General features: G+C 42.1%; 55 protein-coding genes and 2 pseudogenes (1 of these 57 running past the window's edge). 39 read left to right on the top strand and 18 right to left on the bottom strand.

Going from position 1 to position 57,671, the window contains the following annotated elements; all coding sequences use genetic code 11:
• The 8 genes from mnhG to kapB all read right to left on the bottom strand — a co-directional run.
• Positions 1-30 carry the 5' end (the start) of a monovalent cation/H(+) antiporter subunit G gene (mnhG, locus tag ERX27_RS08400; protein ID WP_133432392.1) on the bottom strand. It extends 312 nt beyond the left edge of the window, so 30 of the gene's 342 nt are visible here — the first part of the coding sequence; the start codon lies at positions 28-30; the stop codon falls past the left edge of the window.
• Positions 11-295 (bottom strand): Na(+)/H(+) antiporter subunit F1, encoded by a 285-nt coding sequence (locus tag ERX27_RS08395; RefSeq protein ID WP_133432391.1) that lies wholly within the window; start codon positions 293-295, stop codon positions 11-13. Before ERX27_RS08395 ends, mnhG begins: the two co-directional genes overlap by 20 nt.
• A complete protein-coding gene (locus ERX27_RS08390; RefSeq protein WP_133432390.1) occupies positions 292-771 on the bottom strand; it encodes a Na+/H+ antiporter subunit E in 480 nt (159 codons plus the stop codon). Before ERX27_RS08390 ends, ERX27_RS08395 begins: the two co-directional genes overlap by 4 nt.
• A complete protein-coding gene (locus tag ERX27_RS08385; protein WP_133432389.1) occupies positions 771-2,240 on the bottom strand; it encodes a Na+/H+ antiporter subunit D in 1,470 nt (489 codons plus the stop codon). Before ERX27_RS08385 ends, ERX27_RS08390 begins: the two co-directional genes overlap by 1 nt.
• Positions 2,230-2,571: a Na(+)/H(+) antiporter subunit C gene (locus tag ERX27_RS08380; RefSeq protein ID WP_133432388.1), complete on the bottom strand. Its 342-nt coding sequence runs from the start codon at positions 2,569-2,571 to the stop codon at positions 2,230-2,232. The genes ERX27_RS08385 and ERX27_RS08380 overlap by 11 nt, the downstream gene beginning before the upstream one ends.
• On the bottom strand, positions 2,571-2,999 hold the full coding sequence (locus tag ERX27_RS08375; RefSeq protein ID WP_133432387.1) for a Na(+)/H(+) antiporter subunit B: 429 nt from the start codon (positions 2,997-2,999) through the stop codon (positions 2,571-2,573). Before ERX27_RS08375 ends, ERX27_RS08380 begins: the two co-directional genes overlap by 1 nt.
• On the bottom strand, positions 2,980-5,349 hold the full coding sequence (locus ERX27_RS08370) for a Na+/H+ antiporter subunit A (RefSeq protein WP_133432386.1): 2,370 nt from the start codon (positions 5,347-5,349) through the stop codon (positions 2,980-2,982). Before ERX27_RS08370 ends, ERX27_RS08375 begins: the two co-directional genes overlap by 20 nt.
• Positions 5,350-5,469: 120 nt before the next feature.
• Positions 5,470-5,844, bottom strand: coding sequence for a sporulation phosphorelay system protein KapB (gene kapB, locus ERX27_RS08365; RefSeq protein WP_133432385.1), 375 nt, complete (start codon positions 5,842-5,844; stop codon positions 5,470-5,472).
• 61 nt (positions 5,845-5,905) lie between these two features.
• Between kapB and ERX27_RS08360 the strand changes: the two genes are divergently transcribed.
• From ERX27_RS08360 to ERX27_RS08325, 8 genes are all read left to right on the top strand, one after another.
• Positions 5,906-6,499 (top strand): peptidylprolyl isomerase, encoded by a 594-nt coding sequence (locus ERX27_RS08360; RefSeq protein WP_133432384.1) that lies wholly within the window; start codon positions 5,906-5,908, stop codon positions 6,497-6,499.
• Between the two features lie 97 nt (positions 6,500-6,596).
• Positions 6,597-6,803, top strand: coding sequence for a hypothetical protein (locus ERX27_RS08355; protein WP_133432383.1), 207 nt, complete (start codon positions 6,597-6,599; stop codon positions 6,801-6,803).
• Positions 6,787-7,041, top strand: a complete 255-nt coding sequence (locus tag ERX27_RS08350; RefSeq protein ID WP_133432382.1) for a DUF1871 family protein — start codon at positions 6,787-6,789, stop codon at positions 7,039-7,041. The genes ERX27_RS08355 and ERX27_RS08350 overlap by 17 nt, the downstream gene beginning before the upstream one ends.
• 60 nt (positions 7,042-7,101) lie before the next feature.
• Positions 7,102-7,470 (top strand): S1 domain-containing post-transcriptional regulator Ygs, encoded by a 369-nt coding sequence (gene ygs / locus ERX27_RS08345; RefSeq protein WP_208001775.1) that lies wholly within the window; start codon positions 7,102-7,104, stop codon positions 7,468-7,470.
• A 167-nt stretch (positions 7,471-7,637) separates the two neighbouring features.
• Positions 7,638-9,182: an L-glutamate gamma-semialdehyde dehydrogenase gene (pruA, locus tag ERX27_RS08340; RefSeq protein ID WP_133432380.1), complete on the top strand. Its 1,545-nt coding sequence runs from the start codon at positions 7,638-7,640 to the stop codon at positions 9,180-9,182.
• Between the two features lie 57 nt (positions 9,183-9,239).
• Entirely contained in the window at positions 9,240-10,433 is a 1,194-nt protein-coding gene (locus tag ERX27_RS08335) for an ornithine--oxo-acid transaminase (protein WP_133432379.1), read from the top strand.
• 101 nt (positions 10,434-10,534) lie between these two features.
• Positions 10,535-11,779, top strand: a complete 1,245-nt coding sequence (locus tag ERX27_RS08330; protein ID WP_133432378.1) for a Glu/Leu/Phe/Val family dehydrogenase — start codon at positions 10,535-10,537, stop codon at positions 11,777-11,779.
• Positions 11,780-11,878: 99 nt separating this feature from the next.
• A complete protein-coding gene (locus ERX27_RS08325) occupies positions 11,879-13,039 on the top strand; it encodes an iron-containing alcohol dehydrogenase (RefSeq protein WP_133432377.1) in 1,161 nt (386 codons plus the stop codon).
• Positions 13,040-13,103: 64 nt separating this feature from the next.
• Here ERX27_RS08325 and ERX27_RS08320 read toward each other — a convergent pair.
• Positions 13,104-13,457: pseudogene (locus ERX27_RS08320) on the bottom strand (argininosuccinate synthase domain-containing protein); the annotation flags it as partial.
• A 438-nt stretch (positions 13,458-13,895) separates the two neighbouring features.
• Here ERX27_RS08320 and ERX27_RS08315 point away from each other — a divergent pair.
• The 11 genes and pseudogenes from ERX27_RS08315 to ERX27_RS08270 all read left to right on the top strand — a co-directional run bounded on the left by ERX27_RS08315 (position 13,896) and on the right by ERX27_RS08270 (position 27,631).
• Positions 13,896-15,242, top strand: a complete 1,347-nt coding sequence (locus ERX27_RS08315) for a glucose-6-phosphate isomerase (protein ID WP_133432375.1) — start codon at positions 13,896-13,898, stop codon at positions 15,240-15,242.
• A gap of 91 nt (positions 15,243-15,333) precedes the next feature.
• Complete coding sequence (locus ERX27_RS08310) at positions 15,334-15,927, top strand: TVP38/TMEM64 family protein (protein WP_133432374.1); 594 nt, start codon at positions 15,334-15,336, stop codon at positions 15,925-15,927.
• Positions 15,924-16,406, top strand: a complete 483-nt coding sequence (lepB, locus tag ERX27_RS08305) for a signal peptidase I (RefSeq protein ID WP_133432373.1) — start codon at positions 15,924-15,926, stop codon at positions 16,404-16,406. Before ERX27_RS08310 ends, lepB (ERX27_RS08305) begins: the two co-directional genes overlap by 4 nt.
• A 10-nt stretch (positions 16,407-16,416) precedes the next feature.
• Positions 16,417-16,977, top strand: a complete 561-nt coding sequence (gene lepB / locus ERX27_RS08300) for a signal peptidase I (RefSeq protein WP_165983135.1) — start codon at positions 16,417-16,419, stop codon at positions 16,975-16,977.
• Positions 16,978-17,032: 55 nt separating this feature from the next.
• Positions 17,033-20,398 (top strand): helicase-exonuclease AddAB subunit AddB, encoded by a 3,366-nt coding sequence (gene addB, locus ERX27_RS08295; protein ID WP_133432371.1) that lies wholly within the window; start codon positions 17,033-17,035, stop codon positions 20,396-20,398.
• Positions 20,388-23,048 (top strand): annotated as a pseudogene (gene addA, locus ERX27_RS08290) (helicase-exonuclease AddAB subunit AddA); the annotation flags it as partial. The gene addB and the pseudogene addA, both read left to right, overlap by 11 nt.
• Positions 23,028-23,831, top strand: coding sequence for a PD-(D/E)XK nuclease family protein (locus ERX27_RS11650; RefSeq protein WP_424960617.1), 804 nt, complete (start codon positions 23,028-23,030; stop codon positions 23,829-23,831). The pseudogene addA and the gene ERX27_RS11650, both read left to right, overlap by 21 nt.
• Positions 23,828-24,763, top strand: a complete 936-nt coding sequence (locus ERX27_RS08285) for a hypothetical protein (protein ID WP_133432369.1) — start codon at positions 23,828-23,830, stop codon at positions 24,761-24,763. The genes ERX27_RS11650 and ERX27_RS08285 overlap by 4 nt, the downstream gene beginning before the upstream one ends.
• A gap of 14 nt (positions 24,764-24,777) precedes the next feature.
• Entirely contained in the window at positions 24,778-25,677 is a 900-nt protein-coding gene (locus ERX27_RS08280; protein WP_133432368.1) for a fumarylacetoacetate hydrolase family protein, read from the top strand.
• Between the two features lie 89 nt (positions 25,678-25,766).
• On the top strand, positions 25,767-26,144 hold the full coding sequence (locus ERX27_RS08275) for a YisL family protein (protein ID WP_133432367.1): 378 nt from the start codon (positions 25,767-25,769) through the stop codon (positions 26,142-26,144).
• A gap of 107 nt (positions 26,145-26,251) precedes the next feature.
• A complete protein-coding gene (locus tag ERX27_RS08270; RefSeq protein WP_133432366.1) occupies positions 26,252-27,631 on the top strand; it encodes an alpha-amylase family glycosyl hydrolase in 1,380 nt (459 codons plus the stop codon).
• Between the two features lie 171 nt (positions 27,632-27,802).
• Here ERX27_RS08270 and ERX27_RS08265 read toward each other — a convergent pair whose 3' ends face one another.
• Together ERX27_RS08265 and ERX27_RS08260 are read right to left on the bottom strand one after the other, a co-directional pair.
• Positions 27,803-29,119, bottom strand: a complete 1,317-nt coding sequence (locus tag ERX27_RS08265) for a CoA-disulfide reductase (RefSeq protein ID WP_133432365.1) — start codon at positions 29,117-29,119, stop codon at positions 27,803-27,805.
• 1 nt (position 29,120) lies between these two features.
• Positions 29,121-29,963: a Cof-type HAD-IIB family hydrolase gene (locus tag ERX27_RS08260; RefSeq protein ID WP_279434105.1), complete on the bottom strand. Its 843-nt coding sequence runs from the start codon at positions 29,961-29,963 to the stop codon at positions 29,121-29,123.
• Between the two features lie 75 nt (positions 29,964-30,038).
• Between ERX27_RS08260 and ERX27_RS08255 the strand changes: the two genes are divergently transcribed.
• Entirely contained in the window at positions 30,039-30,347 is a 309-nt protein-coding gene (locus tag ERX27_RS08255; RefSeq protein WP_133432364.1) for a metal-sulfur cluster assembly factor, read from the top strand.
• A gap of 34 nt (positions 30,348-30,381) precedes the next feature.
• Here ERX27_RS08255 and ERX27_RS08250 read toward each other — a convergent pair whose 3' ends face one another.
• Positions 30,382-31,077 carry a Crp/Fnr family transcriptional regulator gene (locus tag ERX27_RS08250; protein WP_133432363.1) on the bottom strand — a complete coding sequence of 232 codons (696 nt, stop codon included), beginning with the start codon at positions 31,075-31,077 and terminating at the stop codon, positions 30,382-30,384.
• A 162-nt stretch (positions 31,078-31,239) separates the two neighbouring features.
• On the opposite strand from ERX27_RS08250, the gene clpB reads away from it, so the two are divergent.
• The gene (clpB, locus tag ERX27_RS08245; RefSeq protein WP_133432362.1) at positions 31,240-33,828 is read left to right on the top strand and encodes an ATP-dependent chaperone ClpB; all 2,589 of its coding nucleotides are present in this window, start codon (positions 31,240-31,242) and stop codon (positions 33,826-33,828) included.
• Positions 33,829-33,867: 39 nt separating this feature from the next.
• Here the strand turns inward: clpB and ERX27_RS08240 are convergent, their stop codons facing one another.
• On the bottom strand, positions 33,868-34,059 hold the full coding sequence (locus tag ERX27_RS08240) for a YjzD family protein (RefSeq protein ID WP_133432361.1): 192 nt from the start codon (positions 34,057-34,059) through the stop codon (positions 33,868-33,870).
• Between the two features lie 82 nt (positions 34,060-34,141).
• Between ERX27_RS08240 and ERX27_RS08235 the strand changes: the two genes are divergently transcribed.
• The 3 genes from ERX27_RS08235 (at position 34,142) to fabF (ending at position 37,391) form a co-directional block, all read left to right on the top strand.
• Positions 34,142-35,134 carry a BMP family ABC transporter substrate-binding protein gene (locus tag ERX27_RS08235; RefSeq protein WP_165983134.1) on the top strand — a complete coding sequence of 331 codons (993 nt, stop codon included), beginning with the start codon at positions 34,142-34,144 and terminating at the stop codon, positions 35,132-35,134.
• A gap of 67 nt (positions 35,135-35,201) precedes the next feature.
• The gene (locus ERX27_RS08230) at positions 35,202-36,143 is read left to right on the top strand and encodes a beta-ketoacyl-ACP synthase III (RefSeq protein ID WP_133432359.1); all 942 of its coding nucleotides are present in this window, start codon (positions 35,202-35,204) and stop codon (positions 36,141-36,143) included.
• 9 nt (positions 36,144-36,152) lie between these two features.
• Complete coding sequence (gene fabF, locus ERX27_RS08225; RefSeq protein WP_133432358.1) at positions 36,153-37,391, top strand: beta-ketoacyl-ACP synthase II; 1,239 nt, start codon at positions 36,153-36,155, stop codon at positions 37,389-37,391.
• A gap of 40 nt (positions 37,392-37,431) precedes the next feature.
• Here the strand turns inward: fabF and ERX27_RS08220 are convergent, their stop codons facing one another.
• The gene (locus tag ERX27_RS08220) at positions 37,432-37,803 is read right to left on the bottom strand and encodes a DUF3899 domain-containing protein (protein WP_133432357.1); all 372 of its coding nucleotides are present in this window, start codon (positions 37,801-37,803) and stop codon (positions 37,432-37,434) included.
• Positions 37,804-38,236: 433 nt separating this feature from the next.
• On the opposite strand from ERX27_RS08220, the gene opp3b reads away from it, so the two are divergent.
• From opp3b to ERX27_RS08195, 5 genes are all read left to right on the top strand, one after another.
• Positions 38,237-39,163, top strand: coding sequence for an oligopeptide ABC transporter permease (gene opp3b, locus ERX27_RS08215; protein ID WP_133432356.1), 927 nt, complete (start codon positions 38,237-38,239; stop codon positions 39,161-39,163).
• Positions 39,163-40,215 carry an oligopeptide ABC transporter permease gene (gene opp3C / locus ERX27_RS08210; RefSeq protein WP_133432355.1) on the top strand — a complete coding sequence of 351 codons (1,053 nt, stop codon included), beginning with the start codon at positions 39,163-39,165 and terminating at the stop codon, positions 40,213-40,215. Before opp3b ends, opp3C begins: the two co-directional genes overlap by 1 nt.
• A 17-nt stretch (positions 40,216-40,232) precedes the next feature.
• On the top strand, positions 40,233-41,306 hold the full coding sequence (locus ERX27_RS08205; protein WP_133432354.1) for an ABC transporter ATP-binding protein: 1,074 nt from the start codon (positions 40,233-40,235) through the stop codon (positions 41,304-41,306).
• Entirely contained in the window at positions 41,306-42,463 is a 1,158-nt protein-coding gene (locus ERX27_RS08200) for an ABC transporter ATP-binding protein (RefSeq protein ID WP_239035418.1), read from the top strand. The genes ERX27_RS08205 and ERX27_RS08200 overlap by 1 nt, the downstream gene beginning before the upstream one ends.
• Positions 42,464-42,707: 244 nt before the next feature.
• Positions 42,708-44,375, top strand: coding sequence for a peptide ABC transporter substrate-binding protein (locus tag ERX27_RS08195; protein ID WP_133432353.1), 1,668 nt, complete (start codon positions 42,708-42,710; stop codon positions 44,373-44,375).
• Positions 44,376-44,442: 67 nt separating this feature from the next.
• Here ERX27_RS08195 and trpS read toward each other — a convergent pair whose 3' ends face one another.
• On the bottom strand, positions 44,443-45,435 hold the full coding sequence (gene trpS, locus ERX27_RS08190; RefSeq protein ID WP_133432352.1) for a tryptophan--tRNA ligase: 993 nt from the start codon (positions 45,433-45,435) through the stop codon (positions 44,443-44,445).
• A gap of 262 nt (positions 45,436-45,697) precedes the next feature.
• Between trpS and spxA the strand changes: the two genes are divergently transcribed.
• The 4 genes from spxA to pepF all read left to right on the top strand — a co-directional run bounded on the left by spxA (position 45,698) and on the right by pepF (position 49,778).
• Positions 45,698-46,093, top strand: coding sequence for a transcriptional regulator SpxA (gene spxA / locus ERX27_RS08185; RefSeq protein ID WP_133432351.1), 396 nt, complete (start codon positions 45,698-45,700; stop codon positions 46,091-46,093).
• Between the two features lie 100 nt (positions 46,094-46,193).
• Complete coding sequence (mecA, locus tag ERX27_RS08180) at positions 46,194-46,868, top strand: adaptor protein MecA (RefSeq protein ID WP_133432350.1); 675 nt, start codon at positions 46,194-46,196, stop codon at positions 46,866-46,868.
• Positions 46,869-46,940: 72 nt separating this feature from the next.
• Positions 46,941-47,912 (top strand): competence protein CoiA, encoded by a 972-nt coding sequence (locus ERX27_RS08175; protein ID WP_133432349.1) that lies wholly within the window; start codon positions 46,941-46,943, stop codon positions 47,910-47,912.
• Positions 47,913-47,963: 51 nt separating this feature from the next.
• On the top strand, positions 47,964-49,778 hold the full coding sequence (gene pepF, locus ERX27_RS08170; RefSeq protein WP_133432348.1) for an oligoendopeptidase F: 1,815 nt from the start codon (positions 47,964-47,966) through the stop codon (positions 49,776-49,778).
• Positions 49,779-50,162: 384 nt separating this feature from the next.
• On the opposite strand, the gene ERX27_RS08165 is transcribed toward pepF, so the two are convergent.
• From ERX27_RS08165 to ERX27_RS08155, 3 genes are read right to left on the bottom strand one after another with little or no spacing between them, the layout of a single operon-like run.
• Complete coding sequence (locus tag ERX27_RS08165) at positions 50,163-50,942, bottom strand: DsbA family protein (RefSeq protein WP_133432347.1); 780 nt, start codon at positions 50,940-50,942, stop codon at positions 50,163-50,165.
• Between the two features lie 14 nt (positions 50,943-50,956).
• The gene (locus tag ERX27_RS08160; RefSeq protein ID WP_420827905.1) at positions 50,957-51,325 is read right to left on the bottom strand and encodes a globin domain-containing protein; all 369 of its coding nucleotides are present in this window, start codon (positions 51,323-51,325) and stop codon (positions 50,957-50,959) included.
• A 39-nt stretch (positions 51,326-51,364) separates the two neighbouring features.
• On the bottom strand, positions 51,365-51,955 hold the full coding sequence (locus ERX27_RS08155; protein ID WP_165983133.1) for a CYTH domain-containing protein: 591 nt from the start codon (positions 51,953-51,955) through the stop codon (positions 51,365-51,367).
• A 116-nt stretch (positions 51,956-52,071) separates the two neighbouring features.
• On the opposite strand from ERX27_RS08155, the gene ERX27_RS08150 reads away from it, so the two are divergent.
• From ERX27_RS08150 to fabI, 6 genes are all read left to right on the top strand, one after another.
• The gene (locus ERX27_RS08150; protein WP_133432344.1) at positions 52,072-52,416 is read left to right on the top strand and encodes a UPF0738 family protein; all 345 of its coding nucleotides are present in this window, start codon (positions 52,072-52,074) and stop codon (positions 52,414-52,416) included.
• Between the two features lie 14 nt (positions 52,417-52,430).
• A complete protein-coding gene (gene yjbM / locus ERX27_RS08145; protein WP_133432343.1) occupies positions 52,431-53,054 on the top strand; it encodes a GTP diphosphokinase in 624 nt (207 codons plus the stop codon).
• 11 nt (positions 53,055-53,065) lie between these two features.
• Entirely contained in the window at positions 53,066-53,863 is a 798-nt protein-coding gene (locus tag ERX27_RS08140; RefSeq protein ID WP_133432342.1) for an NAD kinase, read from the top strand.
• Between the two features lies 1 nt (position 53,864).
• Positions 53,865-54,710, top strand: a complete 846-nt coding sequence (locus tag ERX27_RS08135) for an RluA family pseudouridine synthase (protein ID WP_133432341.1) — start codon at positions 53,865-53,867, stop codon at positions 54,708-54,710.
• A 36-nt stretch (positions 54,711-54,746) separates the two neighbouring features.
• A complete protein-coding gene (locus ERX27_RS08130) occupies positions 54,747-56,579 on the top strand; it encodes a cation:proton antiporter domain-containing protein (protein WP_133432340.1) in 1,833 nt (610 codons plus the stop codon).
• Positions 56,580-56,701: 122 nt separating this feature from the next.
• Positions 56,702-57,472, top strand: coding sequence for an enoyl-ACP reductase FabI (gene fabI / locus ERX27_RS08125; RefSeq protein ID WP_133432339.1), 771 nt, complete (start codon positions 56,702-56,704; stop codon positions 57,470-57,472).
• Positions 57,473-57,671: the final 199 nt, after the last annotated feature.

Here is a 57,671-nt window from a genome sequence, read left to right as displayed (position 1 = left end):
AGCTATGATGTTAAGAATCATCTCGTTCATATTCAATGATCTCTCCTTTATCCATGAATTTGGCAAACGAAACAGTTCCAAGGAATGAAAGGACAGCAAGCAGCATGATGATGCTGATATAGTACTGCGTATTCAGTATAATCGAGAAAAGTGCGACAACCGCCATAAGTGCAATGCCTATTGCATCAAGCGCTACGACACGGTCAGCCATCGATGGGCCTTTAATCGCACGATACAGAAATCCGAGTATACTGACTGATACGATGACGAGTCCAATTGCTGCGATATAATTCATCTTACACCGACCTCCTTGATAGCAGCTTCAAATGAAGTGCGTATTCCTTCTATTTCGTCCTCAAGATTTGAGAAATCTATCGCATGAATATACAGTGTCTTTTTATCGTCACTGACTGCTGTCACGACTGTGCCTGGTGTTAAGGTTATAAGGAGTGACAAAAGCGAGATTTCCCAGTCTTTCGTCAGTTCTGTCGGATAGGCGAAAAATGCAGGTTCGATATCGATTTTTTTAGCCAGTACAATTTTCAAGACATCCAGGTTAGCCTTGAACAACTCGACCAGGAATATAAACCCTAAGCGAAGTGCTTTTGCAAAAGGTCTTAAGTAAAAGCGGCCTGGCAGGAACTTACGCATGACATAAACAGCAAATAAGCCGAAAAGGTAACCAAGTACGATATTGCCGAACGAAAATGATAATGTAATCAGGCACCATAATACGGTGAGAAGTATATTGATCAATGCTTGTATAGCCATTACTTCACCTCCAGTATTTTCGTATATTCAGATGTGTCCGTCAAAGTGACTGCAGCCTGATGGAAGAGCGGGAACAGTTGGTCCGCATAGAAGCCAAAAGCAACCGCAAGCATTGTTACAAGGAAGCTGACGACCATCATTTTCATATAAGGAGGATGCTGAATAAGAGCGCCCGGTTTTCCCCAGAATACGTTGATGAAGATTCTGATGACCGAGTAGAGTACGACAAGACTACTCAGTAGTACGATAACTGCCGCTATAATGTGCTGCTCCTGGAACAGTGCTTTGACGATATAATACTTACCATAAAAACCACTGAGCGGCGGTATTCCTGCAAGCGATAGTGCTGCGATGAAGAAAGTCCAGCCGAGTAATGGATATTGTTTAATCAGTCCGCCTGTTTTATCAAACGTCGTCTGCCCCGTGATACGTATAATCACACCGACGAGCATAAAGAGCGCCGCCTTGATGATAATGTCATGGAATACGTAGTAAATCGCACCGAGCATACCGTCAACTGTTAAGAGGCTGACGCCTGTGATAATGACGCCTATCGCGATCATGATGTTATAAATAATGATTTTCTTCATATCGCGGTAAGCAAGCGCACCGATACAGCCTGATATGATAGTCAGGAGCGCCAGTACTAAAAGGATATTTCCTACTGTCTCCGTCGGGAAGAAAAGAGAGTAGGTTCTCATAATGGCGTAGACACCGACTTTAGTCAGCAGCGCACCAAATATCGTCAAAATCGCGATAGGTGGCGCATAGTAGGCGCCCGGCAACCAGAAATAAAGAGGGAACATACCCGCTTTAGTTGCAAACACAAAGATAAAGAGTATCGCACAGATCGTGATAATTGAATGATCGCCTAACTGAGCAAGCTTAACGCTGATATCAGCCATGTTCAAAGAACCGACAACCGAGTAAAGCATCGCTACAGCCAGTACAAAGAATGACGAGGAAATAACATTGACGAGAATGTATTTAATGCTTTCCTGCAACTGAATCTTTGTGCCGCCGATAATCATCAGAACATAAGAACTCATCAGGAAGACTTCAAAGAAAACAAATAAGTTGAAGATATCTCCTGTAGAGAATGCTCCATTCAATCCTGCCAGCATAAACATGAGAGAAGAATAATAGTAATAGCGTTCTCTTTCAAATGACACAGATTGATAAGAATAGACGATGATAAAAATCATCATGAGTGAAGAGGTAAATACAAATGCCGCTGACAGATAATCGACAGTAAGCGTAATGCTGTAAGGTACTGGCCAGCTGCCGAGTTCCAGAAACTGAATGCCGTGCTGCATGACATTCCAGAGGTTAAAACTGGCACAGACAAGAGTGATTAAAGCCCCGGCAAAGACCACCATTCGTTTAGTGAGCGCTTGTTTGCCTAGAAAAATCAGAATGATGGAGATAATAGCAGGGATGACGATCGGTAGTACGAGACTATTGCTCATCTGGCACACCTCGCATTTCTTCCAGATTATCTGTACCCAGTTCCTTGTAACTTCTGAACGCGAGCACGAGTATAAATGCTGTTATCGCGAAACTGATAACGATGGCCGTCAGAATGAGAGCCTGAGGAATAGGATCAACATATCGTTTAATCTCTTTACCATAGATCGGAATCGCGCCTTCTTTCAGTCCACCCATAGACAAGAGGAGCAGATTGACTGCATGGGTCAGAATAGACGTACCGATAATGACACGTAGCAGGCTTCTGGACAGAATCAGATAAACGGCCGCTGCAATTAAGATGCCGGCTAATATAATCATGACTATTTCCATTATTCGTTCTCTCCAATCGTCAGGATGATGGTCATGCAAGTACCGATAACAGCCAGCATGACGCCTAAATCAAATAGCATCGCTGTGTGCCAGTGAATCGCCCCGAATACAGGCAGATGCAGATCACCGTAATAGTGTTTAAAGAAAGGATCACCCTTTAACACAGCAATAAACGGTGTAATAAAGCAGAATGTTAACCCCCATGCGATGACAATTTTAAAGTCAATAGGGAGAAGCTGGTTCAGCGTCTTAATATCATAGGCAATTAATATCAGCAGGAGCGCCCCAGAGACAAGTAGACCGCCTACAAATCCTCCGCCGGGTGAATAATGGCCACCCAGGAAGATTGAAAGACTGAACATGATGATGATAAAGAAGATGACGAGCGTGCTGAACTGCAGAATGACATCATTTCTCTGTTTGTTCATGCGAGTCATCCTTTCTGTAACGTAATTTAATCAGTGTATAGATTCCGATGCCCGCTATACCGAGTACCGTTGATTCGAAGAGTGTATCAAAACCGCGGAAATCTACGAGTATGACATTGACCATATTTTTTCCTGCGGCGAGGTCATAGACGTGTTTAATATAGTATTCATTGATTGAAGGATAGAAGCGATGACCGTAAGAGACCAGTCCTATCACCGTAACGGCTAAACCTGTCATAATGGCGATTAGTGCATTGCTCAGTTTAAAGCGGGCAGTCTCACCGTAAAGCTTAAGTTTAGGAAGGTGATAGAAACACATCAGAAACAGGGCAGTCGAAATCGTTTCAATCGTCAACTGTGTCAATGCAAGGTCAGGTGCATTGAAGAAGACAAAGAATAATCCGATAGAATAACCGATGGTGCTCAGCATGATAATGCTGAAGATACGTGATTTTGCTTTTAATATCATCACTGTGGCAATCAGGATGATGGCCACAAGAAACATCTCATAGATACGAATATCTGCGAGCTGCCACTTGCCGAAATCAATCGGCTGAAGGACGAATGTGACAGCCGTCAGAATAATCAACGTGCAGAAAATGAGAATGACATGGAACCTGCTGCCAGATTTAATGACTTTATGATTCAGATAATAAGTAGAAGTTTCAGTTTTCTTCAAGGCTGCCTGATAAAGGTGGTTAAAAGTGACATGCTCAGGCTGAAGCTGATAGATACGCTTCCATTTAGAATAGAAGTAGACCATGGCACTACCAAGAAGAATAATCACAAGGGTCGTCAGCAGTGCAGGATTGAACCCATGCCAGTGTGCAATATGAATATGTTCAACCGGTTTATTTAAGATAGCATGACTGGCTGATTCTATTATCGGCGTCAGGATATTCGGCATAAGTCCGGTAATCACGACGATAGTCACAAGGACAAGAGGTGACAGCAGCATCATAATCGGTGCTTCATGTACTTCTTTTGGCAGGTCACGTCTCTCGCCGAAGAAGACATCTTTAATCATTTTGACTGAGTAGATGAACGTGAACAGACTGCCGATAATAATGAGTGCCAGCAGAACGAATACCATCAGAGGATTGAATAAATCCGTATAACGTGTATCGAACATGCTGGTTAAGAACATTTCTTTAGACAGGAAGCCGTTAAAAGGAGGCAGACCTGCCATACTGAGCGCACCAATGACTGCTGCTGTAAAAGTAATCGGCATCACCTGCAAGAGACCGGACAGCTTACGTAAGTCACGAGTCCCTGTTTCATGGTCGATAATACCGACAACCATGAACAGCGCGCCTTTGAATGAAGCATGGTTAAAAATGTGGAAGACACAGGCTGCGATACTGAGATAGAAAATTTCGTCATGCTGGAAATGCAGGCTGATGCCTCCTACTCCGAGCAAGGTCATCATCAGTCCGAGCTGGCTGACAGTACTGTATGCGAGAACACCTTTTAAGTCACGCTGCTTCACAGCATTGAACGATGCCCAGAAGAGTGTCACAGCACCCGCAAAAGTGACCGCATAGATCCAGAGCGATGAGACAGCAAATATAGGAGTGAAGCGAGCCACTAAATAAATCCCGGCTTTGACCATCGTCGCTGAGTGCAGGTAAGCACTGACGGGCGTCGGCGCTTCCATCGCATCTGGCAGCCAGATATGGAACGGGAACTGTGCTGATTTCGTAAAGGCCGCAAGCAGGATGCAGCACAGTGCAACCGTAAACATCGGAGAAGCAGCAATCGTTTCCCGCATTGTAAACATTTCACGGATGCTGAAAGTATGTGTAATGGCAACGAGTGACATCAAACCACCAAGAAGCATGAGACCCCCAAAGACAGTGATCAGCATTGATTTCAGCGCGCCCTGAATGGATTTTTCTTTCTGATTCCAGAAAGCGATGAGCAGAAAACTCGAAATACTGGTCAGTTCCCAGAACATATAAAGTGCGAGAACATTGTCGCTTAAGACAACACCGAGCATGGCACCCATAAAGAGCATCAGATAACAGTAGAAATGACCGAGCGCTTCTTTACGTCCGAGATAATGGATAGAATAGAAGACGACGAGTGTACCGATCACTGTGATCAGCATGGTAAATAGAAAACTGAAGCCATCAAGATTAAAGTCGAGGTTCAGTCCTACTCTCGGCATCCAGTTAAATGAACTGACGGTCTGACCTGTCAGTTTTGCGCTGATCAGTATAAGCGCAGCTGACATCGGAAACAAGAGCGCGATATAACCTGGATGGAGTCTTTTGAGATAAGAATAAATAATAGGTACGATAACGGCACCTAGAAAAGGCAGAAGAACTGCGAGCTGTAACAAATGCATATTTGACCTCCTTAGCATAGTCATCAGTATACAGAAAAAAGAGTCGCCTTCATACAAGGGGGAAACGAATTATCCGCTGTTCTTAAATAGGAAGAAAGCGAATGGACGTTCACAAAAATGTCAAAAAGTAATGTGGTTATAATGATGATATTCTTCTTTAAGATTGCTTAACGCTTTGAGCGCTTGCTGATTGTAATCACTATTTTCAGCTGTTAGTTTTTCCTCAAGACGACCGACAGCTTCCTTAAGTGATAAGTTATAATCAGGAACCTCTCCGTCGTATGGTTTAAGTAGATTAGGATGCACGATGCGTTTTTCTTTAAAAGCGAGCGCTTTACGTTCATGGAAGAAAACATCGGTCTCACCAGGCGCATGCAGGTCTCCTTGTTTAGGGTGGTGGACAACCGCAAGGACTTGAACGAGTGCCCCATTCGGATGTTCTCCAATCTCTTCTACTATATAGCGTCCTGTTTTGAACGGGAGTTGATAATACATATTCATCATCCTTTATGTTAATATATTATGGTAATTATCATATCACGAAGGAGTGTTCATCATGACACAATTTCCGCAATTAAATACTGAGATTGCAGAAAACGAACGCGCAGTTAATTTAGTAACTTCAATGGGAACAATGAAAATCAAGTTATTCCCTGAACTTGCTCCTAAAACTGTTGAAAACTTTATCGGCCTTGCTGAGAAAGGTTATTACGAAGGAATTACTTTCCACCGCGTCATCAATGATTTCATGATTCAAGGTGGCGACCCATCTGGTACAGGTATGGGCGGCGAAAGCATCTACGGTGATTCTTTTGAAGATGAATTCTCGATGGAAGCATTCAATCTTTACGGCGCACTGTCAATGGCAAATGCTGGACCTAACACAAATGGTTCTCAGTTCTTCATCGTTCAGATGAAAGATGTCCCAGCTCAAATGTTATCACAATTAAAGCAAGGTGGCTGGCCAGAAGAAATCGTTGATGCTTACGGTGAAAAAGGTGGTACACCTTGGTTAGACCAGAAACATACTGTTTTCGGTCAAGTTATCGAAGGATTAGACGTTTTAGAAGCCATTGCTGCTGTTAAAGTAGGACCACAGGATAAACCGGTTGAAGATGTAACAATTGAAAAAGTTGAAATCCTCAAGTAATCCCGAGTAAATCAATAAGTCATGAAATGTTCATGACTTATTGATTTTTTTTAATTATAGCGTGCTATAATTTTTAGGGATTAGGAGATGATGAATCATGATGGAATTTCTATATTTTCCGGAAAATAAAATGGAATATATCCCTGCAGTCATTACACTGGCTATTTTTATGATACTGGCATACGTTACATTCCGTTATTTTAGAAATCATGCTTCAAAAGAAGAAGCAAAGATGGAAGCATTCGAACAGGATGTCCTGAGAAAACTTGAGAACAAGGAACTGAAAAATGAACGCAGTATTTAATATCGAACTTTATAAATTACTTGCAGACTGGAATCCGATGCATTTCGAAGATCCGACGATGGGTGACCATGAAATCTATGACTGTATGGACCTGATTCATCAGAAAAAGAGCAGAGAAGAAACGATTGAAGGCATTCAGTCCATTTATCGTTATGCGTTTGATAGTGCACCAGCTGAAGCAGACGTGAACCGGGTTCTTGACCGTGTCGAGCTGCTTAACCAGACGTGCGAACTCTAGTTACTTCCGTCCTCTTTATGATACACTGATAGTATTGATTAAAGAGGTAAAGGAGGGATGATGATGACGAAATATCACAAGGGTCAGTTCGTCAAAGTGAAAGTCACGGGAATCCAGCCGTACGGTGCATTTGTAGAAACTCTGGACCACGTTGAAGGACTTATTCACATCTCAGAAGTCATGAACGATTATATCCATAATTTAAACGTCTTCTTATCAGTAGGGCAGATTGTGAAGGCAAAAGTACTTGATGTGTCGGCTGATGGTAAACTCAATCTGACACTCAAAGAGAATGACTATTTCAGACGTCAGGAACGAAAAAAAGAAAAGAAATCTGTTCTGGATGAAATCAATCAGGAACAGACGATTGGTTTTGAATCACTGCGGCAGAAGCTGCCAGAATGGATTAACAAATCAGATAAATATTAAGGACATAACTGAATATAGGTCATGTTCTTTTTTTGTATGTTTAACCTAAAATAAGCATAAATATTTTTCTTCACAATTTATTGCAAAGGACTTGAAAGTAAGACACTTTTTGTTCATTATTAAGGATGTAAGGGTTTTCTATGAACCTAATTTTAGGAGGGACAATAATGATTCCATATAAACACGAACCATTTACTGATTTTACTGTTGCAGAAAATCAGGAAGCAATGAAAAAAGGCCTTGAAACAGTTAATAACTACTTAGGTCAGGACTATCCACTGATCATTGGTGGCGAACGCATCATGACAGAAGATAAAGTTCGTTCATACAACCCATCTAAAAAAGATGAAACAATCGGATATATCTCTAAAGCAACACAAGAACATGCTGAAAAAGCAATGGCTGTCGCTAAAGAAACATTCGAAACTTGGAGAAAATCTTCTCCTGAATTCCGTGCAGACGTATTATTCCGCGCAGCTGCAATCATCCGTCGCCGCAAATGGGAATTCTCAGCACTTCTGATTAAAGAAGCAGGGAAACCTTGGAACGAAGCAGATGCTGATACAGCAGAAGCAATCGACTTCCTTGAGTTCTATGGCCGCGAAATGTTACGTCTTAAAGACGGCGTTAAAGTAGAAAGCCGTCCAGGTGAATTCAACCGTTATGATTATATTCCATTAGGTGTAGGTGTTGTTATCTCACCTTGGAACTTCCCGTTCGCAATCATGGCAGGAACAACTGTAGCGCCGCTTGTAACAGGTAACACAGTACTTCTTAAACCATCTTCAAACACATTAGTGGTTGCTTACAAATTCATGGAAGTGTTAGAAGAAGCGGGTATGCCTAAAGGTGTTGTTAACTTTATCCCAGGTTCTTCACGTGACATCGGTGACTTCATTGTTGACCATGTTGACACTCGTTTCATCTCATTCACTGGTTCACGTGATGTAGGTGTCCACATCTATGAACGCGCTGCAAAAGTACACGAAGGTCAATTAAACCTTAAACGTGTAATCGCTGAAATGGGCGGTAAAGATACAATCGTTGTTGACTCAGAAGCAGATCTTGAACTGGCAGCTGAATCAATCGTGAAATCAGCGTTTGGTTTCTCTGGTCAGAAATGTTCAGCCTGCTCACGTGCTATCATCGTTGAAGATGTCTACGATGAAGTAGTGGCTAAAGTTAAAGAAAAGACAGAAAAATTAACAGTGGGTAATACTGAGACAAATGAACACTTCATGGGTCCAGTTATCGATGAATCTTCTCTTAATAAAATCAAAGAATATATTGAAATCGGTAAACAAGAAGGTGAACTTCTTGTCGGTGGTACAACAGACGAAGAAGAAGGTCACTTCGTTCATCCAACAGTCTTTGTTGGACTCAATCATGATGACCGCATCATGCAGGAAGAAATCTTCGGACCTGTTGTCGGTATCGCTAAAGCGAAAGACTTCACAGAAGCGATTAAATTCGCGAACAATACAGATTACGGTTTAACAGGTGCTGTTATCACAAATAACCGTGAGCATTTAGAAGAAGCACGTCGTGACTTCATGGTAGGTAACCTTTACTTCAACCGTGGCTGTACAGGCGCAATCGTTGGTTACCAGCCATTCGGTGGCTTCAAAATGTCAGGTACGGACTCTAAAGCGGGCGGTCCTGATTACTTAGTCCTTCATATGCAAGGTCGTACATCATCAGAAATGCTTTAATAAAAAAACTACAGTAGTGCTTTTTGAGCACTACTGTTTTACTAAAAGGGGATTATTATGACTAAATCAACTGAAATCATTGAACAGACAAATCATTACGGCGCACCTAACTATCATCCACTTCCGATCGTTATTTCTGAAGCTGAAGGTGTCTGGGTAAAAGATCCTGAAGGCAATAAATATATGGATATGTTATCTGCTTATTCAGCAGTTAACCAAGGTCACCGTCATCCAAAAATCATCCAGGCTTTAAAAGATCAGGCCGATCATGTGACACTGACTTCTCGTGCATTCCATAGTGATCAGCTCGGACCATGGTATGAAAAGATCTGTAAACTGGCAGGTAAAGATATGGTACTGCCGATGAATACAGGTGCTGAAGCAGTTGAGACTGCGATTAAGGCGGCACGTCGCTGGGCATATGATGTCAAAGGTGTAGCGAAAGACCAGGCAGAAATCGTAGCGATGAAAGGTAACTTCCACGGTCGTACAATGGCTGCAGTTTCTTTATCAAGCGAAGCAGAATATCAGCGTGGTTATGGCCCGTTGCTTGGCGGCTTTAAGCTTGTAGACTTCGGTGATATCGAACAGATTAAAGCAGCAATTACACCGAACACAGCTGCAGTTTTACTTGAGCCTATCCAAGGTGAAGCGGGTATCAATATTCCTGCTGACGGCTTCCTGAAACAAGTGCGTGAAGTTTGTGACGCTAATAATGTTCTGTTTATTGCTGATGAAATTCAGGCAGGTCTTGGTCGTTCTGGTAAACTTTTCGCGACGGACTGGGATAATGTCAAGCCTGATATGTACATCTTAGGTAAAGCACTTGGCGGCGGTGTCTTCCCGATTTCATGTGTATTAGCTGACAAAGAAATCCTTGAAGTCTTCAATGCGGGATCACACGGTTCTACATTCGGTGGTAATCCACTTGCTTGTGCCGTTTCTATCGCAGCACTTGATGTCTTAGTTGATGAAAAATTATCTGAGCGTTCACTTGAACTGGGTGAATACTTCAAAGCAGAACTTCAGAAAATTGATAATCCAATCATTAAAGAAGTACGCGGTAAAGGACTCTTCATCGGTGTTGAATTAACTGAAAATGCTCGTCCATACTGTGAACAGTTGAAAGAACTAGGTCTCTTATGTAAAGAAACACATGACACAGTGATCCGTTTTGCACCACCTCTTATCATTTCTAAAGAAGAACTTGACTGGGCGTTAGAACGCGTGAAACAAGTATTTGCTAAATAGGTTGGTAGCGTTTTCAAAAAATATGAGTTAAGCCTTTTATTGTGAATTAAATATGTTACAATAATTGAGAACTAAAGTATTGAAAAAGAGGCGAAGAGGATATGGCAGAGCACGAAAACTTAGTAAAATCATCACAGATCATCATAAAAGATGCACTTGATAAATTAGGTTTTGATGAGGGAATGTACGAATTAGTGAAGGAACCGATGCGTTTATTAACAGTACGTATACCGGTCCGTATGGATGATGGGACAGTGAAAACTTTCACTGGTTACCGTGCGCAGCATAATGATGCTGTAGGTCCCACTAAAGGGGGCGTACGTTTCCACCCTGACGTAGATGAAGATGAAGTAAAAGCATTATCAATGTGGATGACATTGAAGTGTGGTATCGTCGACTTACCTTATGGTGGGGGTAAAGGCGGTATCGTCTGTGATCCTCGTCAGATGAGTATTCATGAGGTAGAACGTTTATCACGTGGTTATGTCCGCGCGATTTCACAGATTGTAGGACCGACTAAAGATATTCCAGCGCCAGACGTCTTCACTAACTCACAGATCATGGCGTGGATGATGGATGAATACAGCAAAATGGATGAGTTCAACTCACCAGGATTTATTACAGGGAAGCCGATTGTACTGGGTGGTTCTCAAGGTCGTGACCGTTCTACAGCACTTGGTGTAGTCATCGCGATTGAAGAAGCAGCTAAACGTCGAGGTAAAACGATTAAGGATTCACGTGTTGTTATCCAAGGGTTTGGTAACGCAGGTAGCTTCTTAGCGAAATTCCTTTACGATGCAGGTGCTAAAGTCATTGCAATCTCAGATGCACACGGGGCACTTCACGACCCAAATGGATTAGACATTGATTATTTACTCGATCGTCGTGACAGCTTCGGAACAGTCACTAATTTATTCGAAGATACTATCTCAAACAAAGAATTATTTGAACTGGACTGCGATATCTTAGTGCCGGCTGCAATCTCTAACCAGATTACAGAAGACAATGCACATGATATTAAAGCGGAAATCGTTGTAGAAGCGGCTAATGGCCCGACAACGATGGAAGCGACTAAAATCCTGACTGAACGCGGCATTCTGCTTGTTCCGGACGTACTGGCAAGTGCAGGTGGCGTCACGGTTTCTTACTTCGAGTGGGTACAGAATAATCAAGGTTATTACTGGACTGAAGAAGAAGTAAACGAAAAGCTACGCGAAAAATTAGTGCGTGCATTCGATAACATCTACTCTCTTGCGCAGACTAGAAATATTGATATGAGACTTGCTGCTTATATCGTCGGTATCAAACGTACAGCTGAAGCTGCACGTTACCGCGGATGGGCATAATATAAAAGGACTCCTTTTGGGGTCCTTTTTTTGAGCAGTTTATTTCTTAGTTTGAGGTGAACCGTCTACAATAGAAGTACTTATTAGAGGAGGTTTATGATGAATTCATTTACATTTTACAATCCGACACAGCTTGTGTTCGGTAAAGACAGTATCGAAAAACTGCCACAAATGATCAGTCAGTTTACTGAAGGTAAAAAAATACTGGTGACTTATGGCGGCGGCAGCATCAAAAAGTCGGGACTACATACGAAAATTATGAATTTACTGGCAGACTACGAAGTATATGAATTCGGAGGCATTGAACCGAATCCACGTCTCTCTACAGTGAAAAAAGCAGTAGCGATTGTTAAAGAAAAAGAGATTGATTTTATCCTTGCTGTAGGGGGCGGCAGTGTCATTGACGGCACAAAATTAATTTCTGCTGCAAGCAAACTGGACAACGATCCATGGGATATCGTGACGCGTAAAGTCACACCGACTGCAGTAGTGCCATTCGGTACTATCCTGACGATTTCTGCAACAGGCTCTGAGATGAACTCAGGATCAGTGATCACAAACTGGGAAACGAATGAGAAGCTAGGCTGGGGTTCGCCTCTTGTCTTTCCTAAATTCTCACTGCTGAACCCTGAAATTTTGTATACATTACCTGAAAATCAGACGGTAAACGGTATCGTCGATTCAATGAGTCATTTGATCGAACAGTACTTCAATGAAGCGGATAACAGTGCGATTGGCGATGCGATGATTGCCGGTGTGATGAAACAAATTATGTCAGCAGGACGTACTGCCTTATCACAACCGGATAATTACGAAGCGCGTGAGACATTAATGCTCGGCGCGACAGTCGCTTTAAACGGCTTTATGCGTATGGGTTATAACGGTGACTGGGCAACGCACAACTTAGAACATGCTGTCAGTGCGGTACATGACATTGCCCACGGTGCAGGACTAGCGATTCTATTCCCGGCATGGATGAAGTATGTCAGTCAGCATCAACCTGCGCGTTTTGCACAGTTTGCAGAAGATGTCTTTGACGTCGATCAGAATCTTTCTGAAAGTGAGAAAGTTGAGGCAGGTATTAAAGGACTTGAAGATTACTGGCAGTCTATCGGTGCACCGAGCAGACTCAGTGATTTTGAGATCACTGCAGAGGATTTTGAAACCTTTGCAGATAAGACCTTATTCAATGGACCATTCGGTAACTTCTATCAGTTAGATAAAGAAGCAGTGATGGAAATCTATAAGCTCGCTGAATAAGTTAAAAGGGAAGGCACTATAAGAGTGCGTTCCCTTTTTTGAGTTGTGCTAACACAGCCTCTGTGCCTGTACATCCATGTGCAATATAGGTCGCACCTTTCTCCTGCGCCACTTTCACGAGCTCCTTAGCAATAAGGGGGCGGCTCAAGGCAGAGACGAGCGGATAAGTCTGCTCATACAGGCTGTTTCCTTTAATGGCGTAGCTTAAATAATCCTGAGCAAACGTTTCTACTTTATCGAGCATGATTGATTCTGAAGCGCCTACCTTTAAAGCTTTCTCCTTAATAAGTGTCAGATCTTTATTTTCTCCGACATTCAGGCAGCAGGCGATGACCTCATAGCCTTGATCGACTAACCACTGGATAGCGACACTAGTATCAAGACCTCCGGAATAGGCAAGTACAACTTTTTCAGACATAAATAAAACCTCCATACAATTTTATAAATATTAATAATAATGATTTATTATTCAATAAAGACTAACACATTATATTGTTTTAGCTCAAGTATTTTTATTCTAATTTATGAATATATATTATTTTTAATCATGTTGATGGCGAATATTTTACGAGTGGCGCCGACTACGCCACTCACGGACATAATCCAGATTGAGTGGCGTCAACCGCGCCACTCGCGGGCCAAATTCTATTTGAGTGGCGCTAACTAGGCCACTCGCGGGCAGAATCCTATTTGAGTGACGCTAACCGCGCTACTCACGAACAGAATCCAGTCTGAGTGGCGTCACCTAATTCAATCAATCTGTTACCAAATCGCCATATTCTCGTTCTACATTCATTGAGAAGTCCATAAGTTTCAAGTAAAATGAAAGGGAATTCAATTACAGGAGGCTATTCAGATGACACATATCAAATTTGATTATGAAACAGCTCTAACATTTCTCGGCCAGCACGAACTGGATCAGATGAGAGACCTTGTCAAAAATACGCATCATACCATTCACGAAGGTTCAGGTGCCGGTAGTGACTACCTAGGATGGGTAAACCTGCCCGAGGATTATGATAAAGAAGAGTTTGCACGCATCAAAGAATCTGCAGAAAAAATCAAGTCAGATAGTGAAATCCTGCTTGTCATCGGTATTGGTGGTTCTTACTTAGGAGCCCGTGCCGCTATTGAGATGTTATCAGGTACATTTGATAACTTTGCACCTCAAGAAGGTCGTCCGCAGATTATTTTTGTCGGTCATCACCTCTCTTCAACTTACGTCAGTGACCTGATTCAGTATATCGACGGAAAAGATTTCTCAATCAATGTCATTTCTAAGTCAGGCACAACGACTGAACCGGCTGTCGCATTCCGTATCTTCAAGAAAATCTTAGAAGAGAAATACGGCAAAGAAGAAGCTAAATCCCGTATCTATGCGACAACTGATAAAGCGAAAGGCGCTCTTAAATCACTGGCAGATACAGAAGGATATGCAACGTTTGTTGTACCGGATGATGTCGGTGGCCGATACTCTGTTCTGACAGCTGTAGGCTTACTGCCAATAGCGGCAGCAGGTATCTCAATCGATGAGATGATGCAAGGTGCAGCAGCTGCTCGTGCAAATCTCTCTAGCTCAGAACTTGAAGATAATATCAGCTATCAATATGCAGCGATTCGTAACATTCTGTATAACAAAGGCTACACGATTGAAATGCTGGTCAACTATGAACCAAGCCTGATGTATTTCAATGAATGGTGGAAACAGTTATTCGGCGAATCAGAAGGTAAAGACTTTAAAGGCATCTATCCATCAAGTGCGAATTTCTCTACTGATCTTCACTCACTTGGCCAGTATGTTCAGGAAGGACGCCGTGATATCTTCGAGACTGTCGTAAAAGTCGCATCACCACGTGCTGACATAACGATCGAGAAAGACGAAAACGACTTAGATGGACTGAACTTCTTAGCTGGTGAAACACTGGACTTCGTTAACACGAAAGCTTTCCAGGGTACGCTTCTTGCTCATACTGATGGCGGTGTACCGAACTTAGTAGTGGAAGTACCTAAACTCGATGCTTTTACTTTTGGTTATCTTGTATACTTCTTCGAACTCAGCTGTGCAATGAGCGGTTATCTGCTCGGTGTGAATCCATTTAATCAGCCGGGTGTGGAAGCATATAAACAGAATATGTTCGCACTCCTCGGGAAACCTGGATTTGAAGATAAGAAAAAAGAACTTGAAGAACGTCTCAATCAATAATATTCATCAGAAAACCGCGTATAGCGGTTTTCTTTTTATTTTCAGGTGGATAGTATAAACTAGTAATAAATACTTAAAAGAAGGTCAATTCATGTTTCATGATTTATTTACACCTGAGACGCTGCAGTTCTGGGTAGAACAGCATCCGCTATGGGGCTTGTTTCTCGGTTTTTTCCTGCCTTTTGCTGAAGCCTTTCTGCCTGTCCTGCCGATTGTGGTATTTGCCGTAGTGAATGCCAATGCATTTGGGCTGCCGCTCGGATTTTTTCTGACTTGGTCAGGTGCTGTATTAGGCGCTTATGCTGTCTTCATGGTTGTCAGGCGATATGGTCAGAGTCGTTTCGTTAAAAAACTGAATCGTCATCCGTATGTTGAAAAAATGATGTGGCGGATTAATGAGCAAGGCGTCATACCCCTTTTTGTACTGCTCTGTTTTCCGTTTACCCCATCGTTTTTGATCAATATTGTCGGCGCACTATCTAACATTAAGCAACGTCATTATTTACTGGCAACGATGACTGGAAAAGCGGTTATGCTTCTGCTTCTGAGTTACATCGGTTCTGATTTAAGATCATTTATTACTCAGCCGCTTAAGTCTGTTGCCGTGATTGTGATACTTGCTGCACTCTGGTTCATCGGTAAGAAAGTAGAAGCGTATTATCATGCGCATGGGGGCCGAAAATGAAGAAATGGCTCTGGACTATCATCAGCTTTCTCATCTTCCTCGTGATTTTTCGTTCTTTTCTTCTGACATCGTACATAGTGGACGGCCAGTCCATGGAACCTGCACTGCCGGACGGTGAACTGGCATTTGTAAATGTGATAGGTGATGTCGTAAAGCCTGTAGAAACCCATGATATTATTTTTTTCAAAGTCAACAATCAGACGTTTGTCAAAAGAGTGGTCGCAACGCCGCATGACTATCTGTCTGTTCATCGTCAATATCTGTATGTCAATGGAGAAAGGTATTCAAAGCAGCGTGCAGATTATCAGGACCTGCTGAATATCAATGGACAATACGGGCAAGTCCTCCCTGAAAAATGTTATATTGTATTAGGAGACAATCTGAAAGAGAGTGTCGATTCAAGAACATTTGGCTGTGTGAATGAAAATGAGATTATAGGTAAAGTCATAGGTCACTTTGACCTGAAATTTAATGAATGAGGTGTCTTGTTTGAAAAAGGAGATTTTTGAGTGGCTGATTGCGATCATTGTTGCGGTCGCACTTTACTTTGTCATCCATCAGTTTTTATTCTTAGTTTATACGATTAATGGAGATTCGATGCATCCCACACTGAAAAATGGTGAGAAGGTCATCGTCAATAAAATAGGTTATACAATCGGAGAGATACATAAAGGTGATGTCGTTGTCTTCCATGCGGATAAGACAGATGATTATGTTAAACGCGTTATCGGTACAGGTGGCGATAAAGTCAGCTATAAAGACGATGAGCTCTATGTCAATGGTAAGAAAGTAGATGAGCCTTATTTAGATGAAAATAAGCTATCTAAGACAAACGTTCAGCTCACTGAAAACTTCTCTGTGAAGGATATTACTTCTCCGTCCGTAGATACGATTCCAGACGGTAAGTTACTTGTCCTGGGTGATAACCGTGAAGTCAGTAAGGATAGCCGGTACTTCGGTCTGATTGATGAAGATCAGGTCGTCGGTGAAGTAGCGCTTCGATTCTGGCCGTTCAATGTATTTCATTACAATTTTGATCCAGCTCAATAAGAACCAAACACTTTTTATATCCGTATAAAAAGTGTTTTTTAATAAGGGGGATATTATGTCAGTTCAGTTATTACTCGGTCGACGAGGCAGCGGCAAAACACATCGCATCATGGAATCGGTTAAAAATGCGATCCGTGAAGTGCCGCTCGGAGATCCGATTATTATTATCACACCGAAGCAGAGTACTTATACTTTTGAACAGCAGTTAGCCCGTGACCCTGAAATCAAAGGGAGTCTTCGCGCCTCAGTATACGGTTTTGACCGCTTATCATGGCGTATTTTAAGTGAGGAGGGCGGCCTGACTGAAGATATGATCTCAAGCTCCGGCGTTGAGATGCTGGTGCATATGATTTTAAAAGAACAGCAGGAACATTTAGAGTTGTTCCGTTCATCTGCACGTTTTTATGGTTTCAGTCAGAAAGTGACAGAAGCCATCAAAGACTTTAAGAAGTATGATGTCAGCGCAGAGATGCTTGAAAACTTCAGTATGGACGATTCATTTCCAGTCAGAACGCAGCACAAATTACATGATATATCATTGATATACAAGCTGCTTGAGACTGAACTTTCGGGACATTACACACAGGCAGAAGATATCCTGCATTTTCTTTATGACAGAATCCCGAATTCTGAAACGATTCGTAAAGCTGATATATATATCGATGGGTTTCATAACTTTACTGCACTTGAATACCAGGTCATTCAGCAGCTCGCTAAATATGCTAAATCAATGACGCTGACATTGACGGTTGATTTATCAGCCATGAATGAAACGTTCAGAAAGACATTTGAGACCTATAATTTACTGACAGAAACCTTTCATGCAGCGGATGTCACCGTGCATGTTGAGCAGCTGGCGGACACTGCACGGTTTAAAAACCCTGCGCTCGCTCTGATTGAAAAGCAGTTTGATGCGCTCCTCCCTGCAACAGGTCAGGCAGAAGGTATGACGATTAGTGAAGCGGCCAGTATGCGCAAGGAAGTTGAACATGTCGTCAGAACCATCCATAGACAGGCACGAACAGGCCGTTATCGTTATGCGGATACAGCAGTCCTTTACCGGGATGACAACTATATCAATCTCTTTAAAGAATATTTCTCAAAATACCATATTCCATTTTATACAGACAAGAAAGAACAGATGATTCATCATCCGGCAGTCGAACTGGTGCGCTCTTTACTCGATTTCATCAGTCAGCCCTGGCAGACGGAGCATCTGTTCAGAGTATTAAAAACGGGACTTCTGTCGCGCCGTTTTGATATGGAGAATGATCAGCTGCTGATTGATATGCTTGAGAATACAGTCATAGAACGCGGACTGTCTTTTAATCGCTGGCTTGAAGACGCGCGGTTCTTCTATGATAAGCGCAAACCATACGGCGAAGAAGAATGGCAGCAGATGAATCAGTTCAGAACGTATATCACACCGCTGATGACCCGGATTCTGAGTCTTCAGGATGTGACGAATGCGCATGATTTTGCGCTCGAGCTCTATCAGTTTTTAGAAGAAATTAAGCTGCCTGATTATTTGATGGCTGAAAAAGACCGACTTGCTAAACAGGGTCTGAATAGTGAAGCACTTAACAACGAGCAGGTTTATACAGGTATTATCAGTCTTTTAGATGAACTGGTGGAGATGCTTGCAGATAAAGCGACCGACTTTCAGACGATGAAGGACATGCTGGATGTCGGTCTGACGACGCTTGAGTTTTCCAGTATCCCGCAGGCACTGGACGAAGTACAGCTTCTCAATATGGATCTTGCGCGTATTGAAAACACGCCATGTGTCTTTGCTGTCGGATTCAATGAGGATGTTCTTCCTAGAGCGAATAAAGACAATGCACTGATCACGGATCAGGATAAATCATTTGTGGAAGCAGCAGCTGACGTCAGACTGGCGCCATCAAGTCTTGCGTTGACAATAGATGAAAGTTTCGTTGCGTATCAAGTGCTGACCCATGCGTCAGAAGCGCTGCATATCACTTACAGTCTGATGGATGAAGGCGGAAGTGCGAGACAGCCGTCCAGCTACATCAGTCAGCTGAAGGCCATATTCCCTGACCTTAAAGTAAGGCATCTAAGCGCTGAACAGGACCCGGAAACGTTAATTGAAACGATTGCAGCTGGCGTCAGTCACGTTATTGAACAGCAGGATAATCCTGAATGGCAGTATGTACAGGAATGGATGAATCAGTTTGCTGTCTTCCGCAGCATCATCAGTCTGCGGGATTATCGTAATCAGACTGTTCAACTGGATGAAGCGCGGACACGAAAAATATACGGTAACGAAATCAAGGCAAGCGTTTCTAGATTTGAGACCTATAACAATTGTCCATTTAAACATTTTGCAGCACACGGGCTTGCACTCAACATCAGACAGCCCTTTGAGTTCCAGAACTTCGAGCTCGGTAATATTTTCCACCATGCACTTAAAATGATTTCCGAGGAAATCAAGGACAGAGTTGTCACAATGGATAAAAAAGAGCTGCAGCAGTACGTCGAAGTGACCTTGCAGAGTCTAATTCCGGATGTTCAGTACCAGGTGCTTTATTCTAAAGCATATTATCAGTATATGGTGCGTCAGATCACTAAAATTCTGACAGAGACTCTATCTGTTATTCAGCTGCAGCAGTCCCGCACACATTTCCGCATGTCGCGTTTTGAGCAGAGTTTCTCAGGCGATCCAGTACGAAAAGAACAGTTCCGGGCAGCTAAAATATATACGGAGCAGGGTGTGCCGATTTCTATCAGAGGACAGATTGACCGCATTGATCTTTTAAAGGGAGATGACCGGGATTATGTCAGTATTATTGACTACAAATCGTCTGGACATGCGCTTCATTTAAACGAAGTTTACTACGGGAAGCAGATGCAGATGCTGACTTATATGGATGTTGTGCTGCAAAATGCTGACCAGCTGACGCCGCATACGCTGGATCCAGCGGCGATGCTTTATTTCCATGTTCAGCAGCCCTATCTGAAGTATGGACTTAAAAAGGAGACTGCTGAACATGCGAAGCGCTATATTGAAGCTTATAAGCTGGAAGGATTTGTCGTGGACGATCTGGATATAGCTGCAAAACTGGATACTGAACTGGAGGCAGGCGTTAAATCGAGTGTCATTCCAGTCACTATGACAAAAAAAGGTGTTTTCGACAGTCGATCAAAACGTCTGTCTAAAGAAGAGATACATGCACTCATTGATATCAATAGAAACAATTACGTCCAGACAGCGACTGCAATTATGGACGGTGAGACTAAGGTAGCACCACTTGAATTCAATAAGCAGCTGCCTTGTCAGTTCTGTAACTTCAGGTCAACGTGTCATATCGATCCATTAGTCAACGGTGACGATGTCAGACATGTCGATGAAAAGATAGATGTCAAAGCACTTTTGAAAGGAGAGACAGATGAGAACTAAACCAATCGATGCCCAGTGGACAGATGCACAGTGGCAGGCCATTATAGCTGGCGAGTCAGATGTCCTCGTTGCAGCAGCAGCGGGAAGCGGTAAAACAGCTGTACTTGTCGAAAGAATTATCCAGAAGATTATTCATGAAGAGATGGGACTGGATGAACTTCTCGTCGTCACATTTACAAATGCCAGTGCCAAAGAAATGAAGGAAAGAATCCATCAGGCGATCAGGCGGGAAGTCATCAACCATCCGACTGATCATCTCAAAGAACAGCTTGTTAAAATCCATGCCGCCGAGATTTCAACATTGCATAGATTTTGTCTCAATCTGATTGAACAGTATTATTATACGATAGATTTAGATCCTGTATTCAGGACGGCGAGTGATGAAGAAGGAACACTTCTTTTGATGCAGTCACTCGATGAAGTCATGGAGAAGCACTATGAATCGCCAACTGATGCTTTTCTGAAGACGAATCTTCATCTGTCAAGCGACAGGAGTGATCAGTCTCTCCGGGATGCAGTACAGAAGCTCTATTATTTTGCAGTGGCAAATCCAGCACCGAAAGAATGGCTGATGCACCTGCCGGACCTTTATAGAGAGATATCACTCAGTCATCCGATAATCGAAGCGATGCAGGCATCTGTCATTACAGAAGTCAAACGTGCACTGACGCTTTTCAGAGAGGCGGCAGCTGAACTGGATAGTCCGGTCTACGAAAAACAATATTTAAAAGCTGAAGCTTATATTGATCAACTGGAGCAGATCAGCGGAGATTATACGGCACTCTATCACCGTCTGACTGAACTCGAAAACTGGTCGACGCCGCCTTTCAGATTTAAAAAAGATCTTGAAGATATGCGTCTTGATGCGGATGAAGAAGATCGCATTAAAGCACAGTTCAATCAGGCGAAGGAAATTTTGAATGCGGTTAAGACAGATTATTTCTTCGCGTCGCCTGAAGACATGATACAGGACTTACATGAGATGGCAGATGAGATGACATTGCTCGGTCAGCTGACGAATGAGCTGATTGAGACATTCAGCCGTAATAAGCGTGAGCGGAAGATACTGGACTTCACAGATTATGAACATCTGGCGCTTGATATTTTACTGAAAAACGGACAGCCGACGCCGATTGCCCTTAACTTGCAGCAGAAGTATCAGGAGATTCTGGTCGATGAGTACCAGGATACTAACCGCGTGCAGGAAACGATTCTGCAGAGCATCAATAACGGGCATCTATTTATGGTAGGGGACGTCAAGCAGTCCATTTATAAATTCCGTCAGGCAGAACCCGGTCTTTTCCTTGATAAATATAAACGTTTTGATGGAACAAATGGGCAGGTCATCGATCTATCACGTAACTTCCGTTCACGGCGTGAAGTGATTGAAGACACGAACGGCGTGTTCAGCAGAATAATGGACGAGGCAGTCGGTGAAGTCGATTACGATGAACGCCAGCAGCTGTACTTCGGTGCAGCATTCGATGACGCGCCTCATCAGACGGAACTGAATGTCATCATCAAGAATGATGAACCGCTCGAGAGTGAATGGATCGCCCGCAAAATTATGGATATAGTCGCGCATGGCGAAGTTTATGATAAAAAACAATATCGACCGGCGTCTTTCCGAGATATTGTCATCCTGCAGCGGCAAGTCTCAAATACTGCAGCACTGCAGCAGACCTTTAAAAAATACGATATTCCGTTTCATGTCAACAGCCGTAGCGGCTATTTTGAAACAGATGAGATACGGACGATAATCAGTCTGCTACGCATCATTGATAATCCGCTGCAGGATAATCATTTAGTTGGTGCCCTGCGTTCACTCCTGTTTCAGTTCAATGAAGAAGAACTCGTCGACTTGAGACAATCCAGCCAATATTTTTACCAGGATATGCTGGAGTACGCAGACACTTACCGGACCCCCCTTGCTGAAAAAGTAAAACACTTTATCAAGTTGCTGGACCATTATCGCAGTGCAGCCAGAACGATAGGTGTCAGACAGCTGCTTGAAATGATTTATGAGGAACAGTATGTCGTCGAAAAATTCTCAATGCTCGTCGGTGGTGAGCAAAGACGCGCCAATCTGTTAGGACTGCTGGCTAAATCTGAGGATTTCGAACGCTCAAGCTACAGGGGTCTGTTCCAGTTCATCAGATATGTGGACAATATGATTGATAAAAATAAAGATTTCGGTGAAGTGAACATCTTATCTGAAGAAGCGGATGTCGTCAGACTGATGACGATTCACTCGAGTAAGGGACTGGAATTCCCGTACGTCATCTATTCAGAGCTCGGTAAAAAATTCAATATGATGGATTTATCAGGAGCTGTCATCCCTAATCAGAAGCTCGGCGTTGCGATGACTTATTATGATCAGACGCATCATTACAGCTATCCGACGCTTTTCAGTCAGTACTTTAAGAAGGAAGGACGCCGCGAGAGCATCTCTGAATCAATGCGACTGATGTATGTTGCGTTTACACGTGCGAAAGAGCAGCTGATTCTGGTCGGTTCTGCGACAGAAAAAGAACTTGAAGCGTGGCAGCAGCAGGATGCAAAAGATGAGTTTTTCAGACTAAATGCGACGAAACCACTTGAACTGATTGTGGCAACACAGGCACTGGATATGAAGATTATTCGTGAGTTGGATGATGTAACGCATGACGCAGTGGTCACTGATACCATTACAACACCGCGTTCACCTGACTGGCTCGTTGAAAGAGCAGATTATCAGTATCCTTACCTTGAACTCAATAAGCTGCCGACGAAAGAGTCTGTCTCAGATATTAAGCGTCAGACTGAAGTCGATGATGATGCGACCACCTGGACACTCGTCAACCAGTATCAGCTGGAGCGTGCGAGCTACGAGCGGCCAAAATTTATGTCTGAAGTGAAGAAGACGGCAGCAGAACGGGGTACACTGATGCATACGGTCATGCAGCATTTTCCATACGATGGTGCTGTTAAAAATAAAGCTGATATTGATAGTCTGCTGCAAGCGCTCATTGATAAAAAAATCATCTCAGAAGATGATAGCAGACTCATCGATCAGGAAGCGCTTATTCGTTTTTCTGCGTCAGAACTATACCAGAAGATGTCTGAAGGAGAACGCTATACTGAATTACCGTTTGTTATCGGCAAATCCTATCTGACGGGGCAATTGATAGAAGGAGCGCCGGTCGAACCGCTTGTTCAGGGGATGATTGACTGTGTCTATAAGCTTGAGGGGCAGTACTACTTTGTCGATTTTAAGACAGACCGTCTGATTCCGAGACTGGGCGGCTCTATGCATGATGCAGCACTAGAGGCGCGAAAACGATATGCGGTTCAGATGTATTACTATCAGAAAGCTCTTGAAGAAATGCTGAAACAGCCGGTTAAAGGCTATCTTTATTTCTTCGATTACATGGAACTCGAGGTTGAATCATGAAACATGTGTTAGTGTTAATCGGTTTACTAGCTTTAATATTAGAAGGCAGCCTGAAAATGGCGCACCCTTTTATGATGACGGTACCTGCTGAATACTTTGAGCAGCCTGAACGCTCGACGTTCCTGCTCACTGTTATTCTGGCATTTGGGGTTGGACAGGCCGTTATTCCGCTTGTCTTGAAACAGATAGACGTGTCTATACGCATGATTTCCATGATCATTGCGTTCGGATTATTAGATAAATGGCTGTTCAGCTCGATGGGCTATATACTTGCACTCGGTCTTGGACTACTGCTTGCACGGTTAATCAAAAAAAGCTGGGTGGGCTATTTGCTTCTTGGTATCGGCGTTTTTATAGTCGCAGTCCCTTTGCTGATTTTATTCTTTTCAAGTGAAACCTTTATGGACGCGGCAAAGTTCCAGGAGATTGTCTCACTTTACAGGTCTCATGACTATTTAAGTTATGTGACGCATAGCTTGATGACGGATTACAGAGTCATCATTGCGACGGCTTTATTTATCATCACGCCTTTACTGCTGATTGATTTCAGCAGCATGAAGTACAGAGTCTTACCTGGAATTGTCCTGTTTTCTGCCGGTACGATACTGAAGACACTGATGACCCAGACGGAATCTGTTCTTGCTTTCTCTATATTGGCCATGATCGGTGGCCTTCTACAGGGGATTGCGCTTTATCTGATTCTGCGCGGGACTGCTAAACTGGCTGTTGTACCCGCTATCATCATTAGTTCCCTTATGATGATGCTTGCCTTTACAGCGCTCGGTATCGGAGACTATAAAAATCTCGCAGTAGAAGTGGTTCTGATGCGTGGCGTCGTGATATTTGTTGTCGCTGTCATTATCTATTTTGTATTTCAACGGAAAATGCATGCGAATAATTCAAATATTCTGTATAATGAAGAACAAACATAGAAGGAGTGACCACAATGAAATTTCTTTCATTCGAGTATCAAGGTAAAGAAACATACGGCGTTAAAGTAAAACGCGAGGAAGCAGCATGGATTTTACCGAAAGTGTTTGAAGCATTTGGGGATGCTGACTATCCGAAAACATTGCTTGAAGGGTTACAGAAAAATGCAGAAATAGATTTTCAGGAAGCGGTACGCCAGGTGGTATCTAAAGCAGAAGAGCAGGGCGATAAAGAGAGCTACAAAGCACCGTTTGCTGATATCAAATTCCTGCCTCCAGTAACACCGACGAACAACGTCATTGCGGTCGGTCGTAACTATCAGGAACATGCGAAAGAGCTGAATAATGAAGTGGACCGTCTCTACGTATTCACTAAAGCACCATCAAGCTTAGTAGGTGATGGGAATACGATTCCACTACACGCAGATGTGACAAGTCAGCTGGACTATGAGGGCGAACTTGGTATTGTTATCGGTAAATATGGTCACAAGATTCCAAAAGGTCTTGCACTTGATTATGTTTATGGTTATACCATCATCAATGATATTACAGCACGTGATCTTCAGAAGGAGCATCTGCAGGCTTTCTTAAGTAAAAGTTTAATTGGCGGCTGTCCGATGGGTCCATACATCGCTACAAAAGATGAACTGCCGAATCCTGAGAACGTCAACATCGTAACGAAAGTCAATAACGAGATTCGTCAGGACGGTTCAACTTCAGATATGATTCTGAAGATTGACGATCTGATTGCAGAAGTTTCTAAATACGTAGCGCTTCACCCGGGTGATATTATTGCGACAGGTACACCAAGTGGCGTGGGCGCAGGCATGAATCCGCCGGTCTTCCTGAAGTCAGGAGATGAAGTCAAAGTTTCTATTGATGGTATCGGCACATTAGTCAATACGATTGCTGAATAAGTGAGAAGAAAGAAAAGAGCGTTTAGCTCTTTTCTTTTTTGGACATGAATATGTTAAACTGATAGTAAATACATGAAAGGAGGATACAGATGTTACATCTTCATATTTTAAGCTGGATTCTAGCTATCATTCTTTTCTTTGCTGCTTATCAGAACTTCTCTGATCGTCAAGGACCAAGCCAATACTTCAAACCGCTTCATATGGTACTGCGAGTCTTTTTATTACTGACGCTGATCAGTGGCGGTGTCGTGTTCTTCCAGACAATGGGCGGCGGTATGGCAGCTCAGTATGGCATTAAATTTCTGCTGGGTCTGATTACAATCGGTCTGATGGAAATGACACTCGCTAAAAAGAAAAAGAAGAAACCTTCTCGTACTTTCTTCTATTTAGTTATTTTCTTCGCATTACTGACAATCGGCATGGGTATCTGGTTACCTATGGGACCTATTTCAGCAATGTTCAACTAAGCTGATTCTTCGGAATCAGCTTTTTCTTATGAACTTTTTATGAATTAAGCCACAATTTCTGTCTCTTCAAGTATAATTTAAAGTATTAAGCGAATAGAGGGATAGAAATGAAGAAAATGATATTACTGCTGATGGCAGGCCTAATGGTTGCGCCGGCTGCACAAGCACAGGAGAAATCGCAGCCGAGAGTTTATAGTTTAGTCGTTGACCGTTTCTTAAATGGCACAGAAAAAAACAATGCACACATACATAATAATGATGACGATCAACTGCCCTATGGTGGGGATTTTCAAGGGATTGAAAGCAAACTGGATTATATCAAAGATATGGGCTTTAACGTCATCCATATCTCACCGATATTCAAGCATGAACAGAATGATTATCTGGGTTACAAAGTCACGAGCTATGACAAGATTGATGATGTCTACGGCGGCGATCAGCACTTCAAGGAGCTGATCAAAAAGATTCATGAGAAGAAAATGAAAATCGTTGTTGATATGCCGGTCGTCGCAACTAATGATTTTACTGCAGTAAAGACGCCTGTGATGAATGATATCCAGAAAGAATATTACGGCGATACTAAGATTATTGATCTGAAGAATGCGGCTAACCAGCAAAAATATAAGGCAAAAATGGCTGCCTTCGTCAAAGATTATCAAGTAGACGGTCTATCTATGTATACGCTGCAGGATGGCATTGACGCGGATAAAGTGATGCCTGACCTGCCAATGAATATGGCTATTCTGAACAAAGACATGACAGCAGAAAACTTTGATTATGTACAAAAAGAAGAAACGACTTTAAAACTGGCAAACGGATTTAAGAAAACAGATCAGCCATTACCGGATTCATTCGTTAAAAATGAACTGCTCGCAGCAGATAACTTCTTTATGCCACGTTTTACAAAGTATGCCGCGGATGAAAACATGTTTCCGGGTACACGCATTAAGTTACTGCTCAGCTATCTTCTCAGCCAGAAACAGCCGATGAGTATGACTTACGGCACAGAGATTGCGATGAATGGTGGCAAGATGCCTGAAATGCACCAGCTGCTGGATTTCCGAACAGAAAAAGAAGTGACCGACTATTTGAAGGCAACTTCAGGAGTATTTGATAAATATCGTGAAATGTTTGAGGGTAAGATGCAGGTACTCATGAATAAAGCTGGTCATCAGGTCATTCACTATGATACGGGGAAAGTGGACTTTATTTATAATCTTAATAACACAGATAAAGCGACTAAAGTCGAGCTTGGCACTGATGTCGTACCTAAAGGAAAGATGTTAAGTGGACTCTTGATCGGTGACTCCATCCATGAAAAAGAGGGTAAGTTTGAGCTCATCACAAACCGTGAAGAAGCAGAACTGTATGCGATCATTGATGACAGAGGACTGAACATTGGTTACATCATTGCTTCAATCGGTGTCGTTGTTGCATTTACACTGTTTATCATACTGGCCGCAAGAAAATCGAAGCGGAATAGATAGGTGTTTAGTAGGAGTTACTGGCGATAAATAGGATTTATCGCTGATAACTATGGCTAAACGTTGAAAATACATGGGTTACTGGCGATAAATGTGATTTATCGCTGATAACACCCCGCACAACAAATTGAAGACCGCGAGCCCTCACCGGACTTGCGGTCTTCTTCATATCTATTATTTTGCACGATAGCCTATCATATTGACGATATCTTTTGGTGCTGAGAAAGGCGGTGCATAGGCGATTTCGATATCTTTTAAGTCGTCAATCGTCATTTTAGCAATTATCGCAGTTGCTATGACATCCACTCGTTTATCAACACCTTGCTTACCGAAGAAGCAGGCACGTAAAATCTGACGTGTCTCTTTATCGTAATAGACTGATATATGCATCGGATGTGAGCGCGGCATGTATCTTGCCTGTGGATATTGATCGAAGGATACATGTGCTGCACCATATTCTTTCGCTTCTGCTTCACTGATACCTACACTTGCAATGGCATGGTCAAAGAAGCGGATAATATTTGTGCCAAGAAGGCCATTGAATGCTTTCATTTTACCCGCAAGATTTCCCGCGATCAGATTTGCTGCGCGGTGCGCTCCCCATGCAAGTGCGACGGTTGTTTTGGCGCCAGTATGCATATAGAATGTTTCAATTGCATCTCCAAGTGCATAAACATCCTGACTGGATGTCTGGAAATACTCATCTGTCACAATATAACCTTTGTCATTCAGGACAAGGTGACTATTTTCTAAGAAATCGGTATTCGGCGTAATCCCTACTGCTTCGATGACGAGGTCATAGTCTTCAGAAAAACCGGATTTAAATGTAACAGTCCTGCCTTCTATAGTAGCTACTTCATCATTTAACTGGGTCTTAATGGACTCTTCCTTCAGACAGTTCATTAAGTGCGGTAAAAACTGTGCATCCATCGTTTTAAGCAAGCGTTCACTTCGGTGGAGAAGTGTAACGTCAAGTCCGCGATTTTTTAAGTTCTCAATCATTTCGAGACTGATATATCCTGCACCGATGACAAGTGCTTTTCGAACATCATATTGCTCAATATGCTGTTCAATGATATCTGTATCTTCCAGTGTTCTCACCGGGAATGTGATGTCAGAACCTTTAAGCTGAGGTAAACGAACGGCTTTACAGCCGGGACTTAGGATGAGTTTGTCATAGTTCTCTTCTGTCGTAGCATTTGTCAGATGATTGTGAACGATCACAGATTTATTCGCTGTATCAACAGCGGTTACTTCATGGTAGAGATGAACCGCAATTTCTTTTCGTTCCTTGAAAGAATCTGCTGAAGCCTGTACAAGTTTCGAACGGTCTTCGATTTCATTGCCGAGATAATAGGGGAGTCCGCAATTGGCAAAACTCATATCGCGACCCTTTTCATAAACAACGATCTCTGCGTCTGGCAGCTCACGTCTAATCTGTGAGGCCACGGTTGCGCCACCTGCGACTGCGCCTACTACGATGATTTTCATATTAAGTTCTCCCTTCAAGATTAAAGTAACGAGCTAAAAATACACCGATGCCATCTTCATTGTTGGAAAGTGTGACTTCATCAGCCCGCAACTTCAGTTCCTGGATGGCATTAGCCATGGCAATACCTGTGCCGGCATACTCTATCATCTCGAAATCATTGTCTTCATCGCCAAACGCGATGATATGTTCCTGTTTAATACCTAATGTTTCAGAAACATATTGAATACCGACAGCTTTATTGATTCCTTTTTTGACGATCTCGATGACAGGGTAAGGTGCACCCCAGCGACGATGTTCCAGTTGTTCTGCATAGACATCGCTTAAGTGCTCACGGATAGCAGGGACATGTTCTTCTTCTGCCTGGATCAGAATACTAGTTGGTTCCTCCTGCAATGTGAGATTTAAGTCACCATTTTGAACGACTGGATTACCCATCGTGAAGCCGTGGAACAAGTATTCATCGTGGTAATGGAAATAAATATGGTCTTTCACTTCAGCGATGATATTCTGGATGTTCAAGTCTTCCAGCTGTTCGAATATAGCTTTTGCGATTGATAAATCGAGCGGTTCATGCACAACTTTAAAAGTATCGTCTTTTGGATGATGGATAAAAGCACCATTGAAGTTGACGATCGGTGAATCCAGGCCGAGTTCATTGTAATAAATTTCACTGGCGCGATAGGGGCGACCGGTTGAGATCATCACTTCATGCCCTTGCTCTTTTAATTGCTGAAGAATATTTTTAGTATAAGGTGAAACAGTTTTTTCATCTGTAAGTAAAGTGCCATCGAGATCGAGGCAGATTAAGTGTTTAGCGTTCATCAGTTCAATCCTTTCTGCCATCTATCATATCATTTAATTGGCGATAGTTAAGGAATTTGTTATAGTTAGAGAAAGTGAATGGAAGGAGTGAATAGCATGGAAGAAGCAATGAAAGATAGTATTCTCGGTGCACTGGAAAACGTTATTGATCCAGAGCTTGGAATTGATATCATTAATTTAGGACTTGTTTATCACGTCGATATGGATGATGACGGTATCGTCACTGTTGATATGACTTTAACATCTATGGGCTGCCCAATGGGACCTCAGATTATTGATCAGGTGAAGACAGCACTCGGCGAATTACCAGAAATTAAAGGTGTCGAAGTGAATATCGTCTGGAATCCACCTTGGAATAAAGAAATGATGAGCCGTTACGCTAAGATTGCACTTGGTGTCAGCTAATCAGAAACCCGCAGATTATTTTCTGCGGGTTTTTTTATTCGATTCTGCAGATATTAATTGGACAGCTTTCACAGCTGATTTCATCTTTGAGGTACTGGATGTTTTTAAGCATAATGTACTTACCTTTAACACTGATGATATCATCAGTCTTCAGCTGACTGATGACCCTGTTTATACCTTCTCGGGTCGTGCCGCACAGATTCGCAAGGTCATTATTTGTCATTTCAACATTCAGCAGAATACCTTCTTCCTGCTTAACGCCGTACGTATTGCTGAGTCTGATCAATGTTGAATAGAGCGCTCCTTTTTTGCCGAGGGTAAATAAATCACGCATCTTATATTCATTTTTGCTATTTTCATTCTGCTGCCAGAGCATCCATTCATACTTCATGACTTCATCAGCTAGTAAAGCGGTCTCGAAAGTCTTCAGTTCAATTTTGCGGACAGTGGCAGCTGACTTCACTTTAGCGAAGAGTGAATGTTTCTTAGGACCACATAACAGCGTCACAGCGCCAAAAATAGAACGGCTTGACAGCATCTTCATGGATAGTTCCTTACCATCTTCGACCATACGGTTAATGAGGACGATGCCGCTTTTGATGACATAGATATAGTCCGCCGGGTCTTCTGCCTGATAAATATACTGCCCTGCTTTAAAGGATTCTTCTTTACCGTTATCCAGAATATAGTTGACGACGTTCGTGGCTTCATGAAAATTGATTTGTACCATACTATTCATCCTTGTCCGCTTTTTTTCTATTATAGCATAGACGTTTTTCATAATATGGCACGATTTAAATTTTTCCGATATGAAAAGCATGATGTTTGTCACACGCATAAAATGGATATATAATATTATTAAAGGTCAAATATAGTCAAATGAGGTGGCAATATGAACGCAGATAAAATGACTTACAATGTCCAGACCGCTGTTGAAGCAGCCCAAAGTGATGCCGTAGAACGGAAAATGCAGACCATTGAACCTGAAAGTATTTTACTGCATTTTGCTAAAGATACGGATAGTATGCTGTCCACGGTTTTTGAAAGAGCGAACCTGAACTTAAAAGAATATACCGCTAAACTGGAAGAAAGATTGAATAGTCTGCCCGCAGTCAGTGGTGATAATATGCAGTACGGTCAGTATTTAAGCAATGACTTGAACCAGCTGATACAAAAATCTGAGCAACTGCAAAAAGAAATGTCAGATGACTATTTATCAGTGGAACATCTCATACTGGCAGCCGTTCAGTCTCATGGACTGACACGCGAGTTTGTCGGCAGCAAATCAGAAGTCATTAAAGAAATCATTAATCAGATCAGAGGAGGAAACCATGTGACATCACAAAATCCTGAAGTTCAATATGAAGTACTGAAAAAATATGGGAGAGACTTAGTTGAGGAAGTCCGTAACGGTAAAATGGATCCGGTTATCGGACGAGATGAAGAAGTTCGTAACGCGATTCGTATTTTAAGTCGTAAGACCAAGAATAATCCTATCTTAATCGGGGAACCGGGTGTCGGTAAGACTGCCATAGTCGAAGGACTGGCACAGCGTATCGTTCGTAAAGACGTGCCGGAATCACTTCTGAACAAAACTATTTTTGAACTGGATCTCAGTGCACTAGTTGCAGGCGCTAAATTCCGCGGTGAATTTGAAGAACGTTTAAAAGCCGTGTTAAAAGAAGTGAAGGAAAGTGAAGGACAGATTATTCTGTTCATTGACGAGATTCATATGATGGTCGGCGCCGGTAAAACAGAAGGGGCGATGGATGCCGGCAATATGTTAAAACCGATGCTTGCACGCGGAGAACTTCACTGCATCGGTGCGACTACGCTGAATGAGTATCGTCAATATATCGAGAAGGATTCTGCTTTAGAGCGTCGTTTCCAGAAAGTACTGGTAGCAGAACCGGACGTTGAAGATACTGTCTCTATTCTTCGTGGCCTGAAAGAAAGATACGAAGTATATCACGGTGTTCGTATTCAGGATAGAGCACTCGTTGCGGCAGCTGAACTGTCAGACCGTTATATTACTGATCGATTCCTGCCGGATAAAGCCATCGACTTAGTTGACCAGGCCTGTGCGACGATCCGTACAGAGATGGGATCTAATCCGACTGAACTGGATGCAGTCAATCGTCGAGTACTGCAGCTCGAAATTGAAGAAAAAGCATTGAAAAATGAAGAAGACAGTGCCAGCCGTATGCGTCTTGACGAACTGCAGAAAGAGCTTGCTGATGAGAAAGAGAAACAGCAGATTCTTGCGGCTAAAGTGGAAAAAGAGAAATCACAGATCCAGGTCTTACAGGAAAAACGCTCTGAACTGGATCAATACCGTACACAGCTGGAAGAAGCGCAGAATAACTATGATTTAGCGAAAGCTTCAGAGCTCCAGTATGGTAAGATCCCAGAAATCGAAAAAGAACTGGCACAGCTTGAAGAAGATTTTCAGGAAGAGACGAAAGGTAAGGACCGTCTGATCCGTGAAGTCGTGACAGATGAAGAGATCGGCTACATCGTATCGCAGTGGACAGGTATCCCAATCTCTAAACTAGTGGAAACAGAAAAAGAAAAACTGCTGAAACTATCCGATATTCTGCATGAACGTGTTGTCGGTCAGGACGAGGCAGTCGATTTAGTGGCAGATGCCGTCGTGCGTGCACGTGCTGGCATAAAAGATCCAAACCGTCCGATCGGCAGTTTCCTGTTCCTGGGTCCTACTGGGGTCGGTAAAACAGAGCTTGCCAAAGCACTGGCTAGTACGATGTTTGATTCAGAGAAACATATGATTCGAATCGATATGAGTGAATATATGGAAAAACACGCAGTGGCGAGACTTATCGGCGCGCCTCCAGGTTACATAGGTTATGAAGAAGGCGGACAGCTGACTGAAGCGGTTCGACGTCAGCCCTATTCAGTGATTCTGCTTGATGAAGTCGAAAAAGCCCATAGTGATGTCTTCAACGTACTTCTGCAGCTTCTGGACGAAGGCCGTCTGACAGATGCTAAAGGGCGTATCGTAGACTTTAAAAATACGATCATCATCATGACGAGTAACATCGGTTCACAATACTTGTTGAACGGTATTGAGGACGGTGAGATTACAGATGAAGCGCGCAGTCAGGTCGATGAAGCGCTGCATAGTTACTTCAAACCGGAAATCTTGAACCGTATGGACGATATCGTGCTCTTCAAACCACTCAGCGCAAATGACATGACTTTCATCGTCGACAAATTTGTTGATCAGCTGAACCGTCGTCTGATGGATCAGCACATGTCAGTGACAGTGGATCGATCCGTTAAAGAATGGGTGGCAAAAGAAGCTTATGCGCCAGAATTTGGTGCTCGTCCACTTAAGCGTTTCGTGCAGAGACATATTGAGACGCCTGTCGCTCGTCTTTTACTGCAGAACAGTCTTGCAGAAGGCGCACATATCAATATCACGATGAAGGAAGGCCAACTTGATTTAGAACTTCAATAAAAAAAGCGCAGTAGCTTAAAAATAAGCTACTGTGCTTTTTTAGTGATGATCGGTTGGAATCGGATCATTTGGAATTAATGCAGCCACGATAAGCGCCAGAACAGCGAAAACAACCGCCATGACATTTGCAGTCATCAGATGAAGTTCATTGCCGCCACCTAAGCTCATCAGTACGAAATTGATCATATGGACGAGGATAAAAGCCCATACAAACGTCATAATATAATGCATGTTAAAATCCCCCAATAATTGTTATACTATTGATTATAGAAGAGTTCATAGAAAAAGTATACCCTTACATGAGAGGCGAAATATGAAAAAAATAAGTCTGTTGGTAGCACTAGTTGCTATACTTTTGGTCACCATCTTTTTTTACAGTCGACCCCAGCATCGATTGACGACAATTGGGTTTCTATTTCCGGATTCCATGTATGACCAGACATGGGGAACAGAAGGATACAAAGGAATGCTTGAAATTGCTCAGTCATATGAAACAGCATTCTTTTATGAACAGAATATCAATACGAACGAAGAAATCAAGACTGCTGTCAAACGGATGGCAGACCGAAATGTCCAGGTTCTCTACGGACAAGGTATGGAATTTTCGGATGCATTTAATGAGGTCGCTGCAAAATATCCTGATATTCATTTTGTCGTATTTAACGGTGAATCTAAAGCGGACAATGTCACCATCATTAATATTGATGCCTATACAATGGGCTATTTCGGTGGCATGACTGCAGCACATCATTCTAAGACAGGTCATATCGGTGTCATCGGTTCTTTTAAATCTCAACCAGAGATAGAAGGCTTTAAAGACGGTGCGATATTTGAAAATAAAAATATAAAACTGCATGAATATTACGTCAAGACCTTCAGCTACGACAGCCGGGGTACTGATATTGCAGAGAATTTCATCAAAAATAAAAAAGTAGATGTGCTGTTTCCAGCTGGCGATGGCATCAATGCCGATATCATGTCATATGCAAGAGATCATGATACCAACGTCATCGGTTTTATCAGCGATCAGAGTAACTACGGTCCACAAGTATTGATGAGTACTCAGGTGAAGATCCCAGCCGCTTATGTCAAAGTAGCAAAACTATATGAAGAAGGAAACTTAAAAGGTGGAAGACTGAACTGGGGCATTAAAGAGAACCTGGTGGGCGTGGGTAAACTTTCCAGACGAATGGATAATCAGTTTACGACCCAGTTAAAGAAAGACCTTGCACACTACAAAGAAACAAACTTACTGCCGAGTGGAGAGACGCCTCCTGCTGAACATGATGCCTACCGTCAAGATTGAAATTCAGCTAATTCTGTGATAAATTAGTACCTGGTTATAATAACAGATTATAAGTAGGTGGATAGCGTTGGATATAGGTATAGTCGGTATTGGTGGCTACGTTCCAGAAAAACGGATGACCAATCAGGATTTTGAAGCGTTTCTAGATACATCAGATGAATGGATTACCAAGATGACGGGTATAAAAGAAAGACGGTTTGCAGCAGTGGACGAGGATACGAGTGATCTCGCTTTTATCGCTGCAGAACGAGCGATTAAAGACGCAGGTATCGCTAAAGATGAAATAGATATGGTGCTCGTTGCGACGGCAACAGGTGACCACAAGTTTCCTTCAGTTGCTTGTCAGCTGCAGGAACGTTTAGGACTGAGACAAGTACCTGCAATGGATCAGCTGGCCGCCTGTACAGGATTCATCTATTCGATGGTCACAGCACAGCAGTTCATCCAGACAGGGGTCTGTAAATATGTCTTAGTCATCGGCGCAGAAAAATTGTCGAAAATTGCAGACATGACAGATCGCAATACTGCGATTCTCTTCGGTGACGGCGCGGCTGCAGTCGTGATGGGCCAGGTCAGCGCAGGACGCGGTATCCGGAACTTCCAGCTCGGCAGTGATGGGATAGGTGGGGAATATCTATATGACAGAAAAGAAGACCACCTGCTCGAGATGAACGGCCGGGAAGTCTTCAAGTTTGCTGTCAGAATAATGGGGGACATGGCGCAGAAGACAGTCAAAGAAGCGGGACTTGAACCAGAGGATATCGATATGTTTATACCCCATCAGGCGAATATCCGAATCATGGAATCAGCACGCCAGAGACTCGGAATTGATAAAGAGAAAATGAGTGTGACAGTCGACCGTTATGGTAACACATCTGCTGCATCCATCCCTCTGTCCTTGATTCATGAACTCGAAAAAGGTACGGTAAAAGAAGACAGTAAAATTGTACTCGTAGGATTCGGCGGCGGACTCACATACGGCGCCATTACACTGGTCTACGGTAAATAGGAGGATAATATGAAGAGAAGAGTAGTGATTACTGGAATAGGTGCTTTAAGTCCGCTAGGTAACGATGCATCAACCACTTATGAAAATGCGATTAAAGGCGTAAATGGGATTGATTATATTACAAGACTTGATGTCTCTGATTTCAGCGTTAAGATTGCCGGAGAATTAAAAGATTTCAATATCGAAGACCATCTGGAGAGAAAAGAGGCACGTAAGATGGACCGCTTTACACAGTACGGTGTGGTAGCTGCTCGTGAAGCGCTTAAAGACAGCAGGCTTGAAATAACAGATGAAAACAGTGACCGTATCGGTGTATGGGTCGGTTCGGGTATCGGCGGAATGGAATCGTTTGAGACCGCTTATGATCAGATGTTAAAACGTGGACCGAACCGGATCAGTCCGTTCTTTGTGCCGATGCTCATCCCTGACATGGCTGCAGGACAGATTTCGATTGATCTGGGCGCAAAAGGACCGAATGGCTGTACAGTTACAGCGTGTGCGACAGGGACGAACAGTATCGGTGACGCCTACCGCATCATCCAGTACGGTGATGCAGACGCAATGATCGCAGGCGGAGCCGAAGCCCCGATCACAAAAATGGGCATCGCAGGCTTTATAGCCAATAAAGCACTGTCAACAAACAATAACCCGGACGAAGCATGTCGACCTTTCCAGGAAGGACGAGACGGTTTCGTGATGGGGGAGGGGGCAGGTGTTGTCGTTCTAGAAGAACTGGAACATGCGAAAAAACGTGGCGCGCACATCTATGCTGAAATTGCTGGCTACGGCAACAATGGTGATGCCTATCATATTACAGCGCCCGCACCAGAAGGAGAAGGCGGCGCACGTGCGATGAAAATGGCGATTAAAGATGCAGGCATCACACCTGACCAGATCCAGTATTTGAATGCACATGGTACAAGCACACCGATCGGTGATCTATATGAAACAGAAGCGATTAAAACTGTATTCGGTGAAGCAGCGAAGAATCTGAAAGTATCCTCGACGAAGTCAATGACAGGTCACCTGCTCGGTGCGACTGGTGCAATCGAAGCTATTCTGACAGCACTGGCGATTCATAATGGAACCGTTCCACCGACAATACATCAGGACCAGCCAGATCCGGCATGTGATCTTGATTATATTCCGAATGAAGCGATTGAGATGGACATTGAATATGCTCTATCCAACAGCTTAGGCTTTGGTGGTCATAATGCAGTCATCGTCCTTAAAAAATATCAGGACTAATAAAAGAAGCGAAGACTCCTTGTAAGAGTCTTCGCTTCTTTTATTTGATTAGATAAGAAAATACGAGTGAAATTACAATACCAGCTAGAGCAGTTAAAATCATCGGCACAGTAAACGCATATCTTTCATTGCGGATTCTGACTTCTTTCTGGTTATACAAGTCATCATCAGCCATCGTTTCTTTCAGACGCTTAGGGGCAGTGACATAATGAAAACGTCTGAAAGAATGCCCCATAATACTGAATGCGCCGTCTGAGAACAAATATATGAGTAAACCTATACAGAACATCAATAGCGCATACATGAACAATGTATCAAAAAAATGAATCATACTGAAACCATAAAAAAACAAAGAAACAATACTTAAAAACAATAATATCGAAATAAATAAACTATAGAATTTGAACTTCACTTATAACCCTCCACTTATATCCTCATTAGTATTGTACAGTAAAATCGGATTGATGTATAACAGATAAATATTTCATTTACCAAATCATTGAAAATAGCCGACTATTTTAGTATGAATATGTATTAATAAATATAATAATGAATATTAATAAATTCAACATCGCTTTAACGCAATGAAATAGGATAATTTTATACATATTAAAGAGAATTCTGAATAAAAAATGTATTGCAAAAAGTAAGAAATTATCATTATAATGATGCTAAGGCTTTAGAGAAGTAAAGGTTAAGAGGCAAATTGTATTATAACAATAAGTGTGATTTACAATAAATTATCAGAATAATTTTTTTATTTTCAAAAAGTTATATGAATTTTGTGAAAACTTAGTTATGATAATTGTTAAGTAAAGCTTAACCTAAAAAAAGGAGGAAAAATAATGTTAAAGTTTGTTCTAAAGAGATTAGGCTACATGTTTATCACTTTGTTCATAGTAGCTACTGCAACTTTCTTCTTGATGAAGTTAATGCCAGGGTCTCCCTATAACGATGAAAAACTGACGCCTGAGCAAAAAGCAATTGTTAATGAAAAATACGGCCTTAACGATCCGGTTGGTGTCCAATATGTCAACTATTTAAAAAATGTGGCAACAGGTGATTTAGGAAATTCATTCCAATATGATAATCGTTCTGTTACTGAACTTGTTATTCCACGTTTAGGACCCTCAGCAGAAGTAGGGCTTTATGCACTTATATTAGGGGTTGTCGTCGGCATCATATTAGGTGTAGTCGCAGCCGTCAAACAGAATACATGGATCGATTATCTCGCGACTATATTCTCTGTTATCGCTATTTCTGTTCCTTCATTCGTCTTAGCTGTTCTTCTCCAATATTTCTTCGCTGTAAAATGGCAGATTTTTAAAGTTGCTGGTTGGGAAGGCCCAATGTATGCGGTTCTGCCGGCTCTTGCATTATCAGCTGGAGTGACAGCAACTATCGCGCGTTATATTCGCTCTGAGATGATTGAAGTTCTGAGCTCAGACTATATCACGCTTGCAAAAGCAAAAGGAAATTCAACGAACAAGGTTTTATACGGGCACGCGCTGCGAAATGCGTTAATTCCCATCATTACATTAATAGGTCCTATGACTGTTGGTATCCTTACGGGTGCGCTCACAATCGAAACAATCTTCGGTATTCCGGGTATTGGTGATCAGTTCGTCCGTTCTATTCAGATGAATGACTATCCTGTCATCATGGGTTTAACACTGTTCTTCAGTTTCTTATTTGTAGCTGTCTTATTAGTGGTTGATATTCTATACGGTATCATCGATCCACGTATCCGTGTACAAGGAGGAAAAGACTAATGGTAAAAGAAAGAGAAACTTATACGCATGCCGATGTTGATCAGAACTTATCAACAAGCCGTGCGCAGCCTTTTGTACTGGCAAATCGTGACGAAATCTATGAAGACAGGATTGAACGTGAAAGTCGGACGTTCTGGCAGGATGCATGGCTGCAGTTAAAATCCAATAAAGCAGCTATCGCGGGTCTGATCGGCCTTATCTTAATTCTTTTAATGGCGCTTATCGGTCCAATGATCAGCGGCCATACTTTTAAGGCACAAAACGTCGATCATGCGAACTTACCACCTAAAATTGAAGCTTTAAAAGATATCCATTTCCTACCGTTTGATGGTCGTGATAAAGATAACTTTGATATGTATGAAGCGAAAAATGTCAAAGAAAGCTACTGGTTCGGTACAGATGACCTTGGCCGTGATATCTTCACTCGTGTCTGGGAAGGAACAAAAGTATCGATACTGATTGGTGTTGTTGCAGCATTCCTTGATGTGGTCATCGGTATCACTTATGGTGCGATTTCCGGTTTCTTTGGAGGTACAGTTGATAATGTCATGCAACGTATCATCGAAATCATCGCCTCTATACCTAACCTGATTATCATGATTTTATTCGTTATCATTTTCGATGCAAGCATCATGACCATTATCCTGGCCATGTCTCTGACAGGCTGGATAGGGATGAGCCGTATCGTTCGTGGACAGTTCCTGAAACTGAAGTCACAGGAATACGTTCTTGCTTCTCGTACTTTAGGGGCATCTAATTCAAGCTTAATTTTCAAACACATTTTACCTAATACACTAGGCCCTATCATTGTTACTGCAATGTTCTCAGTACCTGGTGCGATTTTCTTCGAAGCTTTCTTAAGCTTTATCGGTTTAGGTATTCCTTCACCGGCAGCGTCTTTAGGTTCATTAGTCAATGATGGACGTAAAATGTTATTAATCCATCCATATCAGATGTTTATTCCATCAGCAGTATTAAGTTTATTGATTCTTTGCTTCTACTTATTTGGTGATGGTGTACGTGATGCACTCGATCCGAAAATGCGTAAATAATAAAGGAGGAAATATAAATGGCACAAAGAATTTTGGAAGTGAGAAACCTGAAAGTTTCCTTCGATATCCATGCAGGAGAAGTGCAGGCTGTACGTGGAGTAGACTTTCACCTTGATAAAGCGGAAACGCTGGCAATCGTAGGCGAATCAGGTTCGGGTAAGTCAGTTACAACTAAAGCTATTATGCGATTATTGCCTACACCACCAAGTCGTATTAAAGAAGGACAGATTCTTTTTGATGGTAAAGATTTAGCGAAGCTATCAGAAAAAGAAATGCAAAAAGTACGTGGCCGTGACATTTCAATGATTTTCCAGGATCCGATGACTTCATTGAATCCGACGATGAAAATCGGTAAGCAAGTGATGGAACCCTTAATCAAGCATCAAAAGTTATCGAAAGCAGATGCTAAAGCTCGAGCAATTGATATTTTAAACTTAGTTGGCTTACCTAATGCAGAAGGTCGTTTTAATAACTATCCTCACCAATTCTCGGGAGGTCAGCGTCAGCGTATCGTTATAGCGACAGCACTTGCATGTGACCCGAAAGTGCTAATTGCTGACGAACCGACGACCGCACTTGATGTAACGATTCAGGCACAGATTCTTGAACTGATGAAAGACTTACAGAAAAAAATTGATACTTCAATCATCTTCATTACTCATGATTTAGGCGTCGTTGCTAACGTTGCTGACCGCGTAGCAGTCATGTATGGTGGACAGATTGTTGAAACAGGTACAGTTGACGAGATTTTCTATGATCCGAAACATCCATATACATGGGGCCTGCTATCTTCTATGCCAAGTCTTGACACTGCACAGGATACACAGCTTAAAGCGATTCCAGGTACTCCACCAGACCTCATCAAACCACCTGTTGGAGATGCATTTGCACGTCGTTCTGATTATGCACTTCAGATTGATTTTGAACAGGAGCCACCTTGGTACCAGGTATCACCGACTCATTTCGTCAAATCATGGTTAATGGATCCACAGGCACCTCAAGTGGACCCGCCAGAAATGGTTAAAATGAAGCAGAGAAAACTTCCTGGCCAGTTCGATCAGCCAAGACAAGTAGAGGGGGTAAGCTTCTAATGAGAGAAGAATATAAACAGGATCTGCATCCTGATACACTTAAAGAACACAGCATTGAAGATGGGCCATTAGTCGTCGATGAATCTCAGATTACTGAAACGACAGCTCAGTACTCAGATAGAGAGCTGAACAAGACTGAACTGACTGAAGATGAACTCAGAGCATCTGGTTACACAACGCATTACGGTGCTAATAAGGAAAAACTGATTGAAGTTAAAAACCTGAAGCAATATTTTAATGTGGGAAAATCTAATGAAGTTAAAGCGATTGATGATATTTCATTTGATATTTATAAAGGGGAGACACTTGGCTTTGTAGGAGAATCAGGCTGCGGGAAGTCAACAACAGGGCGTTCTCTCATCAAACTTTATGATGCAACAGGTGGTAAAGTGTACTTTGATGGCACTGATATCCAGTCTATTAAACGCAAGAAAGACTTGCTGCATTTCAATCGTCGTATGCAGATGATCTTCCAGGATCCTTATGCATCTCTTAATCCAAGACTTAAAGTCATGGATATTATTGCTGAAGGCATTGATATTCATAAACTTGCTAAAAATAAACAGGACCGTGCAAACCGTGTCTATGAATTATTACAGACAGTTGGACTTAATAAAGAACATGCCAACCGTTATCCACACGAGTTCTCTGGTGGCCAGCGTCAACGTATTGGAATTGCCCGTGCACTCGCAGTTGAACCTGATTTTATCATAGCTGACGAGCCGATTTCAGCACTAGACGTGTCTATCCAGGCTCAAGTTGTCAACTTGATGCAGGAGCTCCAAAGAGAACGCGGCATCACATTTATGTTTATTGCTCATGACTTATCGATGGTAAAATACATCTCTGACCGTATTGGTGTTATGTACTTCGGTAAATTAGTTGAAATTGGTCCAGCAGATGCTATCTATAACAATCCACTTCATGAGTATACAAAATCGCTGCTTTCAGCTATTCCACTTCCAGACCCTGAAAGTGAACGTACGCGTGTCAGACATACTTATAATCCGGATGTTCATGCCTATTCAGCGGACGATGTGTTAGAACTTCGTGAAGTTGCACCAGATCATTATGTTTATTGTTCGCCAAGTGAATATGAAAAACATAAAGCAAATTATAACCATCATAAAGGCACAACAGCTGTCGGCCAGTTATAAGATCGAAACCATACTTTGAGTATGGTTTTCTCTTATAGGTTTATTAACTATTTTATATAAAAATTAGAATTTACAGATGTTAATAGAGTAAAACAGTGTAAAAAGTGAATTAATATAAATTATTAAAAAAGTCAAAATATTTAAAAAAAGTATTGCAACATGTAAGTTGGTAAAATATAATTAATACAAATCTTCTGAAAATTCAATACAGATTGATTTTCACTAAACAATAGGGGGCAAATTCATGAAGAAGCAAAGTTCATTATTCTTAGCATCATTAATCGCAGTATCAGGTTTTACAGCAGCTTGTACAGGCGGCGGCAACGATTCTAAAGACACCAAATCTACTGGAGATTCTGGTAGCGGCGGTGGAGAAGAACAAGTATTAAATTTCGCTTCTAGTTCAGATATTCCGACACTTGACTCATCATTAGCGACTGACCAAGTTTCTTTTGATACATTCAACCAAGTTATGGAAGGTCTTTACACTTTAGATAAAGATGACAAAGCAGTACCAGGCGTAGCTGAAGGGGATCCTGAAATTTCTAAGGACGGCAAAACTTGGACTATTAAATTACGTAAAGATGCTAAATGGTCAAATGGCGACCCTGTAACAGCTAAGGATTTCGTCTTTGCTTGGCAACGTTCATTAGATCCTAAGACAGCTGCAGAATATGCTTACATCATGATGGATCTTAAAAATGCTGCTGCAGTCAATGAAGGCAAAATGAAGCCATCAGAATTAGGTGTTAAAGCAGTAGATGACAATACACTTGAAATTCAGTTAGAAACAGCTGTACCATACTTCAAAGAGTTACTTGCATTCGGTTCATTCTTACCGCAGAACGAAAAATTCGTTAAAGAGCAAGGTTCTAAATACGGAACAACTAAAGATACAACTCTTTACAATGGACCTTTTGTTTTAAGCGAATGGAATACAGAGAAAAACTTCCAGTATAAGAAAAATGATCAATATTGGGATAAAGATAAAGTGAAGTTAACAGAAGTTAACTACCAGGTCGTTAAAGACGCTCAAACAGCGCTTAACATGTACACAACTGGTGATATCGATACAGTAGGTTTAACTGCTGAGAACGTTGATAAATATAAATCAGACAAAAACTTCTCTACTGAACTTGATGCTTCAACATACTTCGTTCGTATGAACCAAGGTAAAAACAAAGATTTAGCGAATAAAAACTTACGTCTTGCTTTAGCTAAATCTATCGACAAAGAAAAGTTAACAAAAACGATTCTTAACAATGGTTCTATCGCTATCGATACGTTAATGCCTAAAGAATTCGTGAAAAACGAAGCAGGTGAAGACTACATTTCAGGTGTTAAATCTCCACTTAACTACGATAAAGCAGAAGCGCAGAAATATTTAGAAAAAGCGAAGAAAGAACTGGGCAAAGATAAGTTCGAATTCGAATACTTAACATTCGATGCTGATACAGCTAAAAAAGCTGGTGAGTATGTTAAAGAGCAAGTTGAAACTTCATTACCTGGCGTAACGCTTAAAATTAAACAGCAGCCATTCAAACAAAAACTTGAGTTAGAATCTAAAGGTAACTACGAACTTGCATTCGGCGGCTGGGGTCCTGACTATCCAGACCCAATGACATTCCTTGATATGTTCGTTACTAAAGGTGCTCACAACCAGACAGGCTGGTCTAATGCAGAATTTGATAAGATGATCAAAGATGCTAAAGGTCCATTACTTCAAAAGCCTGAAGAACGTTGGACAACTTTACAAGACGCAGAAACTAAATTCTTAGATGAAGCAGTTATCATCCCGATGTATCAAGCAGGTGGCGCACGTTTACGTCAAGGCTACATCAAAAACTTCGTCACTCACAAATTCGCTGGAGACACTACTCTTAAAGAAACTTACATCGAAGGCAAAAAATAATACGAAAAGGAGCAATCAGCTGATTGCTCCTTTTTTAAATGAAAAAACACGGTCAGTTGACCGTGTTTTATTTTCGTTTACGTCCGAGTCCCATCGCATTTTCCATTTTCTTCAGCATCTTGTTTGCTTTAAAGCTTGCTTTTTCAGCACCGCGGTCCAAGATGGTATCCAGTTCTTCCGAGTCCATATAATACTGATATTTCTCCTGGAACTGAGTGATGAAGTCTGCAACGACTTCAGCGAGATCACCTTTGAAGTCACCATAGCCTTTTCCTGCGTATTTTGCTTCAAGTGCCTCAATCGTTTCACCACTGAAGATGGAGTAGATAGTCAGTAGATTTGAAATACCCGGTTTATTCTCTGTATCAAATCTGACGACACCTTCAGAGTCTGTGATAGCACTTTTAATTTTCTTCGCAACTGTTGCCGGTGGATCAAGAAGGGAGATAAAGCCTTTTGTGTTGCTGTCAGACTTACTCATTTTCTTAGTCGGTTCCTGCAGGCTCATGACACGTCCGCCTACTTTTGGCATACGTACTTCCGGAATTGTGAAGATATCGTTATAGCGCGCGTTAAAACGTTCAGCGAGATCTCTCGTGAGTTCAAGGTGCTGCTTTTGATCATCGCCGACAGGAACGATTTTAGTGCCGTATAATAAAATATCAGCAGCCATCAGCGGCGGATAAGTGAGAAGACCTGCAGGGATGCCTTCTTTACGGTCTTTTGCTTTATCCTTATATTGCGTCATACGTTCCAGTTCTCCGATAGTCGAAATAGAAGTCAGCATCCAGCCTGCCTGAGCGTGTGCCGGTACTTCTGACTGGATAAAGAGTGTCGCTTTATCAGGATCGATACCGCTTGCGAGATATAGTGCAGCAAGGGAACGGATATTTTTGCGTAGTGCGAGTTTATCTTGAGGTACTGTTATAGCATGCTGGTCGACGATGCAGAAATAACAGTCATAATCGTCCTGGATATCGACGAACTGTTTTAATGCACCAATATAGTTACCGATAGTCGGTATACCACTCGGCTGAATGCCTGAAAATAAAGTTTCCATAGAGAGTCTCCTTTTCAAACTGTTTGTTATATTGTACACTATTTCAGCCTGCCGTTAAATATGACGACTTTGCGAAATATTCTTAGGAAAATGAAGATTAATTCATTTTTCTCATTTAATTCTCATTTTCGTTCATTATAATAAAGTCATAAGGTTAGCAGATGAAATTTCTAACATCAGGTTTAATCACTTGACACAAGGGAATAGAGAATTAATTGATTCATCACTAATCTAAATTAAAATTATTAGGAGTGTGAGATGTATGGTAACATTATTTACTTCACCTAGTTGCACATCTTGCCGTAAAGCGAAAGCATGGTTACAAGAACATGATATTCCGTATACGGAGCGCAATATTTTCTCAGAAAATTTATCCCTTGACGAAATAAAAGCAATTTTACGTATGACTGAAGACGGAACAGATGAAATCATCTCAACACGTTCTAAAACATTCCAGAAATTGAATGTGGATATCGATGCCCTTCCTCTGCAGGAACTTTATCAGATTATTCAGGACAATCCAGGCTTACTACGTCGTCCGATCATCTTGGATGAAAAGCGCCTGCAAGTCGGCTATAACGAAGATGAAATTCGTCGGTTCCTGCCACGTAAAGTCCGTACATTCCAGCTTCTTGAAGCTCAGCGTATGGTTGACTAAGCTACCTCTTTAGAGGTAGCTTTTTTTAATCAAATTGTTAGGTTTTTACGGATGAGTATAATACAATAGTGATACTACTCATCAGTAAGGAGGTATTGGGATGAGAATAGAACGCATTAATGAGTCAACGATTAAATTTTATCTGACTTACCGTGATATCGAAGAACGCGGTTTCAGGCAGGATGACCTGTGGATGAACCGTCGTAAAGGGGAAGAGTTCTTCTGGTCTATGATGGAAGAAATCAATGAAGAAGAGGAATTTGTTGTAGAAGGACCTCTATGGATACAAGTCCATGCTTTCGACAAAGGAATTGAATTCGTGGTGACGAAGTCAAAGCAGGACGATTTCATGCATCTGCCTGAAGAAGAGACAAGTGATCAGCTTGAATATCAAGTCAATGAATACTTAAATAAAGCGCTGGAACATGACCACGGCGTTGCAGATTTATTAGATAGAGCTTCACAGGATAACAAACGTAAGAAAAGCCGTGAATTAGTCGCGGAGTTTGCCAGTCTTGAGGAAGTCATCCAGTTCAGTCATGCAGATAGTATAGAAGTAGATATGGAAGACCTGCTCTATATGCATGACAATAAATATTACTATTACGTTCATTTTGACAGCCGTGCAACGGAAGATGCCATGGACAGCTATGTCTCCCATCTTTTTGAATATGCGAATCCTTCTAAAATGAATCATCCAATGCTGGAGGAATACGGTAAAGTCATTATGAGTCATAATGTTCGTCGCCAAGTGAGACACTATTTCTCAGTGTAATTTACACAAACTATAGAATCTTTAAAAATAATATTGTCCACTCTCTACGATTATTTAGTAGGGGGTGTTTTTATGTTAATCGCTGTCACAGAAGAAGGAATCTACACTCAGGCACATCAGGCAGATTTAAAACTGCATTACCGCTGTCCTGTATGTTTGAAACCCGTGACTTTAAAACAAGGACGTTACAAAATTGCGCATTTCTCGCACCAGCGTGTCATTGACTGTCATAAATCAACTTATAAGACAGAGTCGCTTGTTCATCTGCAGGGAAAGCATCATCTCTATGATATGGCGAGAGCTCATCACGTGGATATGGAATACTTTCTGAGTGAAATCGAGCAGATACCGGATATTCTGGTAGACAGGACTCTCGCAGTAGAGTTGCAGCTCTCTGTCATTCCGGTCGATGCAATTTTACGCAGAAGTGCAGGATACAGGCGATTGAACATGGATGTCATCTGGATAGCAGAAGATGAGGCTCTATCACGGAATGACTGCATGCTGAAGCTGACGGCATTTCAACGTGCGCTGGTCCAGACTGAGCGTATGCAGCTTTTCAGTTATAACAAAAGCGAGGATCAGTTTTACTGCTATCAGTTAGGTGATATAACACCGACACTTTCTGTCACATACGAGAGGTACAGTGTCTCGTGTTTTGAAGCATTCATGATAGACCGGGTAGTTACGAGACAATCTCATCAGCTGACGAAACAGCAGCAGAATATGTTTATCAGACGATGTCTGCAGCTGAAAGATGTGAGGGAACCAACACTGAGTGCTCTGTACCAGTTAGGTATCAATCACCGCACGCTGCCTCAGTCTATCGGAATCGTCGTGCCACATCAGTTCTATATCAGGACGCATCCGGTTACATGGCAGAGTATGCTCCTGCTGCTACTGAAGAATCAAACATATACGGTAGAACGTTTAGCTGACAAACTGGATTTTTACGGTGTTCATACGCTGTTATCTGAGTATGAGATTGTGTCTGAACTGGTTGCACAGTATTTAGCTGCTTATAAGAAATTATACGTGCATTAATGACTGAAAAGTGAGAAAATTATAATAATCTAAATTTTTGGAGGAAAGTATATGGCTGAACTAATTACTAGAGCAGAACAGAAGTTAGAAAACACATGGGACTTAACGACGATTTTTAAAGACGATGCCGCTTTTGAAGCTGCATTTAAAGATACTGAGAGTTATATCGGTCGTGAGGAGGAAGTAAAGGGTCGCCTGGGAGAGAGTGCAGAGACATTGTATCAGGCCCTTTTACTCGATAGTGAAATCGATGAGAAGTTAGGCAAGGTCTATACATATGCACACTTAAAGCACGATCAGGATACATCAGATGCGCATTATGCAGGGATGGAACAGCGTGCGGCATCACTTGCTGCAAAGTTATCAAGTGCCTGGAGTTTTATGATGCCTGAACTGATGACAATCGATGAAAAAACGATTGAGAGCTTTGTAGAAGAAAAGCCGGAACTCGAGCGCTACAAATTTGATTTAGAACGCATCATGAAGAAAAAAGCACATGTCCTTTCTGATAAAGAAGAAAAGATTTTAGCTGAAGCAAGTGAAGCACTGTCCACACCAAGCAATGTCTTCGGTATGTTCAATAATGCTGACTTGAAGTTTGAAGATGTCGCGGATAAAGATGGTCAGCTGCATCCGTTATCTCAAGGGACCTACAGCAAGTATATGGAATCAGAAGACCGCGTGCTCCGAAAGAATGCATATAATGAAGTCTATCGTGCGTATGGTCAGTTCAATAATACATTGTCACAGACATTAGGAGGTAAAGTGAAGTCTGCTTTATTCTCAAGTAAAGTCAGAAACTATGACTCACCACGCCAGCAGGCACTGAGCAATAATGATATTCCTGAAGCAGTCTATGATAATCTGATTAAAACGATTCATGATCATCTGCCGCTATTACATCGTTATACAAAACTGCGTAAAGAACTGCTCGGCTTAGAAGACATGAAAATGTATGACATGTATACACCACTTGTGCAGGATGAGAAGTTTGAAGTCACTTATGAAGAAGCGAAAAAATGGGTGCTGGAATCACTTGAACCGATGGGGAAAGAGTACACAGATGTCATTGAAGAAGGCCTGAACAATCGCTGGGTAGATGTTTATGAGAATAAAGGCAAACGAAGCGGTGCCTATTCATCTGGAACATATGGTACAAATCCTTTTATTCTGATGAACTGGACAGATACAGTAAACAATACATTTACATTAACACACGAATTCGGTCACTCAGCACATAGCTATTTCTCTCGTAAAAACCAACCGTCCAATATGTCCGGATATTCTATCTTTGTAGCTGAAGTAGCATCTACTTGTAATGAAGCGTTACTCGCACATCACATGTATCAGAAACTAACAGATGAGAAGAAGAAACTGTATCTCCTCAACTATCAGCTGGAAGGCTTTAAAGGAACAGTTTTCAGACAGACAATGTTTGCGGAGTTTGAACACTTGATCCATACACTGGCACAGAATAATGAACCGTTGACAGGTGAACGCCTCAATGCTGAATATGCCAAGTTAAATCAGAAGTATTACGGTGAAGCCGTAGAAACAGACGACAATATTTCTAAAGAGTGGAGCCGTATCCCGCACTTCTACTACAACTATTATGTCTATCAGTATGCAACAGGTTATAGTGCTGCATTAGCATTAAGTAACCAGATATTATCAGAAGGAAAGCCTGCAGTAGAACGTTACATCAATGAATTCTTGAAAGCTGGTAGTTCAGACTATCCGATTGAAGTATTAAAGAAAGCAGGCGTTGATATGACAACGAGCGAACCTATAGAACAGGCCTGCAAAGTCTTTGAAACACGCTTGGATGAGTTTGAAAAATTAATCAAAAAAATGTATAACAGATAATAAAACGTTTTCATTATGACAATAATGTGAAGTTGGATATATATCGTTGCGATGATTTAAAAATCATGATATATTACCAATATGAAATTTATCACATACCAAACATACCCCTTTGTTTGAGTGAAAATTTCTCCCATCCCCTTTGTTTAAAATGCCGTGTATACAGACACGGTATTTTTTTATGGCTTTTTTTAAGAGGGAGGTAGTGGGGTGACTTAATATAAGCAAAAAGCAATGTAGCGCATGAGCAACGTCCCGGAAACAGGATCTGCGGGACGATACGTAGAAAAAAAGCAGTGAATCACATGAATAAAGCCTAGCAAACAAGATCTGCTAGACTTTACAGCCTCTTCATACAAAAAGAGTGACCTCTCATCTGAAAGGTCACTCTTTTTTTCGCCAGTATTTATTCTCGTTATAACAGACTTCTTCTATTTTACTCATTAACTTCAGTTTCTTTAGTTCACGGTCGAGTATTTTCTTTGGCCATTCGTAAATAATCTCAAGTTCTGTTTCACTTACAAGTTCATGCTGCGTGATATAGTCGAAAATAGTAGGAGGCAGCTCCTTCTCGATATCCATTTCGATGAGCTCATTGATAATATACGTGTAAATGGCGTAAGGCTGGACCCCTTCTACTTTAAGTCCATCGTCCTCGTAATTCTCATTGAAAAACACGAGAGTAGGAGACATCGTCACTTCCATTTCACGCGCGATATGCTGATCGATTTTTAATGAGTTCGTGACGTGTGTACTTCTTATATCCTCAGCATACGTATCCAGATCAAGTCTGGCTTTTTCTGCCGACTGCATCAGAAGGTCGCGCGTAATAATATCATTCTTTGTCATCGTCTCGTTTTGCAGGGAACGCAGAAACATGGATGCTTTTTTACGTCCCTGTAGTTCTGCTGCCTTATAAGCGAGTGCGATATTATCGTCTTCCGTCGTACTCTGTGCCTGACATTTCGTCAATATACGCAGAGTAGGCAGTAAGATATGTTTAATCTCAATATACTGGTTATATTCAATTTGCAGTTTACGAAGAATACACTTCAGTTCCCAGCTGTCCTTACAGAATGGATCGAAAAAAGAATAGATTTCAATCTTCTTTAAAGGCTGCAGCGGAATATTCGTCTGACATTCTATAAGCTGTAAAGGTTTCATGCTATCACCTACATTTAGTCTTCAGAATTCACCATATGTGTGGCTGTCATTTCGAGACGCTCCAATATAAATGCTCTGAGTTCACTGTCCATATCGAAATCATTCAGTGCTCGGGTCATATTGTCGACCCAGGCATCACGTTCGAATGTCGTGATTTTAAAAGGAAGATGGCGCATTCTGAGCATAGGATGACCATGCTCTTCGGTATAGAGCGCAGGTCCTCCTAAAAACTGTGTTAAAAATTGCTTCTGTTTGCGGGCAGTCTCTGCAAAGTCACCTGGGAAAAGGTGGTTGATTCTGGAATCAGCCTCTACATAAGAGTAGAAGCGATCGATTACAGCTTCAAGCGTTTCCTGTCCGATTGCTTCATAAGGTGTGACCATAATTTTCGTCCTTTACTTTAATATATCACTTATATGGAATTATGAAAGTGATTTGCTTGTAAGCGCTTTATGTCTCGCATAAAACCGCTGTATTTTATTAAGTGGTTTCTTCGACTGAATGCCTTGCTGAAAAAGGAATTTCTCAAATTTCTCCAGGCCACTTTCGTAATCTGACACTTCATATTCAAGCTCAAAATCTTCTGTATCGAGGTAGTGGCTGGCATCTAGAACGAGCAGACCGCCGTCATATGGAATTTCGCGACGTTCTGTCGACAAAGCACCGACAATGTAAAGAGAGTCTACATCAATCCCGCGTGATTCCAGCTGCTGTCTGATATTATCAGGAAGTTCATGCTGGTTGATATGCTCATCATCCAGCATGGTCGGATTAATCTTACTATGGTATTCCATAATGCCCACTTCCTGCGGGACTTTCAGCGTCATCATCAGGCTGTCACCTGTATCGCGTATACGAAGAGCTATACGAGCTGCAGCAATCTCTTCATGCGTATTATCAATATAAAAATTCGTCTGTGTAATCACAGCTGCTTCTTTAAAGTAAGTATTTCTGAGACGATCGTATACAGGGTAATCGATTAAATTTTTAAATTCGATTTCTAATTCTTCCACGTTATCCCCTCCAACAATTATTATGGCGGACAATCTATTTGAAGTAAAGTCAGAGGGATTCTCTATATTGAAGCGCTTTTTTATGATAAAATATGTTTGTCAAAGGAGAGATTATAATGAATTTACATGTTAATGAAATCAAGTTAGTGAATGACCAGGTTCATGTCTTTACAGCAGAAGAACCACTTGAACTGACCGCAACAGGTCAGATGATCACAGATAGCGACCATTTTCAGTTCGTCTATCAGCTGGATGATGGTGAACGCTACCAGCATCTCCGTTTCGTAGAAGAAACATGGGAGATGATGAACCAGTATAAGGACAAGGATTGGTATTTATACGGAACGATTGAACTTGTGCGCTTCACAGAAGAGTTTGAGCTGCTGCTCGACAACATTAAAGATAACCATAACTACGGCAAAGCGTTTACTGAAAAAGTAGAAGAGGTATTCGCGTTATAAAGGGGTGAGCCCGTATGAATCAATGGGACATATTTTTAGCGCCTTATAAACAGGCGATTGATGAACTTAAGATGAAATTAAAAGGAATCCGGAAGCAATATCATTCTGCAGGGTTATCTTCACCGATAGAATTTGTGACAGGTCGTGTGAAGCCGATTCCGAGTATTATCGAGAAAGCCAACCAAAGGGGAATTCCATTCGATAAACTGTCTGAAGAGATGTATGATATTGCTGGACTCAGACTGATGTGTCAGTTTGTTGATGACATCGACACGGTTGTTCAGCTGCTTCGTGACCGCAAGGATTTCGAAGTGGTTGAAGAGCGTGACTACATTAAAGAAACAAAGGAAAGCGGCTATCGTTCTTACCATGTCATCATCCGGTATCCGATTGAGACGCTTGACGGGCAGAAGTTTATTCTGGCTGAGATTCAGATCCGTACACTTGCTATGAATTTCTGGGCAACGATTGAGCATACGCTCCGTTATAAATATGATGGTGATTATCCACCGCAGATACAGACACGTCTGGAAAATGCGGCTGAAGCGGCCTATCTTCTGGATCAGGAGATGTCTGAGATTCGCGAAGAGATCATTGAGGCACAGAAGTTCTATACCGAACAACGAAGTGAACGATAAGGAGAACGCATATGAAATTTGCGATATTATCTAAAGGCGATTCGAAAAGTGATGCCCTTAAACAGAAGATGATGAGTTATATGAAGGACTTCGAAATGATTGAGGATACCGAGGCACCGGACATCGTCATCTCTGTCGGAGGTGACGGTACACTCCTCCAGGCATTCCATACATATAGTCATCGTCTGGATGATTGCAGTTTCGTCGGTATACATACCGGCCATCTAGGGTTCTATGCAGACTGGCTGCCGCATGAAGTGGAAAAACTGGTCATTGCGATTAAGAATGAACCGATGCTGCGAATTGAATATCCGCTCATCGAAACGATTGTGCGTTATGAACAAGGCCGTGAGACCCGTTTCCTGGCTCTGAACGAAGCCACCATCAAAACACATAATGGTGCCACACTGGTCGTTGATGTAGATATCCGGGGTCAGCACTTCGAACGTTTCAGAGGAGACGGACTCTGTCTGTCTACACCAAGTGGTTCTACAGCCTATAATAAAGCGCTGGGCGGCGCACTGATGCATCCGTCACTCGAGGCAATGCAGATGACAGAGATAGCGTCTATCAACAACCGGGTGTTCAGAACAGTGGGTAGTCCGCTGATTTTACCGAAACATCATACATTGCACGTTACGCCGGTCAACAAAGGGAAGTTTATGTTGACGATTGATCACATTACAAGTGAACATCAAGGTATTAAATCCATTCAGTACCGCGTTGCAGATGAAAAAATCAGGTTTGCTCGTTTCCGCCCATTCCCGTTCTGGAAACGCGTGCACGATTCCTTTATAGCGAGTGAATAATATGGAACTTAAATTTCAAGTAACTGAACAGATGCTTCTGCGCACCTTTTTAGCAGAGCAGTCTATATCAAAAAAAAGTCTGAGCGCCATCAAGCTGAATGGCGCTCTTTTAGTTAATGGTGATAAAAAAACTGTGCGTGCGACTGTTATGCCGGGTGATATTGTCACCGTCCGATTACCGGCAGAAACACCGAGTGCAAGTCTCGTGCCCAGCACAGGGCCATTAACGATTCTTTATGAAGACGAAGCGCTTTGTATCGTCAACAAGCCGGCCGGGGTGTCGACGATGCCTTCACAGCTACACCCGCACGACAGCTTACTGGAACGCGTGTTATTTCATTTCGAGCAGACAGGCACAACTGGCATCCCGCATATCGTCACGAGACTCGACAGGCAGACAAGCGGTGTCGTTATATTTGCCAAACACCAGCTGATTCATCACTGGATGACGGGTATCATCGATAAGCTGTATCTATGTGCGGTAACAGGTCAGCTGCCTGTACGCGGAACCATTGATCTCCCAATCAGACGCAAGTCAGAGTCAATTATCGAGCGTGTGACAGCGCCTGACGGCAAACCTGCGCTGACGAGTTATCTGACGCTGATACGCCATGATTATTCTGTCGCACTTGTCAGACTGCATACAGGCAGGACCCACCAGATTCGTGTTCATTTTAAAGCGATCGGTCATCCGCTATTAGGCGATACGCTTTATGGGACTGATCATTCATTAAAGCGCCAGGCACTCCACGCTTTTCAAGTGACATTTAGACATCCAGTTACCAAACAGATAATGACTAGTCAGGCACCAGTGCCACATGATTTAAGTTTTGTCATACCAATATGATATAATAAATTGATTTTTTATAAATAGGAGGTAAATATGGAACATCATCATATGTTATCGCTTGTCATCATCGTGATGACAGCGCTTATTACGCCTTTACTGGTCAATCGTCTGCATCTGAATTTTCTGCCGGTGGTCGTAGCAGAGATTCTGATGGGGATTCTGATCGGTAAATCTGTGCTGAATCTCGTTGAACCGAACGAAGTTTTAAATATCCTGTCCACACTCGGCGTCATCTTCCTGATGTTCCTAAGTGGAGTTGAGATTGACTTCTCTGCATTTAAGTCAAATAAGGACAGTAAGTCTAAATCCAAGGAACCAAATCGACTCCTTCTGACCTCAACGATATTTGCAGCGATATTTCTGCTCTCTCTTCTGGCAGCTTACATTCTGAAATGGGTCGGGCTGGTAGATGATGTCTTCTTGATGGTCATTATTATCTCGACTATTTCGCTCGGTGTCGTCGTACCGACATTGAAAGAAATGAATCTGCTGAAAACGTCAATCGGGCAGATTATTCTGTTAGTTGCTGTTATAGCAGACCTTGCTACGATGCTGCTACTGACCGTCTACGGGACACTTCACGCTAAAGGAGATTCTCCTATCTGGCTGATCGGTATCCTGGTTGTCTTTACAGCGATCTTCTATTTCATGGGTGGCTATTTCAAGAAATCTAAACTTATCCATAAATTGTTGGAAGGGACAACTCAGATCGGTATCCGTGCGGTCTTTGCCATGATTATTCTGCTCGTTACATTAGCAGAAGGGGTCGGTGCAGAGAATATTCTCGGTGCATTCCTAGCAGGGGTCGTCGTCAGCTTACTGGGTCCTGATAAAGATATGATTCATAAGCTTGATTCATTCGGCTATGGTTTCTTCATACCGATTTTCTTCATCATGGTCGGTGTCGACTTGAATATTCGTGAACTGCTGAAGGATCCATCGATTTTGCTCATCATTCCGATCCTTTTCGTCATCTTCTTCCTGACGAAAGTGATTCCACTGAGTGTTTTAATGAAATGGTATGACAAGAAGACGGTTTTAGCCTCTTCTTTCCTGCTTACTTCAACACTCTCACTCGTTATCGTCAGCGCTAAGCTTGCTGAACAACTGGGGACTATTTCCAATACATTGTCCGGTACAATGATTTTAAGTGCCATCATTACGTGTGTCATTGTGCCTGTATTCTTCAAGAAGCTGTTTCCGGTTGAGATCAGTGAAGAAAGAATTATTAACATCGCATTTATCGGCAAGAACCAGTTATCGGTGCCGATTGCCCAGACGTTTAACACTGAACTTTATCATCCGACGCTGTACTATCTAGAAAATAACAACTATAAGCAGGAAATTACAGACTTAGATGTCATTGAAATTGAAGAGTACGCGCCTGAGATTCTTGAAGCAGCAGGACTTTTTGATAATGATATCGTCGTCTGCTCGGCAAACGATACACATATTAATGTCAAAGTTGCTTTAATGGCGAAAGCACATGGTGTTGAGCGCGTCATCTGTCGTCAGGCGAATGCCGGCGAAGATGCCGAGTTACAGGCAGCAGGTGTTGAAATCTTCAATGAGTTTGACAGTACTAAAACATTGCTGAAGAGCATGATCGAATCACCGAATATGCTCAGCCTGTTATCAAACGTCGAGTCTTCACTTTACGAGATCGAAATGCTGAATACGCGTTATCACGAGATGACACTCCGCGAATTCCCGTTCGGCGGCAATATCATCTTCGTCCGTATTCTGCGCAATAATAATTCTATCGTACCGCATGGTGACACTGAGCTGCACTTTAAAGACCGTCTGATTGTGACGGGTAGCAGACAGTATGTGGACCAGCTGAAACGAGAACTGGAACTCTTCTGAATAAAATGAATGAAAGTGTCGCGAATGGATTAAAATTCGCGACACTTTCACTATTTCTTGCAATATGAGCGTATTATCGATAAATTAGTAGTAGGTACTAATTTAAGAATGAGAGGGATAGCATGTTAAATTTAGAAAATCAGCGCTTTGTCATTATGGGTGTAGCCAACAAGCGCAGTATCGGATACGGCGTAGCACAAGTGCTGGACGCAGCAGGAGCAGAAGTGATCTTCACATACCGTAAGGAGCGTTCAAAAGAAGCGATTCTTAAGCTGCTGCCTGACTTAAAAAACAATAGTGGGGCACTCGTAGTTCAATGTGATGCAGAAGATGATGCTTCTATTATTAAAGCATTCGAAGAAATCGGTCAGACAGGAAAAATCAACGGGGTATATCACTCAATTGCCTTTGCTGATCCTGAAGACTTACGCGGGCGTTTTTCAGAGACATCTCGTGAGGGTTTCTTAAAAGCACACAGCATCAGTTCATATTCACTGACGATTGCTGCGCGTGAAGCAAGCAAAATCATGGCAGAGAACGGCAGTATCGTTACAACGACTTACCTGGGCGGCGAAATCGCAATTGAGAACTATAATGTCATGGGTGTGGCAAAAGCATCACTTGAATCAAATGTCCGCTATCTGGCACTAGATTTAGGCGCTCAAGGTATTCGTGTCAATGCTATTTCAGCAGGTCCTATTCGTACAGTCAGTGCGAAAGGTGTCGGTGGCTTAAGCACTATTCTTCATCAAGTAGAAGAACGTGCCCCGTTAAAACGTAATGTCGATATCATTGATGTCGGACGTACGGCAGCTTATTTACTTAGTGATCTATCCAGCGGTGTTACAGGTGAGAACATTCACGTGGATTCCGGTTATCATATCGTCCGCTAAAAAAGAGACCTTCTGCTGAAAGGCCACTGAAAATCCCCTTTAATAATCTACGATTATTCTGATAATTAAAGGAGAATCGCAATTGAATAAAAATCTTTTAGAGAACATGAATTTTGAAATTCATGTTCTTTATTTTGTTCTCATCATTTAAACTTAAGGAAACAGGGGGAGTCGTTCAATGATCAGACCGGATTCACAG

Origin of the sequence: Macrococcus brunensis (assembly GCF_004359615.1) — a bacterium.
GTDB lineage: Bacteria > Bacillota > Bacilli > Staphylococcales > Staphylococcaceae > Macrococcus > Macrococcus brunensis.
This window is presented reverse-complemented; position numbering and strand designations above follow the sequence as displayed.

Bases quoted from the DNA above. Each gene is read 5' to 3' on its own strand.
- ERX27_RS08280 (WP_133432368.1), top strand. From the start codon at position 24,778: ATGAAATTTCTTTCATTCGAGTATCAAGGTAAAGAAACATACGGCGTT.
- ygs (WP_208001775.1), top strand. From the start codon at position 7,102: ATGATGACGAAATATCACAAGGGTCAGTTCGTCAAAGTGAAAGTCACG.
- lepB (WP_133432373.1), top strand. From the start codon at position 15,924: ATGAAGAAATGGCTCTGGACTATCATCAGCTTTCTCATCTTCCTCGTG.
- ERX27_RS08195 (WP_133432353.1), top strand. From the start codon at position 42,708: ATGAAGAAGCAAAGTTCATTATTCTTAGCATCATTAATCGCAGTATCA.
- ERX27_RS08375 (WP_133432387.1), bottom strand. From the start codon at position 2,999: ATGAACAAACAGAGAAATGATGTCATTCTGCAGTTCAGCACGCTCGTC.
- ERX27_RS08285 (WP_133432369.1), top strand. From the start codon at position 23,828: ATGAAACATGTGTTAGTGTTAATCGGTTTACTAGCTTTAATATTAGAA.
- ERX27_RS08380 (WP_133432388.1), bottom strand. From the start codon at position 2,571: ATGGAAATAGTCATGATTATATTAGCCGGCATCTTAATTGCAGCGGCC.
- ERX27_RS08390 (WP_133432390.1), bottom strand. From the start codon at position 771: ATGGCTATACAAGCATTGATCAATATACTTCTCACCGTATTATGGTGC.
- addB (WP_133432371.1), top strand. From the start codon at position 17,033: ATGTCAGTTCAGTTATTACTCGGTCGACGAGGCAGCGGCAAAACACAT.
- ERX27_RS08160 (WP_420827905.1), bottom strand. From the start codon at position 51,325: ATGGTCACACCTTATGAAGCAATCGGACAGGAAACGCTTGAAGCTGTA.
- ERX27_RS08250 (WP_133432363.1), bottom strand. From the start codon at position 31,077: ATGGTACAAATCAATTTTCATGAAGCCACGAACGTCGTCAACTATATT.
- ERX27_RS08315 (WP_133432375.1), top strand. From the start codon at position 13,896: ATGACACATATCAAATTTGATTATGAAACAGCTCTAACATTTCTCGGC.
- ERX27_RS08255 (WP_133432364.1), top strand. From the start codon at position 30,039: ATGGAAGAAGCAATGAAAGATAGTATTCTCGGTGCACTGGAAAACGTT.
- pepF (WP_133432348.1), top strand. From the start codon at position 47,964: ATGGCTGAACTAATTACTAGAGCAGAACAGAAGTTAGAAAACACATGG.
- ERX27_RS08240 (WP_133432361.1), bottom strand. From the start codon at position 34,059: ATGCATTATATTATGACGTTTGTATGGGCTTTTATCCTCGTCCATATG.
- mecA (WP_133432350.1), top strand. From the start codon at position 46,194: ATGAGAATAGAACGCATTAATGAGTCAACGATTAAATTTTATCTGACT.
- ERX27_RS08130 (WP_133432340.1), top strand. From the start codon at position 54,747: ATGGAACATCATCATATGTTATCGCTTGTCATCATCGTGATGACAGCG.
- ERX27_RS08260 (WP_279434105.1), bottom strand. From the start codon at position 29,963: ATGGCAGAAAGGATTGAACTGATGAACGCTAAACACTTAATCTGCCTC.
- ERX27_RS08370 (WP_133432386.1), bottom strand. From the start codon at position 5,349: ATGCATTTGTTACAGCTCGCAGTTCTTCTGCCTTTTCTAGGTGCCGTT.
- ERX27_RS08200 (WP_239035418.1), top strand. From the start codon at position 41,306: ATGAGAGAAGAATATAAACAGGATCTGCATCCTGATACACTTAAAGAA.
- ERX27_RS08235 (WP_165983134.1), top strand. From the start codon at position 34,142: ATGAAAAAAATAAGTCTGTTGGTAGCACTAGTTGCTATACTTTTGGTC.
- ERX27_RS08270 (WP_133432366.1), top strand. From the start codon at position 26,252: ATGAAGAAAATGATATTACTGCTGATGGCAGGCCTAATGGTTGCGCCG.
- kapB (WP_133432385.1), bottom strand. From the start codon at position 5,844: ATGTATTATCAACTCCCGTTCAAAACAGGACGCTATATAGTAGAAGAG.
- ERX27_RS08265 (WP_133432365.1), bottom strand. From the start codon at position 29,119: ATGAAAATCATCGTAGTAGGCGCAGTCGCAGGTGGCGCAACCGTGGCC.
- ERX27_RS08165 (WP_133432347.1), bottom strand. From the start codon at position 50,942: ATGAAACCTTTACAGCTTATAGAATGTCAGACGAATATTCCGCTGCAG.
- trpS (WP_133432352.1), bottom strand. From the start codon at position 45,435: ATGGAAACTTTATTTTCAGGCATTCAGCCGAGTGGTATACCGACTATC.
- ERX27_RS08135 (WP_133432341.1), top strand. From the start codon at position 53,865: ATGGAACTTAAATTTCAAGTAACTGAACAGATGCTTCTGCGCACCTTT.
- ERX27_RS08205 (WP_133432354.1), top strand. From the start codon at position 40,233: ATGGCACAAAGAATTTTGGAAGTGAGAAACCTGAAAGTTTCCTTCGAT.
- ERX27_RS08385 (WP_133432389.1), bottom strand. From the start codon at position 2,240: ATGAGCAATAGTCTCGTACTACCGATCGTCATCCCTGCTATTATCTCC.
- spxA (WP_133432351.1), top strand. From the start codon at position 45,698: ATGGTAACATTATTTACTTCACCTAGTTGCACATCTTGCCGTAAAGCG.
- ERX27_RS08395 (WP_133432391.1), bottom strand. From the start codon at position 295: ATGAATTATATCGCAGCAATTGGACTCGTCATCGTATCAGTCAGTATA.
- ERX27_RS08175 (WP_133432349.1), top strand. From the start codon at position 46,941: ATGTTAATCGCTGTCACAGAAGAAGGAATCTACACTCAGGCACATCAG.
- yjbM (WP_133432343.1), top strand. From the start codon at position 52,431: ATGAATCAATGGGACATATTTTTAGCGCCTTATAAACAGGCGATTGAT.
- ERX27_RS08330 (WP_133432378.1), top strand. From the start codon at position 10,535: ATGGCAGAGCACGAAAACTTAGTAAAATCATCACAGATCATCATAAAA.
- ERX27_RS08310 (WP_133432374.1), top strand. From the start codon at position 15,334: ATGTTTCATGATTTATTTACACCTGAGACGCTGCAGTTCTGGGTAGAA.
- ERX27_RS08275 (WP_133432367.1), top strand. From the start codon at position 25,767: ATGTTACATCTTCATATTTTAAGCTGGATTCTAGCTATCATTCTTTTC.
- ERX27_RS08335 (WP_133432379.1), top strand. From the start codon at position 9,240: ATGACTAAATCAACTGAAATCATTGAACAGACAAATCATTACGGCGCA.
- ERX27_RS08150 (WP_133432344.1), top strand. From the start codon at position 52,072: ATGAATTTACATGTTAATGAAATCAAGTTAGTGAATGACCAGGTTCAT.
- ERX27_RS08325 (WP_133432377.1), top strand. From the start codon at position 11,879: ATGAATTCATTTACATTTTACAATCCGACACAGCTTGTGTTCGGTAAA.
- fabF (WP_133432358.1), top strand. From the start codon at position 36,153: ATGAAGAGAAGAGTAGTGATTACTGGAATAGGTGCTTTAAGTCCGCTA.
- opp3C (WP_133432355.1), top strand. From the start codon at position 39,163: ATGGTAAAAGAAAGAGAAACTTATACGCATGCCGATGTTGATCAGAAC.
- ERX27_RS08360 (WP_133432384.1), top strand. From the start codon at position 5,906: ATGACACAATTTCCGCAATTAAATACTGAGATTGCAGAAAACGAACGC.
- ERX27_RS08140 (WP_133432342.1), top strand. From the start codon at position 53,066: ATGAAATTTGCGATATTATCTAAAGGCGATTCGAAAAGTGATGCCCTT.
- opp3b (WP_133432356.1), top strand. From the start codon at position 38,237: ATGTTAAAGTTTGTTCTAAAGAGATTAGGCTACATGTTTATCACTTTG.
- pruA (WP_133432380.1), top strand. From the start codon at position 7,638: ATGATTCCATATAAACACGAACCATTTACTGATTTTACTGTTGCAGAA.
- ERX27_RS08355 (WP_133432383.1), top strand. From the start codon at position 6,597: ATGATGGAATTTCTATATTTTCCGGAAAATAAAATGGAATATATCCCT.
- clpB (WP_133432362.1), top strand. From the start codon at position 31,240: ATGAACGCAGATAAAATGACTTACAATGTCCAGACCGCTGTTGAAGCA.
- ERX27_RS11650 (WP_424960617.1), top strand. From the start codon at position 23,028: ATGAAGATTATTCGTGAGTTGGATGATGTAACGCATGACGCAGTGGTC.
- fabI (WP_133432339.1), top strand. From the start codon at position 56,702: ATGTTAAATTTAGAAAATCAGCGCTTTGTCATTATGGGTGTAGCCAAC.
- ERX27_RS08350 (WP_133432382.1), top strand. From the start codon at position 6,787: ATGAACGCAGTATTTAATATCGAACTTTATAAATTACTTGCAGACTGG.